Below are 56,133 nucleotides of genomic sequence, written 5' to 3'. Positions count from 1 at the left end.
GTGATGCACTGAACCCGCGTACCTTCGTGGAAACCCGTATCTCTGTCGGTGGCGTCGGCCCTGCCGAGGTGCGTCGCTTGCTGACGGTCGCCCAGGATGAGCTGGCGCAGGACCGCCAATGGGTCGCCGCCCACCTGGGCAAGGTCGCCGGTGCCCGGGCCGCGCTGGATGCCGCCGTGGCGCGGATCGTCGACTGAAGGAGGTTTTCCTGATGAACGAAAATCTGGTCGCTCGGGTCGAGAACCTGAGCGTGGCCTTCGGCAGCGATGGCGAGGCCCCCGTAGTACGAGACGTGTCCTTTGAAGTCGGCCGTGGCCAGACCCTGGCCATCGTCGGTGAGTCGGGCTCCGGCAAGTCGGTGACCTCGATGGCCATGATGGGCCTGATCGGGCGGGCCGGTGGCCGCGTGGTGTCCGGCTCGATGCACCTGCGCACCGGCGACGGGGCGCTGATCGACCTGGTGTCGGCGCCTGAGTCGCTGTTGCGCCGGCTGCGCGGCTCGGCGATGTCGATGATCTTTCAGGAACCGATGACCTCGCTGAACCCGGTGTTCAAGGTTGGCGCGCAACTGGTCGAGGCGATCACCCTGCACAAGCGCTGCAACCGCGCCAGCGCTGAGGCTCAGGCCCTGCGCATGCTCGACCTGGTACGCATCCCCGATGCCCGGCAGGTCATGGGGCGCTACCCCCACGAGCTGTCCGGTGGCATGCGCCAGCGCATCATGATCGCCATGTCGCTGGTGTGCGAACCGACCTTGCTGATCGCCGACGAACCCACCACAGCGCTGGACGTTACCGTGCAGGCGCAGATCCTGCGGATCATCAAGGAACTGCAGGACAGCTTGCGCATGGGGGTGATCTTTATCACCCACGACATGGGCGTGGTGGCGGAAGTGGCCGACGATGTCATGGTCATGAAGCGCGGCGAGACCGTCGAACATGGCGCGGCCAAGGAGGTCCTGCTTCACCCTCGGCAGCCGTACACCCAGGCGTTGCTGGCGGCGGTGCCGAAGATCGGATCGATGCGGGGCAGCGACCTGCCGGCCAAGTTCGCCCTGGTCGACGAGCCGGTGGCACAAGGGCAGCAGGATGCGCCGCGGGCGCCGGACTACCAGGGGGCCCCGATCCTCAGCGTTGAGTCGCTGTCGATTCGCTACGACTTGCGTGGCGGCATTCTGGGCAAGGTTCAGCGCCGTGTGCATGCGGTGGAGTCGATCGACTTCCAGATTTACCCGGGCGAAACCCTGGCGCTGGTGGGCGAGTCTGGCTGTGGCAAGTCCACCAGCGCCCGGGCGGTGGCGGGGCTGATGCCGATTCAGGGCGGCAACATCCTGTTTCAGGGGCGGAATGTGGGCGCGCTGGACCGGGCCGAACTCAAGGCCCTGCGGCGCGACGTGCAGATGGTGTTCCAGGACCCGTATGCGTCGCTCAATCCGCGCCTTACCATCGAGCAGAGCCTGCTGGAGCCGCTGCTGGTGCATGGCATTGCCAGGGGGGACGCCGCGCGTCGGCAAGTGGCGGAGTTGCTGGAGCGCGTGGGGCTCGGGGCCGAGCATGCGCAACGCTACCCCCATGAGTTTTCTGGCGGGCAGCGCCAGCGCATCTGCATCGCCCGCGCGCTGACCCTGTCTCCCAAGCTGATCATCGCCGACGAAGCGGTGTCAGCGCTGGACGTGTCGATTCAGGCCCAGGTCATCAACTTGATGCAGGACCTGCAGAAGGAGCGGGGCATTGCCTTCCTGTTCATCTCCCATGACATGGCAGTGGTCGAGCGGGTCAGCCATCGGGTGGGGGTGATGTACCACGGGCGGATCGTCGAGATCGGGCCACGGCGCAGCGTGTTCGAGAACCCGGGGCATGCGTACACCCAGCGGCTGCTCAGCGCGGTGCCGTCGGCGGACATGAATGTAGAGCGCAAGCCGTTCACCCTGATGAGCGAGGCGGTGCCTAGCCGTATCCACGCCGTCGGGCACCAGGCCGCCGCCATGCAGTACCGGGAGGTTGCGCCGGGCCATTTCGTGGCGATCTCGGCGGTGGCGTGAGGGGCGGGAGCTTTCGGCATTGATGTCCGGTAGATGGGTTGCGGCTGCTGCTCGCAACCCATGCACCGACAAAACTCACACACCTGACCCAGGTCATCGCACCCTCTCGATTCTTGACGGGGCTTATCTATTGGCCGCCGTCAAAACCGCCACCGTGACTACCATGAGACGCCGTACATGTAATGCAGCCTGTTCTTGGCTATCTCGATATCGTTCATCAACGCTTTTGCCAAAGCACTCAGATAGTCCGCCGCGCCCAGCAACTTGTGGTCATCCTCCATATCCCCTTCACGAACGAGATGCCTGATGTAGCTCAGCAGCACGGAGACCTGTTCGTACGCATCGTCGATGGGAATGCCAGGCTGCACGCGTAGGAGATCGATCGGTGGGTTGCCCACATCGAGAAAGGTTGCCACGCCGATGGTTGTAAGCGGTTTGGGTTGCTCCGCCATGCCGTCAGTCCTCGACCCGTTGGCCGTAGAGCCGATCATGAACGTGCGCTACCAGTGAATGGGGGGGATGGGTTTGCGGCGGGGTGGGTCTGGGACCATCTTTTTCACGACCGGAAAACGGTATCCCTGAGGCGTTTCCCCGACAACAGCGACACTTCAACAGCGCGCGTAGGATAATTCCCATGGCAGGAAATGGGGTGGGGCCCGATGTGTTTGGCTCAAAACATTCAGCGCCCATGAGATCGAGCGCCGCCCGCGCGGCGCATCGCGGGGCAAGCCCGCTCCCACATTTGTTGCAACGCGCCGTTCCAGACAGGCCATGGTTGTTCGCCCTGGTGCATGACTTAAGACAGGTGAGGCGGCAGCAGTGCCAGCCGAAATATCTCGTCGAGCCAACAAGGCTGACAACTATGGCCTATCAGGCCATGGCACGTTGCAACAAATGTGGGAGCGGGCTTGCCCCGCGATGCGCCGCGCGGGCGGCGCTCGATTTGCGCATCCCCATAAAACCCAAGCCATGCACCTGGCGACCATAACGCCCCCCACCGCCCATGTGACCCAAGTCACCACACCTTCCCGATTCTTGACTAGTCTTACCCATTGGCGGCCGTCAAAAACCGCCACCGTGACTACCAGGAGACGCCGGCCATGTTCCGTGCGTCCACTATCTGATCAGGAGTGCACGATGGACCTGAACCGTCGGCAGTTCTTCAAGGTCGCCGCCGTCGGCCTTGGAGGCTCGAGCCTCGCGGCGTTGGGCATGGCCCCCACGCCCGCGTTCGCCGAGCAGGTGCGCCACTTCAAGCTGGCGCACACCAAAGAAGCCCGGAACACCTGCCCCTACTGCTCGGTCGGCTGCGGCCTGATCCTGTACAGCCAGGGCGATGCGGGCAAGAACGTCAAACAGAACATCATCCATATCGAAGGCGACGCCGACCACCCGGTCAACCGCGGCACCCTGTGCCCGAAAGGCGCAGGCCTGCTGGACTTCATCCACAGCCCAAGCCGCCTGCAGTACCCCGAAGTACGCAAGCCGGGCAGCAAAGAGTGGGTGCGGGTCAGCTGGGATGAGGCGCTCGACCGCGTCGCTGACCTGATGAAGCAGGACCGCGACGCCAATTTCATCGAAAAGAACGCCCAGGGGCAAACGGTCAACCGTTGGCTTACCACCGGTTTTCTCGCTGCATCAGCCGCCTCCAGCGAGGCGGGTTACCTGACCCACAAGGTCGTCCGCGCAACAGGCATGCTGGGGTTCGACAACCAGGCACGTGTCTGACATGGCCCGACGGTGGCAAGTCTTGCCCCGACGTACGGCCGTGGCGCCATGACCAACCACTGGTCAGATATCGCCAACGCGAATCTGGTCCTGGTGATGGGTGGCAACGCAGCAGAAGCGCACCCGTGCGGCTTCAAGTGGGTGACCGAGGCCAAGGCGCACAACAAGGCGCGGCTGATCGTGGTCGACCCGCGGTTTACCCGTACCGCCTCGGTGGCGGATTACTACGCGCCGATTCGCACCGGCAGCGACATTGCCTTCATGGGTGGGTTGATCAACTACCTGCTGAGCAACGACAAGATCCAGCACGAGTACGTGCGTAACTACACCGACGTCTCGTTCATCGTCAAAGAGAGCTATGGCTTCGAGGACGGGCTGTTCAGCGGCTACGACGCGGCCAAGCGTGTGTACGCCGACAAGTCGGGCTGGGGTTACGAGTTGGGTGAGGACGGCTTCGCCAAGGTCGACCCGACCCTGCAGCACCCGCGCTGCGTGTATCAGCTGATGAAGCAGCACTACAGCCGCTACACCCCGGAAGTGGCGAGCATGACCTGTGGCATGCCACAGGACGCCATGATGAAGATCTGGGAAGAGATCGCCACCTGCTCGGTCCCGGGCAAGACCATGACGATTCTCTATGCGCTGGGCTGGACGCAGCATTCGATTGGTGCGCAGATCATCCGCAGTGCGGCGATGGTGCAACTGCTGCTAGGTAACGTCGGCATGCCTGGCGGTGGCGTCAATGCCTTGCGCGGGCACTCCAACATCCAGGGCCTGACCGACCTCGGCCTGCTGTCCAATTCGCTGCCGGGTTACCTGACCCTGGCCGGGGATGCCGAGCAGGATTACGCCACTTTCATCGACAAGCGTGCCTCCAAACCGCTGCGCCCCGGGCAGCTGTCCTATTGGCAGAACTACGGCAAGTTCCATGTCAGCCTGATGAAGGCCTGGTACGGGGCCAATGCCACGGCGGAAAACAACTGGGGCTACGACTGGCTGCCCAAGCTCGATGTGCCGGCCTACGACGTGCTGCGCATGTTCGAGATGATGGGCCAGGGCAAGGTCAACGGCTATCTGTGCCAAGGCTTCAACCCGATTGCCGCGTTGCCGGACAAGAACCGCGTAACGGCAGCTTTGGGCAAACTCAAGTGGCTGGTGATCATGGACCCGCTGGCCACCGAGACCTCGGAGTTCTGGCGTAACGCCGGGCCGTTCAACGACGTCGACACGGCCAGCATCCAGACCGAAGTGATTCGCTTGCCCACCACCTGTTTCGCTGAAGAAGACGGCTCGTTGGTCAACAGCAGCCGCTGGCTGCAGTGGCACTGGAAGGGCGCCGACGGCCCGGGCGAGACCCGCACCGACGTGCACATCATGAGCGAGCTGTTCCTGCGCCTGCGCCAACGCTACCAGGCCGAGGGCGGTGCTTACCCTGATGCGATGATGAACATCAGCTGGCCGTACAAGATCCCTGAAGAGCCGTCCCCAGAGGAACTGGCCAAGGAGATGAACGGCTGGGCAGTCACCGATGTCACCGACCCGACCGGCGCGGTCATCAAGAGTGGGCAGCAGTTGGCCGGTTTCGGCCAGCTCAAGGATGACGGGAGTACCGCCTCGGGCTGCTGGATCTTTGCCGGCTGCTGGACCGAGCAGGGTAATCAGATGGCCCGCCGCGACAACAGCGACCCGTACGGCATGCACCAGGTGCAGAACTGGGCGTGGGCCTGGCCGGCCAACCGTCGCATCCTCTACAACCGTGCCTCCAGCGACCCGCAAGGCAAGCCCTGGGACTCGGAGAAGAAGCGCCTGGTGTGGTGGAACGGCAAGACCTGGACCGGCACCGATGTGCCGGACTTCAAAGTCGACTCGCCCCCGGAAGCGGGGATGAACCCGTTCATCATGAACCCCGAGGGCGTGGCGCGGTTCTTTGCCATCGACAAGATGGCCGAAGGCCCGTTCCCAGAGCACTACGAGCCGTTCGAAACGCCTATCGGCATCAACCCGCTGCACCCGCAGAACAAGAAGGCCACCAGCAACCCGGCCGGGCGGATCTTCGATTCGGTGTGGGACACCCTCGGCAAGCATGATGAGTTCCCCTATGCGGCAACCACCTACCGGCTGACTGAGCACTTCCACTTCTGGAGCAAGCATTGCCGGCTCAACGCCATTGCCCAACCCGAGCAGTTCGTTGAAATCGGCGAGGTACTGGCTAACGAGAAAGGCATCAAGGCAGGTGATCGGGTACGGGTGTCGAGCAAGCGCGGGCACATCGATGCGGTGGCGGTGGTGACCAAGCGGATTCGTCCGCTGCAGGTCAACAACCAGACCGTGCACCAGATCGGTATCCCGTTGCACTGGGGCTTCACCGGCGCGACCCGGCATGGCTACCTGACCAACACCTTGGTGCCGTTCCTCGGTGACGGCAACACCCAGACGCCGGAATCCAAGTCGTTCCTCGTCAAAGTGGAGAAACTCTGATGGCCAGCCAAGACATCATCGCCCGCTCGGCCACCACCACCGTACCGCCTTCGGTACGCCAGCAGCAGGAAGTCGCCAAGCTGATCGACACCACCAAGTGCATCGGCTGCAAGGCCTGCCAGGTGGCGTGTTCGGAGTGGAATGAACTGCGTGACGAGGTCGGCCATAACCACGGCACCTACGACAACCCCCAGGACCTCACTGCCGAGACCTGGACCCTGATGCGTTTCACCGAGCACGAGCGCGACGACGGCAACCTGGAGTGGCTGATCCGCAAGGATGGCTGCATGCACTGCGCCGACCCCGGTTGCCTGAAGGCGTGCCCCAGCCCGGGCGCGATCATCAAGCACGCCAACGGCATCGTCGACTTCAACCAGGACCATTGCATCGGTTGTGGCTATTGCATCACCGGTTGCCCGTTCAACATCCCGCGCATCTCGCAGAAGGACCACAAGGCGTACAAATGCACCCTGTGTTCCGACCGTGTGAGTGTGGGCCTGGAGCCGGCCTGCGTGAAGACCTGCCCGACCGGCGCGATCGTGTTCGGCAGCAAGGACGAGATGAAAGTGCATGCCGCCGAGCGTATCGTCGACCTCAAATCGCGTGGCTACGACAACGCCGGGCTGTACGACCCGGACGGCGTCGGTGGCACCCACGTGATGTACGTGTTGCACCATGCCGACACACCGAAGCTGTATGCCGGCCTGCCTGACCAGCCGGTGATCAGCCCCTTGGTGGGGTTGTGGAAAGGGTTCACCAAACCGCTGGCGCTGCTGGCCATGGGCGCGGCGGTGTTGGCTGGGTTCTTCCACTACGTCCGGGTCGGGCCGCAGCGGGTCGAGGAGGACGAGCACCCCACGCCACCCGACGAGAGCGTGCATCAGGTCGACCCGTCGGTGCATGTCTATGACCCGAACCGGCCCGGTGGGCAAGGGGAGCAGCGGCCATGAACGACAACAAGCCAATCCTGCGCTACAACGCCAACGAGCGGACCAACCACTGGATCGTCGCCATTTTGTTCATCCTTGCCGGGCTTTCCGGACTGGCGCTGTTTCATCCGGCGCTGTTCTGGCTTAGCCATCTGTTCGGCGGTGGGCCGTGGACGCGCATCCTGCATCCCTTCATGGGCGTGGCGATGTTCGTATTCTTCCTTGGCCTGGTGCTGCGCTTCTGGCGCGCCAACTTCATTACCGCCAACGACCGCCTGTGGCTGCGCCGCATCGACCGTGTGATGCTCAACAAGGAAGAGGGCGTGCCGCCGATCGGCAAATACAACGCCGGGCAGAAGCTGCTGTTCTGGACCTTGCTGATCTGCATGCTGGTGTTGTTGCTCAGCGGCGTGGTGATCTGGCGGGCGTATTTCAGCCACTTCTTCGATATAGGCTCGATTCGCCTTGCTGCGTTGGCACATGCACTGGCGGGGTTTGTGCTGGTGCTCAGCATTATCGTGCACATCTACGCCGGCATCTGGATCAAGGGCTCGATCGGCGCCATGCTGCATGGCTGGGTCAGCCGGGCCTGGGCACGCAAGCACCATGAACTGTGGTACCGCGAAGTGACCGGCGACAAGACGCCGAGCAATCATGGAAGCAAAGAAGGATGACCGCTTGAGCACGATACTCGAACCTGGGCAGATCGAAGCGTCGGCAGTGATGCCGCCGTTTCTGCATCTGCCGCCTGCCAACCTCTTCGAATTGCGCGCCGTGCGGCTCGAGCACCTGGCCGAAGGGCATGCCCTTGGCGCCTACCTGCGGCTGGTCGCGCGGCTGTGCCGCATTCAGCAGCAGCTTGTGGATAACCCCCCTGGGGGTTTACCGGTCGCTGGCGAGCGTCAGCGCCTGTGCATAAGCCATGGCTTGCCACCGCTGGCGGCCGATAGCCTGGTGCGCGAAGGGCCATGGCTGGTCTGGCTGCAGGCGTTGCTCGGGCATTTTCATACTGATGTTGAGCCGCCGCTGGCCGCTGCGTTGCAAGCCCTGCAAGAGAGTGATGAAAGCCAGCGAAAGGGCTGGGGCATCGCATTGCTTGCCGGGCAGTACGACGCCGTGCCGGCTGCACTGGTACCGTTGCTGGGTGCCGCGCTGCAGGCGGCCTGGGCAAGTTGGCTGCTGGCGTTGCCGTCACCGGAACTCAAGCCTTCAGCCAGCCTGGCCCAATGCCCAGCGTGCGGCTCACCGGCCATGGCCGGGGTGGTGCGCAACCGCGGCAAGCATAATGGCCTGCGTTACCTGGCCTGCTCTCTGTGCGCGTGCGAGTGGCATGTGGTGCGGGTCAAGTGCGTGTACTGCGAGTCGAGCAAGGACCTTCGTTACACCAGCCTGGAGGATGACCGCCATGCGCCGGGCAAGGCGCCACTGCGGGCCGAATGCTGCCCGGGGTGCAATACGTACCTGAAGCAGAACTATCTGGAGAACGATGCCGCTGCCGAGGCGCTGGCCGATGACCTGGCCAGTCTGGCACTGGACATCCGGTTGGACGAGGAGGGCTTTCACCGCCTGGCGCCCAACCTGATGCTGGCCCCGGGTGGTGGGTGAGTGTCTACACTTGCGTCATGAGTTGCCCCCATCGTCGGCAAGCCGGCGATGGGGCTCAAGCAGACAATGGACAAGGTAGTACCTGATGTCTTCACGCCCCGCCAGCGACACCCCACGATTGCCTTCCATCGACACCCTGCTGCGCCACCCGGCCTGCCTGCCGTTGATCGACCGCCACGGCCGCGACGCCGTGCTCGCCACTTTGCGCCAACTGCTCGATGACCTGCGCGACCCGGTTCGCAATGGCCAGCTCGGCGCCGCCGAACTGGCTGCTGAAATCCTCCTGGGCCGCACCGGCGAGCGTCTGGCTATCCAGCAACGCAGCCAGGTCCGCCGCGTTTTCAACCTCACCGGCACCGTACTGCACACCAACCTTGGCCGTGCACTTTTGCCGGAAGAGGCCGTCGAAGCCATGCAGACTGCCGCCCGCTACCCGCTCAACCTGGAGTTCGACCTGGCCACCGGCAAGCGCGGTGATCGCGATGACCTGATCGAGGGCCTGATCCGCGAACTGACCGGCGCCGAAGCCGTCACCGTGGTCAACAACAATGCCGCCGCCGTGTTACTGGCGCTCAACAGCCTGGGCGCGCGCAAGGAAGGCATCATTTCTCGCGGCGAGCTGATCGAGATCGGCGGCGCTTTCCGCATCCCCGACATCATGGCTCGCGCTGGCGTAAAACTGCACGAGATCGGTACCACCAATCGCACCCACGCCCGTGATTACGAGGCCGCCATCGGCCCACGCACCGGCTTGTTGATGCGTGTGCACTGCAGCAATTACAGCATTCAGGGCTTCACCACCCAAGTAGCCACCGCCGAACTGGCGCGGATCGCCCATCAGCATGAACTGCCGCTGCTCGAAGACCTGGGCAGCGGCAGCCTGCTCGACCTGACCCGCTGGGGCCTGCCCGCCGAACCGACCGTGCGCCAGGCGTTGGCCGACGGTGCCGATATTGTGACCTTCAGCGGCGATAAGCTGCTTGGCGGCCCGCAGGCCGGCATCATCGTCGGGCGTAAAGAGCTAATTGCCAGGATCAAGAAGAACCCGCTCAAACGTGCGCTGCGCGTCGACAAGATCACCCTTGCCGCGCTCGAGGCGGTGCTGTCGCTGTACCGCAACCCGGACCGACTGGCCGAGCGCCTGCCGAGCCTGCGCCTGCTGACCCGCAGCCAGGCCGAGATCCAGGCCCAGGCCGAGCGCCTGGCGCCTGAGCTCAAGGCGCGTCTCGATGCGCAATGGGCGGTGAGTGTGGAGCCGGCGCTGGGCATGATCGGCAGTGGCAGCCAGCCCGTTGCCCGCCTGCCCAGCGCCGCGCTGTGCCTGCGCCCGCAGGTGTCGAAAAAGCTGCGCGGGCGCAGCCTGCATGTGCTGGAGCGTGCCTTGCGCGACCTGCCGGTGCCGGTACTGGGCCGCATCGACGACGATGCGCTGTGGCTTGACCTGCGCCAGCTGGACGATGAAGCCCAGTGGTTGGCGCAACTGCCTGCTTTGCAGTTGGGGCCGGTGCAGTGATCGTTGGTACTGCCGGCCACATCGACCACGGCAAGACTGCGTTGCTCCAGGCCCTCACCGGCCAGGCCGGCGACCAGCGCCAGGAGGAGCGCGCCCGTGGCATGACCATCGACCTCGGCTATCGCTATGCAGCGCTGGCCGAAGGTGCCCCTCTGATCGGCTTCATCGATGTGCCTGGTCACGAGCGTTTTATCCACAACATGCTGGCGGGAGCCCACGGCATAGACCTGGTGTTGCTGGTGGTGGCTGCGGACGACGGGGTCATGCCACAGACCCGCGAGCACCTGGCGATCATCGAGCTGCTGGGTATCCCCCAGGCGCTGGTGGCAATTACCAAATGCGACCGGGTCGAGCCGGCGCGCCTGGTCGAAGTGCAGGCGCAGGTTACCGAACTGCTGGCCACCGGCCCCTATGCAGGCGCGCCGCAGTTCCCGCTTTCAAGCATCACCGGTGAGGGAATCGAGGCACTGCGCCAAGCAGTGGTCCAGGCGCAAGGCAGCGTGCGCCAGCGCAGCGTGGGTGGGGGCTTTCGCCTTGCCATCGATCGCGCCTTCGCTGTGACGGGGGCCGGTGTGGTGGTCACTGGCACTGCACTGGCCGGGCGGGTTAGCGCCGGCGACACCTTGTTGCTGGGCAAGGCCGGTAAGCCGGTACGGGTGCGCGGCCTGCATGCGCAGAACCAGGCCGCGCTGGTCGCTGAAGTGGGGCAGCGAGTGGCCTTGAACATCGCCGCCGAGCGGTTGGCGGTGGCACAGGTGCACCGGGGTGACTGGCTGGTGCCTGAGTGGCTGCATGGGCCCAGCGTGCGGGTGGATATCGAGCTGCATCTGTTGGCCAACGAGGAGCGTGCCTTCGAGCATTTCAGTGCTGTGCACGTCCATTTGGGTACCCAGGATGTCACTGCCCGCGTCGCGTTGCTGCAGGGGGAACGCCTGGCCCCAGGCCAGCGCATGTTTGCCCAGTTGCTGCTCAACGCACCGCTGCAGGCTGTACACGGGGATCGCCTGGTGCTGCGCGATCAACGTGCCCAGCGCACCTTGGGTGGGGGTAGCGTGCTGGACCCGTTCGCCCCAAGCCGGCAGCGCCGCAGTGAGGCGCGGTTGCGCCAACTGCAGGTGCTGGCTGACGCCCAGAGCCTGGAGCAGTGCTTGATGGCGTTGCTCGAGGCAGCGCCCGGTGGCCTCGACCCGCAACGCCTGGAGCGTCAATTCAACCGCTTGCGCGAAACCTGGCAGCTACCCAGCGCTGCAAAGGTCGTTGCCACACGGCAGGGCCAATTGCTGTTCGCCAATGCCCAGTGGCAAGCGCTCAAGCGCCAGGTGCTGGCGCAATTGGCGCTGTTCCATGAGCAGGAACCCGATCAGCTCGGCCCGGACCGTGATCGCCTGCGCCGCTTCGCCACCTTGGCGCTGGAGCGGCCTGCGTTCGTCAGCCTGCTTGATGAACTGCTGAGTGACGGTGCAATTGCCAGCAGTGGGCCTTGGCTGCACCTGCCCGATCACAGCGTGCAGTTGAGCGACGCCGACACCGCGCTGTGGGCGCGGTTAGAGCCGATGTTGCGCGAAGGATGCTTCGATCCACCGTGGGTCAGGACGCTGGCCAGCGAAGTGCAGTGTGGCGAAGCCGAGGTGCGCCTGTTGTTACGCAAGTTGGCCAGGCTCGGGCTGGTGCATCAGGTGGTACGTGACCTGTTCTACCCGGAAGCGACGCTCCAGCGCATGGCAGCGCTGCTGCTTGGGCAGGCGGGGGAAACGCCGGTAGTGCAGGTTGCCGCGTTTCGCGATATGTTGGGCATCGGTCGCAAGCGCAGTGTGCAGATTCTCGAGTACTTCGACCGCATCGGCCTGACCCGGAGGGTTGCCGATCAGCGTCATATCCGTGCCGACAGCGCACTGGCCCAGCAGCAGGCCAGGCACTGAGTTCAAGGAAGGCAATCGCGCCCGGTGGCGCGGCCGGGCTTCAAACCCGGTTGGGGACGGCAGCCGTTCCCGGGCAGGTTCGACTCCCGCTGCCTTCCGCCAATTTCATGGCTGTAGCGCCCCTTGAGTGCTGCGCCTGGCCTGTGGGAGCCTGCTTGCCGGCGATGAGGCCCTGCCAGGCAGAACCTAGGCCCGCTCCCCACAAAGGTCCAGTGCAAACCACTGCTCTGCTGCCTCAACCCCCAGCCCCGCCCCCAGCAAGGCGAACACTTTGGCCAACGCTGCTTCACGGGTCATACCGCCCCCGCTGATCAACCCTGCTGCGCGCAGTCGATTGCCGGCCGCATAGGTATCGAACACCACCGACCCCTCCGGGCACTGGCTGATGGCAACCAGCATCACCCCGCGCTGGCGCGCCGCACGTAGCACGTCGAGGAGCGCCTGGTCATCCGAAGGCCCGGTACCACTGCCGTAGCATTCAAGCAGCAGCCCTTGCACGCCACTGTCGAGCAGCACCCGCAGGTGCTCGGCCTGCAGGCCAGGGAACACCGGCATGATGGCGAGGTTGACCGGCTGGCGCTGTTGGCGATAACCCAGGGCAGCAGGCACATCGCTCGCCCGCACGCCTTCGCGATGACGCGGCAACGCGGCAAAGGCGTCGAACGCTTCGCTGCGCAGTTTCGAGGCACGGCAGCCGTGCAGCCGTTGGCCGTGGAAATACAGCTGCACGCCGTCCTCCAGGCCTTGTTCAAACTGGCGCAGGGCGCCGCAGAGGTTATCCCAGGCATCGCTGCCCTGGGCGCCCGCTGGCAGCATCGAGCCGGTCAGCAGCACCGGCGCCGGCAGGCCCAGCAGCAGAAACGACAGGGCCGCGGCGCTATGGGCCAGGGTATCGGTGCCATGCAATACCAGTACGCCGTCATGGCCACCTTCGTCCACCGCTGCAACGATGGCATCGCGCATCGCCAACCAGTTGTGTTGTTGCATGTTGGCGCTGTCGAGCAGCGGGTTCATTTCCTGCAGCGACCATTGCAGCTGGGGCGCATCGGCCAGTTGGGCGAAGTGTTCGCGCATCCGCGCTTCGAAACCACCGGCCGGCGCCAGGCCTTCAGCCGTTTCGAGCATGCCGATGGTGCCCCCGGTGTAGAGGACGAGGAGATTCGTGACTGCACGCATGGAAAGCATCCGTAGCCGTGAGCGGAGATAGAGAGAGCAGCCGCCCGCGAGCGGGGCGGCTGGGCAGGGGAGGATATCAGCGCTGTGGCTGAACCTGGCCGGCGGCTTTGTCAGCGGCTGTTTCGGCCTGTGAATTGGCAGGCCAGGCATTACGGTCCAGGTCCAGGTCGGCGAACTTGGCCGAATCGAACACCGGCTGCTTGATGCCGGCTTTGCGCTGCTCGTCGTAGTCACGCATCACGCGCATGCCGACCTTGAACAGCAGGGCCAGGGCGACCAGGTTGACGAAGGCCAGGCAGGTCATGGTGATGTCGGCGAAGGCGAACACGGTCGACAGGTCCTGCACCGAGCCCCATACCACCAGCGCCAGGACCAGGGCGCGGAACCCCAGCAGGACAATGCGGTTGCGGCTGAGGAACTGCAGGCTGTTCTCGCCCAGGTAGTAGTTGTAGAGGATGCAGGTGAACACGAACAGCGACAGGGCGACGCTGACGAACAGGCGGCCCCAGTCACCGACCACGGCGGCCAGCGAGTTCTGGGTCAGGACGATGCCATCACCTTCGAAGCCTGGGGTGTAGAAGCCCGACAGCAGGATCAGCAACGCGGTGCAGGTGCAGATCACGAAGGTATCGAGGAACACGCTGAAGGCCTGGACCACGCCTTGGGCACCGGGGTGTTTAACGGCCGCTACGGCGGCGACGTTGGGCGCACTGCCCAGGCCTGCTTCGTTGGCGAACACACCTCGTTTCACACCCATGACAATGGCGCTGCCGAGCAGGCCGCCGAATGCCGGGTCGAGGCCGAAGGCGCTCTTGAAGATGGTTTCCAGCATGGCCGGAACGTGCTCGATCTGGGTGCCGATCACATACAGCGTCACGCCGATATAGGCCAGGGTCTTGATCGGGACCAGCAGGTCGGACACCGCCGCGATGCGCTTGATACCCCCGATGAAGACGATGGCCAGCAGCACTGCCAGGGCAATACCGGTGTGGCTAGGGTCGAAACCGAAGGCGTTTTGCAGCGAGTGGGTGACGGTGTACGACTGCAGGCCCATGAAGGCGAAGCCGTAGGTGACCAGCAGCAGGATCGAGAACACCACTGCCATGCTCTTGAGCTTCAAGCCGTGCTGGATGTAGTAGGCCGGGCCGCCGCGGTACAACCCATCGCCATCGGCGCGTTTGTACACCTGGGCCAGGGTACATTCGAAGAAGCTGCTGGCCATGCCCACCAGTGCAGTGACCCACATCCAGAACACCGCGCCTGGGCCACCCAAGGTAACGGCAATGCCGACACCGGCAATGTTACCGGCACCAACGCGGCCAGCAAGGCTCAGCATCAGGGCCTGGAAAGAGCTCAGCTGGCCAGCCTGGCCACGCAGCGATTCCTTGAACACACCGAACATGTGGATGAAGTGGCGGAACTGGACGAACCGCGAACGGACGGTGAAGTAACCGCCGAGACCGACGATCAGCACGATAAGAAGTTTCCCCGAGAGGAAATCGTTGAGTGCTTCGAGCATTGGAAAATGACCTCGATTCTTATTCTTCGCATGGAAAGACCAGCGGACTGCAGGCGCACCGCTATCGTTGGGGGCGCATGGTTGGCTATGACAAGGGTGGTTACAATTTCGCGGGTTGCTCTGACTTGATGCGACTTGATGCTACAATGGCGTCATTCGCGTCACCCTGGATTCTGAACATGAGCGATCATTTCGCTGCCAACCTTAAACTGGCCTGCAGCCACTACCGCTCTATCTCCGAAGTTTGCCGCCAGCTGTCGATCAACCGTGCCCAGTTCAACAAGTACCTGAGCGGGCAGAGCCGCCCGACGGCATTCAACCTCAAGCGCATCGGCGATTTCTTCGGCGTCGAGGATTACGAACTGAACCTGCCGCCCGAACAGTTCACCCGTCTGATAGGCGCGCGGGTGACCGCGTTGGCCGATCAGCCAAGCGACCCGATCAGCGAACTGTTCCGGCCATTGCATGAGCATGCTGGCAACCTTTCGCGTTATTGCGGTTACTACTTCGAGTATTCCAACTGCATGTCGGTACCGGGCACGATCCTGGTGTCGCTGGTGCACTTGCGCGAGGAGCGTGGCCAGTTCCTGTTCGAGCGCCAGGAGCGTCAGGAGCGCTCCAGCGCCACCGACCAGCATGCCGAAGTACGCTGCCGTTACCTGGGCGCGGCGTTCCAGTTGCAGGACCGGATGTTCCTCATCGACTACGAGTCGCTGACCTTGAACGAGATGAGCCAGACCGTCCTGATCCCCAGCTTCAAGAGCCGCATCACCCGCCTGAATGGCCTGAAGACCGGGGTTTCCAGCGGCGACCGCCGCAACCCTGCCTGTACCCGCGTGGTGTGGGAATACCTGGGCGAGGAGATCAACCGCATCAATGCCTACCGGCAGGTCAAACTCTACCGACCGGATGATCCGCGCATTGATGACGATGTGCGCGAGCGGTTGAGCGTGGGGCCGCTCAGTAACGGGCTGTTCGAAATCGAGTGATGGTCCGCGCATTAGCCGCTGTCGAGGATGAACATTTCAACCGCATTGGCAACCTGGTCCGCGATGGCTGGCGTGTTGCGCAGGTGGGCGGCGATGCCGTGGTCGCAGTCTGTAAGAAACAGGCATTGCAAACGCGCCGCCGATACGGCACTCATCAGCGCTTGGGTGACTTCTTCAGGGATCGGGCTGTAGCGTTCGGTGCCGCCCAGCCACAGGTTACCTGCGCTGGTGCCCGGCCCTTTGCCGAAGCGTTGTGAGTTGAGCCCGTCGTACTCGCCAATCACCATCAGCACTCTGCCCTGGAACTGCTTGAGGAAGGCGTAGCTGTCGCTGTCCAGAAAGCCATATGGCTTGCTGATGGCGGCAGTGAATGCCGGGCCAAACGGCGCTTGGTGGGCATCATCTGGATAGACTGCCGGGCAGATCAATACGATGCTGTCCACTTGAGGCAACCGTGCTGCAAGTTTCAGCGTGATTGCCGCGCCCAGGCTGTGGCCTATCAGCGTTCTGCATCGAGGTGCGATATGCGCGTAGAAGCGCTGTGCCTCTTCGAGGTTGGTAACCAGTGACGGCGCCACTGCGCCTGGCTCGCTGGCATGGCTGTGACCAGAAAGGTTGCCCGTGAGCGACCCGATGCCAGCGGCTTGCAGGCGATAGAGCAGAGGGTTGAGCCGGGTAAAGTCCGAACGCGCGCCACCCAGCACGAATACTGGCGCTGCGCGCTCGGTATCAGGTACCAGCAACCTGGCCTGTTGCTGGTAGCTTGCGAAGTGTTCGTCGATGAACAGCTCTCTGCCCGGAGCAGGCTCGTCGAACTGCCATTTCAGACGCTGATCAATGCCCGTTTCCAATTGCCTGGTGTCCCTAGAAAGCCCGTAGGTGCAGCCATTCGCCAAGTGGGTTCTCTGTATCGAGCAGCAGCTTAAGCGCCATGATGCAGCAAACGCAGATCAACAGCGGCTTGATTAGACGCGGGCCGAACCGGACTGCACTGCGTGCGCCCAACTGTGCACCCACGAACGCAGCAAATGCCATAGCCAGTGCCAGCGGCCAGATGATAGCTCCGCTGAGTGAAAACACTGACAACGCGCCCAGGTTGCAAGCTGCGTTCAAAAGCTTTGCGTTGCACACCGCTTGGATCAGATGTTGACCCAGCAGAATCACGCACGCCAGCATGAAAAACGACCCGACGCCCGGGCCAAAGATTCCGTCATAAAAACCGATGACGGGAGCCACTGCCATGCAGAACAGGCTAGTCGAGATCTTCGCCTTGCGCGCTTGTTCATTTGGTGTTGGACTGAACGCGAAGTAGGCCGCTACCAGAATAAGCAATATGGGTACGCAGGCCTGCAAAATGTGCTTGGGTACGTAGCTAATCGACAAGGCGCCCAAGGCCCCTCCGATAAATGACATGACAGCCATTGGGCTGCCGCGCTTCCAGTCAATCATGCCTTTGCGGGCAAAAGCACACGTAGCCGAAACCGTGGCAGAAGCCGCCTGGAATTTGTTGGTGGCGATTGCCGCCAAGGGTTCTATACCGGCAATGAACAAGACTGGCAGCGTGATCAGCCCTCCGCCTCCAGCAATCGCATCGAAAAATCCAGCCATAAGTGCAGCCAAGGCAAGTATTAGTATGAGGCTCAGGTCGAGTTCGATCATTGGATGTCTTCCTGTATTCAGCCACGGACCAGGAGGGGGTCTTCAGCGAGTACCAGCGGATGTGCGAAGGGTGAGTATCCGAACTGACGAACAAGTAGGCGCCGGTTGTCCCGGACTCTGTCGCGGCCGTGCAACGCTTGGCTATTGTTGATCAGCAGTGCGCTGTCGGGCTGAAGAACAAACGCCAGTGGTTGGGCTGCACTCAGGGTTTTTTGAAAGATGTCGAAGGCGCGCGCCGCTGCGCTGCTGGCGTGATCATTCACAGCGAAACGGTAACTGTTGTAGCGCAATGAGAAGCCGCCATTGGCCTCGAATTGCAGCATTGAAACGGCTTTTCCAGCATTGCCATGCCCGTTAGCAAAACAGTCGCTGCGTGTGAAATCGAAAGATGGCGACGTAAGCGCGAGCGCCTCCAGGCTACCCATACGCTCGATGATGCCGCGAAGTGGGTACACGTACGTGCATTCGTCAGCGGGATTCCAGCGCGCAGTGAGAATCAGTACAGACGGCGCAGGGGAGTGAGAATTGCGGGCAACTGTCGAGCAGTTGTAAGGCGCTTCGGTGTGTGGTCCCAAGCGTAAGCCAGCATGCGAGCTGGTTTCGACTTCCGCGCGAGGATCTTCATCACGTCTTGGGTTGCAGCCACCGCCTTTGAAATTTCCTACCAAGCGGACTTGTTTGCCTTCGTTGTCGATATCGAAGGCGAAACAACGATGGCGCACCAGTTCCAGCAGTAATTGATTTCTTGAAGCGAGATATTGGCAACGAGGACTCTGCATCAGGGTGGAAATGTCGGGTAGCTGGTCGGGTAATGGGTCGTCAGGGCAAGGCATTTGCCTGTACATCAAGGCAGACAGATTTCCTTCGCTAAAGCGCTGCAGGATCGAACGCTGATCTTCGCTCAAGGTCTTTTCAAGCTGTTTGGCCAGTCGGCGAGCTTGAATCGCAACCCCCTTGACTTCAGGGCCGCCCGATGCAGCGATGGCTAGGCTTGCGGAGGCTATGGCTCGGCTTTGTTCCGAATTGAAGTCCAGATAATCGACTTCCGAATGAGGCATTGGACGTTCCCTGTAGTTGTTTTTATGCCGTTCCCACCTGGTTAGTGGGTGAGTCAACTATTCAATGCAGTTATGCTGCTACGCGAAAGCCAGCTCGTTCCGGGTATCTCGTAGGAGATTTCTGGTGGCGACGGTCTTGATATTTGAACGATCGAAATTATTACCGTCGTTGGCCTTGGCCCTGCGTTGGACTTCCCGGGCAGGAAACCGCAAAATGACCCCTTTCCCTCAATCAACCTGTTCGGATCTGCTGACTCTATGCGTATGCGCCTGATGCTGTTGGGTGGTGGCAATGCCCTCGGGCAAGCGCTGATTCGTCTCGGGGCCGAGGAGGACATTGCATTCCTGGCGCCGCGTCCACCGGAAAACGGCTGGGATGCGGCCAGCCTGACTCAGCTGCTCGACGATCACCGCCCTGATGCCTTGGTCAACCTGGCTTATTACTTCGACTGGTTCCAGGCCGAGTCGGTCAGCGAACAGCGCCTGGCTCAGCAGGAGCGGGCGGTGGAGCGGCTGGCGGAGCTGTGCCAGCATCACCAGATCACCCTGGTGCAGCCTTCCAGCTACCGGGTGTTCGACGGCTCGCGGGCCACGGCCTACAGCGAGAAGGACGAGCCGGTGCCGTTGGGCCTGCGTGGCCAGGCATTGTGGCGTATCGAGCAGAGTGTGCGTGCGGCTTGCCCGCAGCATGTGCTGCTGCGCTTTGGCTGGCTGCTGGACGAGAGCGTCGACGGGACCTTGGGCCGTTTTCTGACCCGCGCAGAGCAACCTCAGGAACTGCTGTTGGCCGATGATCGCCGCGGCAACCCGACGCCGGTGGACGACGCGGCCAGGGTGATCCTCTCGGTGCTCAAGCAACTCGATTGCAATGCACCGCTGTGGGGTACCTATCATTACGCCGGCAATGAGGCGACCACGCCCCTGGCGCTGGGCCAGGCGATCCTTACCGAGGCCGGGCAGTATCGCCAGCTGGCGGTACAGGCGCCGACCGCGCAGGCCCATGCCGCGCGCCCGGATGCCAGCGAAGAACCGCAGAACGCGGTGCTGACGTGCAAGAAAATACTTCATACCTTCGGTATCAAGCCGCGTGCCTGGCGCGCAGGCTTGCCGCCACTACTGGACCGATTCTACCGCCATGGCTGATGCCCCCATCCTGATCACCGGCGGCGCCGGCTTCATTGGCTCCCACCTGTGCGATGCGTTGCTGGCCAAGGGCTACGCCGTGCGCGTTCTCGACGACCTCTCGACGGGCAGGCGCGACAACCTGCAACTGAGCAATCCGCGCCTTGAGCTGATCGAAGGTGACGTTGCCGACGCCGGCCTGGTCCAGCGGGCTACGGCAGGTTGCCGGGCGGTGGTCCATTTGGCTGCCGTGGCCTCGGTGCAGGCCTCGGTCGAGGATCCGGTAAAAACGCACCAGAGCAATTTCATCGGTACCCTCAATGTGTGTGAGGCCCTGCGCGTGCAGGGGGTGCGCCGCGTGCTGTTCGCCTCGAGCGCAGCAGTGTACGGCAACAACGGTGAAGGCCAGTCGATTGCCGAAGACACGCCCAAGGCACCGCTGACCCCTTATGCGGTGGACAAACTGGCCAGCGAGCAGTACCTGGACTTCTACCGCCGGCAGCATGCGCTGGAGCCGGTGGTGTTCCGCTTCTTCAATATCTTCGGCCCGCGCCAGGACCCGTCCTCGCCGTACTCGGGGGTGATCAGCATCTTCAGTGAGCGGGCGACCCAAGGGCTGCCGATCACTGTGTTCGGCGATGGCGAGCAGACGCGGGATTTCCTTTACGTGGGCGATCTGGTCAATGTGATGGTGCAGGCGCTGGAACAGCAGCAGGTAGAAGAGGGCGCGGTGAATATCGGCCTGAACCAGGCAACTTCACTTAACCAGTTGCTCAAGGCGCTGGAGCAGGTGGTCGGCAGCCTGCCGCCGGTCAGCTATGCAGAGGCCCGCTCAGGCGATATCCGCCATTCGCGGGCGGATAACCAGCGGTTACTGGAGCGGTTTGATTTTCCTCAGCCGACATCGATGGTCCAAGGCCTGGCTCACCTGCTTGGCAAGGTCTGAATCAGGCCTCGGGGGGCGTTCAAGCCCTCCAGGCCCGGCCAACCCGCTCCTAACCGGTTTACACCCTTCAGCGCTGACGCACGACCTTGCGTTGGCAGTCTTCTGGCCGCAACACCCGCCCATCCTGAGCTCGTACCTGCAGGGTCTCGACCACTTGCCCTGTGGCCCTGTCCAGTAACGCTGAGCGCGTTTCCCCCGGCTCGAACTGAAACCGCTCCCCCCACTGGCGCAGCCCCACCACGATCGGAAACACCGAGCGCCCCTTATCGGTAAGCACGTACTCCTTGTACGCACTGCCATCCGAGGCAGGCTGCAATTGCAGCAAGCCGCTTTCCACCAGCAGTTTCAGCCGCGAAGCGAGGATGTTCTTCGCCAACCCGAGGTTTTTCTGAAACGCGCTGAAGCGGCACAAGCCATCGAAGGCGTCGCGCAGGATCATCATCGCCCAGCGGTCACCCAACACCTCCAGGGCACGCGCTACAGGGCATTGGGCATTCACTTCATCAAGCATTGGGCAGGCCTTCCTGAGTCTCTGGTTGCAGATTAAAACCACATTTGTTAAATAGCCAGTAAGTGGTTTCGATTAAAAACCAGATTCAATGGAGCTGGCCTGATGACACGCTGGATTACCTTGCTGCTTGCCGCCACCTGCGCCATGGCGGTTGCCACGGTGTACTTCGCTCAACCTTTGCTCGAGTCAATTGCCACTGACCTGGGGATCGCTCAGGCGCGCATAGGCTGGGTCGTCGGCGCCACCCAGGCGGGCTATGCACTGGGGCTGATCCTGATAGTGCCGCTGGGCGACCTGATTGACCGTAAACGCTTGGTGCTCGGCCAACTGCTGGTCGCCGCGCTCGCGCTGGTGGGCGTAGGCTTTGCGCAGGCCTGGGCGATACTGTTGGCCGCCCTGGCCGTGGTAGGGCTGATGGCGGTGATGGTGCAAGTGATGGTGGCGCATGCCGCGACCCTTGCCACACCCGCCCGGCAGGGGCAGGCGGTGGGTACGGTTACCAGCGGTGTGGTGCTGGGCATTCTGCTGGCGCGCCTGGTGTCCGGTGCGCTGGCCGATCTTGCCGGTTGGCGCAGCGTCTACTTCGTGGCCGCAGGGGTGTTGCTGTTGATGGCCCTGGTGCTTTGTTACTCCATGCCAGGCGGCGGCCGCCCAGCGCGTCGCTTGGGTTACCTGGCGCTGATCGGCTCGCTGTTCAGCCTGTATCGCCAAGACCGCCTGCTGCGTCGGCACGGCCTGTTTGCCCTGTTGATATTCGCGGCGTTCAGCGTGCTATGGAGCAGCATGGTCTTGCCGCTGGGCGCTGCACCGCTGGCGCTGAGCCACACCGAAATCGGTCTGTTCGGCCTGGCAGGCATTGCGGGTACGTTGGCCGCTTCACGCGCCGGCCGGTTGGCTGACCAAGGGCTGGGCGAACGCACCCTGGGCATGGCGCTGGCGCTGCTGACACTTTCATGGCTGCCTACCGCCTTCGTCGAGCAGTCCTTGATGGCTTTCACGTTGGGCGTACTGATGCTGGATTTTGCTGTGCAAGCCGTCCACGTCACCAACCAGAGCCTGCTGTTGGCCGGGCGTACGGGTATGGCCAGCCGACTGATCGGCGCCTACATGTGCTGCTATTCGATTGGCAGTGGGTTGGGAGCGGTGCTGGCGAGTTGGGTCTATGCCCAATGGGGATGGGGTGCAGTGTGCGCACTGGGCGTAGCAATCAGTGCGGCAGCGTTGGGCTACTGGCGGTTGTCACGACCAGAGAGGGCGACCGAGGTCGCCCTCCCGTGTTCCGATCAGAACTTGTAGCCAAGGCCGACCATGTAAACCCACGGGTCGACGTCCACGTCGACCTTGGTCTTGCTGTAGCCCAGTGCGGTCGGGCCGTTGACGCTGGCCTTGGTGTCGATGTCGACGTACCAGACAGAGGCGTTGATCAGCAGGTTGTCGGTGAGCATGTAGTCCATGCCCAGCTGGCCGGCGATGCCGACCGAGTCCTGCAGCTTGAGGTTGCTGAAGCCTTGTTCCTTGCGTGCGCTGCTCAGGTCTTCATCGAAGAACAGGGTGTAGTTGATGCCCACGCCCGCATAGGGCTGGAAGCGCGAGCTTGGTTCCATCGGGTAGTACTGCACGGACAGCGTCGGTGGCAGTTGCTTGATGTCGGCCAGCTTGCCGTCCAGGCCGCCGCCCAGGCCCTTGACGCCTACGGTGTGTTTGAATGGCGTGGCGGCCAGCAGCTCCAGGCCGATGTGGTCGGTGAGCATGTAGGCGAAGGTCAGGCCCAGTTGGGTGTCGCTGTCCAGGGTTGCCTTGGTGCCCGACACCTTGTTGCCGTCGAACTTCAGGTCGCTGCTGTTTTCGTTCGGGGCGGTGGTGATGGCGCCTGCGCGCAGGATCATATCCCCCGCCTGATAGGCGTGGGCGGCAGGGGCGGCGAGCGCAAGGGCCACGAGTGAGGCGCCGAGCAAGGACTTGTTCATGGAAGCTCCCAAAGGACATTAGTAATTGAGTAGTCCAATGGTACGGAGCTGTCTAAACGGAAAGTTTGACCCAGCTCAAAGAAGCGTATTCAAGAATTCGAAACAGTTCTCACTTGAGCTCATAAGCGTATATTTTCTCGGCCTCCATCTGGTAACCGGCATCGGCCAGTTCGCTGCTGGAGGCTCTGACCTGCATCTTTCCTTCGATCCAGTAGGGCTGGTAGAGGTCTTCGACGCGTACGCCCATCTCACTGAAGATGTGCACGATCTGGTTGGAAGGCGGTGGTGGCACATGGATGCAGGCGCCGTAGTAAGGCACCAGCAGAAACTCGGTGGTACGGCCTTCTTCGCTGACTTCCAGCGGCACGATGTAGCCGGGTAACTTGATCTGCTGGCCATCCAGGCTTTTCACCACCGGGGCGTCGGGTGCTTGCTGGCGAGCCGGCGGCGCCGACTCGACGGACAACGCGTTGCTCAACTGCGACATGTCGTGCAGGGGCGTGAGTTGCGGTGGAATGATAGGCGCGCCCTCGGGGATCAGGGCAGGCCAGTCGAGTTCCCGGGGCTCGGCTGCCCAGCAAGGCAACGCCAGTGCAATCAGCATCAGAAGGAACAGTTGCACTGGCCTCTTCGCGGGTGAGCCCGTGGCCACAGGCTGCGCCGAAGCCCCTGTGGAAGCAGGCTTGCGCGCGAAGAAGGCGATGAGGTCTACGGTCATGACGGGCTCTCAGAGGTGAATCGACAAGCCATCGGCCAACGACTGCCGATAGGCACGCCAGGCCGGTACGCTACCCATCAGCAGCGCTGCGCCGAGGATGATAGCCAGCAATGTCCATTCATGCTCGCTGGGCCAGGCCAGCGGCAGGTACAGGCCATAGTTGGCCTGCACGTAGCCCTGCGCCAGGGCAATCCCGGCATACAACAGCCCAAGCCCCGCCGCGATGCCGGCCCCTGCCAGTGCCAGTGCTTCGAGCACCAGCAGCCCGGCAATGTGCCAAGGCCGAGCGCCAACTGAGCGCAGGATAGCCATCTCGCGGCGACGTTCGTTGAGGCTGGTGAGAATCGCGGTGAGCATGCCGATCAGACCGGTCAGCACGACGAACAGCGACACCACGAACAACGCCTGTTCAGCGGTACCCATCAGGCTCCACAACTCTTGCAGGGCAACCCCAGGCAGGATCGCCAGCAACGGCTCGCTGCGGTATTCGTTGATCTCGCGCTGCAGGCTGAACGTGGCGATCTTGCTGTTCAGGCCGAGCATGAATGCAGTAATGGCGGCGGGCTGCAGGTCCATGGCGCGTGCCTGATCGGCACTGATGCGTGCGGCCCCCCTGGCTGGCACGCCGTTGTGCCAATCGACGTGGATAGCCTCCATGCCAGCCAGGCTGATGTGCAGGGTACGGTCGACCGGTGTGCCGGTGCGCTTGAGGACGCCGACCACGGTGAACGGTTTGTCGTCGTGTTTGACCAGGCTGATGGCAGCGACGCCGTGCGCCAACACCAGCTTGTCGCCGAGCGTGTAATGCAGCGCGTCGGCCACCTCGGCGCCCAGCACCACTTCGAATGGGTCGCCGGCGAACTCACGGCCCTGGCTCAGCGCCAGGTGCTGCCTGCGCCCGTACTGGTAATGGCTGAAGTAGTCCCCGGTGGTGCCCAGCACCCGGTAGCCGCGGTGCGAGTCGCCCAGCGAGATAGGGATCGCCCACTTCACCCTGGGGTCCTGAGCGTAATGTTGAAAGCTGTCCCAGCGGATGTTGTTGGTGGCATTGCCGATACGAAACACCGAGTACAGCAGCAAGTTCACCGACCCCGAGCGGGCTCCGACGATCAGGTCGGTGCCGCTGATGGTGCTGGCAAAACTGGCACGGGCTTCGGTGCGCACGCGTTCCACGGCCAGCAGCAGGCACACCGATAGGGCGATGGCGAAGGCGGTCAGGAAAGCGGTGAAACGGCGATTGGCCAGGCTGGCCAGGGCAAGGCGAAGCAGGTACATCAGGCCTCCCGGGGCTTGGCCGCGCGATTGAGCTCGGCCAGGGACAGATGACGGTCGAACAGCGGCGCAAGGCTTTGGTCATGGCTGACGAACAGCAGGCTGGAGCCGGCGGCGCGACACTCATCGAACAGCAGGCGGATAAAAGCCTCACGGGTGTCGGCATCCAGCGCCGAGGTCGGTTCATCAGCAATCACCAGCTCGGGTTGGCCGATCAGCGCACGGGCGGCAGCCACACGTTGCTGCTGGCCGATGGAGAGGCTGTCGGCGCGGCGGGCGAGCAGCGCAGGGTCGCCCAGGCCAAGGTGGGCGAGCAGCTCGCTGGCCGCCTGGTCGACACTGCCGTGGCGTTGGCGGGCACGCGCTGCGCGGCTATGCGAGAAGCGGCAGGGCAGCTCGACATTTTCGCGTACCGACAAGAACGGCAGCAGGTTGAACTGCTGGAAGATATAGCCGGTATGGTCGACGCGGAAGCGGTCGCGGGCGCCCTGGCCCAGGGCCCCCAAGTCATTGCCGAGCAACTGGATACGGCCCTGGCCTGGCAGGTTGACGCCCCCCAGCAGGCCCAGCAGGGTGGTCTTGCCACTGCCGCTGGGGCCTTTGAGGAACAAGGCCTCGCCGGCATCCAGGCGAAACGCCGGGATGTCCAGTAGCGGCGGCTGACCTGGCCAGGCGAACACCAGGTCATGCAGTTCGATTAGCGGCTGGCTCATTCAGAACGCGACCACGGCCTTGGCAGGCGAGGTTTCCACGCCCTTCTGCCCACTTGGGCCGATCAGTTGCACGTTGATCTTCTGGGTGGCCGGGAAGGTCTTGAACAGTGGCGTGAGGTCAAGCTGGGTGAGTTTTTCCGGGGCCGAGCAGTTCAGTTGGTAATGAGCGTTGATGTCACTGTGCTGGTGACCATGTTCGTGTTCATCGCCGTCGTCATCTGCTTTTGCCGCATCGCCAAACAGCGGGCTCTGCAGCTCCTGGGCGTCTTCCTTGCAACCAGCGGCCGCCGCCAGGCCGAACAGCTTCAGCGGTTGTTCGAGCAGTTGGCGCACCGCAGCGACCTTGGCCTTGTCGGCATCGCTGGTGGCGCTGTGTTCGAAGCCAACCAGGTTCATGGCCGGGCTGTCCAGTTCCAGTTCCAGGGTGTTGCCGTCCAACACAGCATTGAGCTTGGCCACACCGTGCTCGTGTGCAGCGAGCGTACCGTGGGCGTGGTCATGTTCATCATGGGCATAGGCCGCGACAACGGGCAGCAGGGCGAACGGCAGGGCGAGCAGCAGGCGACGCATGGAGGACTCCAGGAGCGGGCTGAGGATGATTTGGTAATGTTATAACAACTTTTCTCGTTGCCGCCAGCCTGCCTGGCGCAGGTTTCATGTTGCTGTAGCATGGCAACATTGACTGGGCGTGAGGGAGTGCATCGTGAGAATTCGTGGACAGATTGGTGACTGGCCGGTGGATCTGACTATCGAGCTTGAGCCGGCGGAATGGGCCCAGCTGGGGCGGCAGCTCGAAACGTCTGCCGGTACCGAGGCTGCGCCGCCCACTACGGTAGCGGCGCCGCGCCAGGACGACGGACTGTGGACTGCAGCGCGCGAAGTGCTGCGCGAGGCGGGCCAGATGAATGGGCCGCAGCTATTGGACCGTCTGGAAGGGCTGGCGGGCAGCACCGCTGCAGGCAAGCGGCTGTTGGTGCGGTTGCGACACAGCAGTGAGGTGAAGGTGGAAAGTGGCACGGATGCGCCGGTGTATCACTGGGTCGGCTGAAGGGCGCGTTGCTGGCCCTGTCACCGGCATGGCGGCGACAGGGCCGGAACAGCATCAGAACAGGGCGGAAGACAACCGACGGCGGTACACACCTACTAACGGATGATCGCCACCCAGCAACTCGAACACCTGCAGCATCGCCTTGTGCGGCAACCCGTTCTCATAGCCACGGTTACGCTTGAACAGGTTCAACAGCCCTTCCAGCGCTGCTTCATACTGCTGGCGGGCCAGTTGCTGAATGCTCAGCTGGTAGGCTGCTTCATCATCTTCCGGGTTTTGTGCCAGGCGGCTCTTGAGGTCGGCGACCTCCGGCAGGCTGGCGGCCTGGCGCAGGAAGGTCAGCTGGGCCTTGGCGCCGGCCAGGGCAGCCTTGTGCTCGTCGGTCTTGACCGCGTCCAGCACCACCTGGGCCTCGCCCAGTTCGCCACGCTCGGCCAGGCAGCGGGCGTACAGAATCAGCGCCTCGACATTGCTGTTGTCCTCGCCCAGCAGGGCTTGCAGCAGCGCTTCGGCTTCGGCAAAACGGCTCTCTGCGAACAAACCCTTGGCTTGCTCCAGCGGCGACGCGGTTGGTGCGGCAGGCAACTGCACATGCGGCTCCAGCATGGCGCGGATCGCCGACTCGGGTTGGGCGCCGGCAAAGCCGTCGACCGGCTGGCCGTCCTTGAACAGCACGACGGTCGGCAGGCTGCGGATACCGAACTGGGCGACGACCTGCTGCTCCACGTCACAGTTGATCTTGGCCAGCAGCAGCTCGCCCTGATAGCCCTCGGCGATTTTCGCCAGCAATGGCATCAGCGCTTTGCACGGCGCGCACCATTCGGCCCAGAAGTCCACCAAGACCGGCTTGTGGAAGGAGTTTTCGATGACCAGTTGCTGGAAGTTGGCATCGGTGGCATCGAAGATAAACGGTGTTTCCTGGCTCATCGCGACTCTCGCAAATCCGTGTATGGCATCACTATAAAGGCTCGCGGCTGGCGTGGTACAGGCTGACCCGGCGGAATTCGTGTGGCTCGGCCAGGTCGGGCAGGGTCAGCGCCTCAAGCACCCCCAGTTGCCGGTACAACGGATGGCTGAAGTCGCGTACCCGCGAGTCCGCCACCAGGGCCTGGCGGCCACGCCCCAGAAAGGCGTCGAGCAGCGGCAGGTTGGCGCGGTCATACAGCACATCGGCGACCAGGATCAGGTCGAAACGGTCTGCCTCGGCGAAAAAATCGCTGCTGTAGCCAAGTTCGACCCCGTTGAGCAGGGCATTGGCCCGGCATGCCTGCAGGGCCAGCGGGTCGAGGTCGCAGGCTACCACCTCCGCGGCTCCGGCATGGGCGGCGGCGATACCGGCGATGCCAGAGCCCGCACCAAAGTCGAGCACCCGCTTGCCGGCGACCCAGGCGGGGTTGGCGGCCAGGTAGCGGGCCATGGCCAGGCCGCTGGCCCAGCAAAAACTCCAGTACGGTGGCTCTTCCAGGATGCGCCGGGTTTCCTCGCTGCTGAAGGCACGGTCCATGTTCTGATCGTCGATGAGCCAGAGCTTGAGCGCGCAGTGCGGCAACTCGCTGACGACCAGGCGCGCCTCACCGATCAGGCCACTGAGCGCCTGCTGCAAGGCCAGCGGCGCCACCTACGGTGCCTTCTCGAATTGCAGTGGGCCGGTCGCCTGGGTCTGGGCCTGGGTAATACGCAGCGGCGGCAGGTGCAGGATCAGTTGGCCGGAACGGCTGGCACGGCCGCGCAGTTCGACCCGGGCGTCAGCCGGGAAGGCCTCGGGGTTGAACCGCAACTGGTAGGGCAGGGCCTGGCCGGTGCCGGTCAGGGTGCTGCTGGCCAGTAGCTGTTGCGGGCGGCCGCGATCGTCGATGACCAGCAAGGCCAATTCCACGTCGGCACCTGCCGGAATCTCCAGCAAGGTGCCGCTCAGTTCACGTTGATAAGCAGGCAGCGGGCCAAGCGGTACGGCCTTTTTCGCCACCTTGGCGGGCGCGGGCGCCGGGGCTTGCTCGGTGTTCGGCCGGTCGCTGCCACAGGCAGCGAGCAGGGCAGCGCAGCCCAGCACGACAAGCGCTCGATAATGCATGGGGTAGTCCTTCACGGGCAGATTTCCCTTGGATGTTAACCCCTTTGGCTTGTCTTGCCAGTGGGATGCGCTACCATGGCCCTCCCTTTTTTTGTTGCCTGCCACCATGCACTGTCCCTTTTGCGGTGCCAACGACACCAAGGTCATCGACTCGCGCCTGGTCGCCGAGGGCGAACAAGTGCGCCGCCGGCGTGAATGCGTTGCCTGCGGCGAGCGTTTCACCACCTTCGAAACCGCCGAGCTGGTGCTGCCCCGGCTGATCAAGCAGGACGGCACCCGCCAGCCGTTCGATGAAGACAAGCTGCGCGCCGGCATGCAGCGTGCGCTGGAGAAACGCCCGGTCAGCGTCGAGCGCCTGGAAGCGGCGCTTGCCCACATCAAGAGCCGGTTGCGCGCCACCGGTGAACGCGAGGTCAAGTCGTTGGTAGTCGGTGAGCTGGTGATGGCTGAACTGCGCAAGCTTGATGAAGTCGCCTACATCCGTTTCGCTTCGGTGTACCGCCGCTTCCAGGACCTCGACGAGTTCCGCGAAGAAATCGACCGCCTGGCCCGCGAGCCGGCCAAAGAGTGAATATGCCGAGCCAGACCGCGATTCTTGACGCCCATTACATGGCCCGCGCCCTCGAACTGGCCCGCAAGGGCGTCTACAGCACCCACCCGAACCCCCGTGTGGGCTGTGTGATCGTCCGCGATGGCGAGGTGGTCGGTGAAGGCTGGCACGTGCGCGCCGGTGAGCCCCACGCCGAGGTGCATGCCTTGCGCCAGGCCGGTGAGCGTGCCCGGGGGGCCTGCGCCTATGTAACCCTGGAGCCGTGCAGCCACCATGGCCGTACTCCACCGTGTGCCGAGGCGCTGGTCAACGCCGGTGTGGCGCGTGTGGTGGCAGCCATGCAGGACCCCAACCCGCAAGTCGCCGGCCAAGGCCTGCGGCGCCTGGCCGAAGCGGGTATCGACGTGGCCAGCGGCGTGCTCGAAACCGAGGCTCGCGCACTCAACCCCGGGTTTCTCAAACGCATGGAGCATGGTCTGCCATTCGTGCGAGCCAAGCTGGCCATGAGCCTGGACGGGCGCACTGCCATGGCCAGTGGTGAGAGCCAGTGGATCACCGGCCCCGCGGCCCGTTCGGCGGTGCAACGCCTGCGCGCGCGCGCCAGCGCAGTATTGACCAGCGCCACCAGCGTGCAGGCCGACAACGCACGGATGACCGTGCGCGGGGCAGAGCTGGGCCTGGATGAAGCAACCACCGCGCTGGCCCTGAGCCGCACGCCGCTGCGCATCCTGATCGATGGGCGCCTGCGCCTGCCACTGGACGCTCCGTTCTTTCAGGCAGGCCCGGCTCTGGTGGTCACTGCCCAGGGCGATGACCCGCGCTACAGCGCCGCTGGCCATGAGCTATTGAGCCTGCCAGGCACCGCCGGCCAGGTCGACCTGCCCGCACTGATGCAAGCGCTGGCGGCCCGCGGCATCAACGAGGTCCTGCTGGAGGCCGGCGCCGGCCTGGTGGGCGCCTTTGCCCGACTAGGCCTGGTCGATGAGTACCAGTTGTTCGTCGCCGGTACCTTCCTTGGCTCCCAGGCTCGCCCATTGCTGGATTGGCCATTGGCGAAGATGAGCGAAGCGCCGCGGCTGAAAATCACCGAAATGCGTGCAGTGGGCGATGACTGGCGGGTCACGGCCGTCCCTCTGCCGGCGCCCGGCGTATAATGCCGAGCTTGCCCCGCGCAATCCGTTTTTGAGGAAGACCCCATGTTCACCGGCATCATCGAATCCATCGGCACCATCCGCAGCCTGACGCCCAAGGGCGGGGACGTGCGCGTCTACGTCGAGACCGGCAAGCTCGACCTCGGTGACGTCAAGCTGGGCGACAGCATTGCCGTCAACGGCGTATGCCTGACTGCCGTCGAGCTGCCTGGCGATGGCTTCTGGGCTGACGTCAGCGTCGAAACCCTCAAGCGCACCGCCTTCATCGACCTCAAGAGCGGCAGCAAGGTCAACCTGGAAAAGGCCCTGACCCCGACCACCCGCCTGGGCGGCCATCTGGTCAGCGGCCACGTCGACGGTGTTGGTGAAATCATCTCGCGCAGCGATAACGCCCGCGCCATCCAGTTCCGCGTGCGCGCACCCAAGGAGCTGGCCAAGTACATCGCCCACAAGGGTTCGATCACCGTCGACGGCACCAGCCTGACGGTCAATGAGGTCAATGGCGCCGAATTCGAGCTGACCATTGTCCCGCACACCCTGTCCGAAACCATCATGGCCGACTACCGCGCAGGGCGTCGGGTGAACCTTGAGGTCGACCTGCTGGCCCGTTACCTGGAGCGCTTGCTGCTGGGCGACAAGGCTGCCGAACCGAGCAAGGGCAGTGGCATTACCGAAAGCTTCCTGGCCGCCAACGGCTTCTTGAAATCCTGATTGAGAAGGGGGTGCCGCGTGGCGCTCAACAGCATCGAAGAACTGGTCGAAGACATCCGCCAGGGCAAAATGGTCATCCTGATGGATGACGAAGACCGCGAAAACGAAGGCGATATCATCATGGCGGCCGAGTGCTGCCTGCCCGAGCACATCAACTTCATGGCCAAGCACGCCCGCGGCTTGATCTGCATGCCGATGACCCGCGAGCGCTGCGAAACGCTCAAGTTGCCCCTGATGGCACCGCGCAACGGTTCGGGCTTCGGCACCAAGTTCACCGTGTCGATCGAAGCCGCCGAAGGCGTTACTACCGGCATTTCCGCTGCCGACCGTGCACGTACCGTGCAGGCTGCCGCTGCCAAGGACGCCAAGGCCGAGGACATCGTCAGCCCGGGCCACATCTTCCCCCTGATGGCTCAGCCTGGCGGCACCCTGGCCCGCGCCGGCCACACCGAGGCGGCGTGTGACCTGGCCCGCATGGCCGGCTTCGAACCCAGCGGCGTGATCTGCGAAGTGATGAACGACGACGGCACCATGTCGCGGCGCGCCGAGCTGGAAGTGTTCGCTGCCGAACACGGCCTGAAAATTGGCACCATCGCCGACCTGATCCACTACCGCATGATTCATGAGCGTACCGTGCAGCGGGTCTCCGAACAGCCGCTGGACAGCGAGCTGGGCCAGTTCAACCTGGTCACCTACCGCGATGCGGTGGAAGGCGATGTGCACATGGCCCTGACCCTGGGCAAGATCTGCGCCGAAGAGCCTACCCTGGTACGGGTGCACAACATGGACCCGCTGCGCGACCTGCTGATGGTCAAGCAGCCGGGCCGCTGGAGCCTGCGCAACGCGATGAGCGCCGTGGCCGATGCTGGCAGCGGCGTGGTCTTGCTGCTGGGCCATCCGCTGGACGGCGATGTGCTGCTGGCGCATATCCGCGAAAGCGCCGGCGATGCACCGACCAAGGTCCCTACCACCTACAGCACCGTGGGTGCCGGTTCGCAGATCCTGCGTGACCTCGGCGTGCGCAAGATGCGCCTGATGAGTTCGCCGATGAAGTTCAATGCGATATCCGGATTCGATCTGGAAGTTGTAGAATACGTGCCCTCCGAGTGACTTGAGGCGGCGCTTGCGCCCTCACGCTCGAGTCCAAACCCTCCCGAGGCCGCCAGTGCGCGGCCTCGCTCTTGAAGATGAGAACATCGGAATGACCCTGAAGACCATCGAAGGTACCTTCATCGCCCCCAAAGGTCGCTATGCTTTGGTGGTTGGCCGCTTCAACAGCTTCGTCGTCGAAAGCCTGGTAAGCGGTGCCGTTGATGCCCTGGTACGCCACGGTGTCAGCGAAAGCGACATCACCATCATCCGTGCCCCGGGTGCGTTCGAAATCCCGCTGGTGGCCCAGAAGGTTGCCCAGCAAGGCGAATATGACGCGATCATCGCCCTGGGCGCAGTGATCCGTGGCGGTACCCCGCACTTCGAGTACGTGGCGGGCGAATGCACCAAGGGCCTGGCCCAGGTGTCCATGGAGTTCGGTGTTCCGGTTGCCTTTGGCGTCCTGACCGTCGATTCCATCGAGCAAGCCATCGAGCGTTCCGGCACCAAGGCCGGTAACAAAGGTGCTGAAGCTGCCCTGTCCGCACTGGAAATGGTCAGCCTGCTGGCGCAGTTGGAGGCCAAGTGATTAGCGACGAAAGCGATCGTTTCAACCCGCGCGATCCAAAACCTGCGGATGCCGGCAAGCCATCGAAGAGCGCCAAGCGCCGCGAAGCCCGCAAGCTCGCGACCCAGGCCCTGTATCAATGGCACATGGCTCAGCATTCGCTGAACGAGATCGAAGCGCAATTTCGGGTCGATAACGATTTTACCGATGTCGACGGTGCCTATTTCCGCGAGATCCTGCATGGGGTCCCGGCAATCAAGGCGGACATCGACAACGCGCTCAAGCCGTGCATGGACATCGCCCTGGAAGAGCTCGACCCGGTCGAACTGGCCGTGCTGCGCCTGTCCACCTGGGAGTTCATCAAGCGCGTCGACGTACCGTACCGCGTAGTGATCAACGAAGGCGTCGAACTGGCCAAGGTCTTTGGCGCCACTGACGGCCACAAGTTCGTCAACGGCGTGCTGGACAAGCTCGCACCGTCGCTGCGCGAAGCAGAAGTCAAGGCGAACAAGCGCTGATCCTGGCGCTTCCGAGCCATGGGTGAGTTCGAGCTGATCAACCATTACTTCGCCGCCGCGCCCTGTGCGCAGAGCGGTGAAGGCGTGGCCCTGGGGATCGGTGACGACTGCGCGCTGCTGGACCTGCCTGCTGGCGAGCAGTTGGCGGTGTCTACCGACACCCTGGTCGTTGGCGTGCACTTCCCGGCGGTCTGCGACCCGTACCTGCTTGGCCAGCGTGCGTTGGCCGTGGCGGCCAGCGACCTGGCAGCCATGGGCGCCCAGGCCATCGGTTTCACCCTCGCCCTGACCCTCCCCGATGTCGGCGCTGACTGGCTCAAGGCTTTCGCTGACGGCCTCAGCCACATGGCTCAGCGATGCCGCATGAGCCTTATCGGCGGTGACACGACCCGTGGCCCGCTGAGCCTCACCGTCACTGTGTTCGGCAGCGTGCCGGCCGGCCAGGCCTTGCGCCGCAGCGGTGCCAGGCCTGGGGACCTGTTGTGTGTCGGGGGCGATCTGGGCAAGGCGGCGGGTGCGTTGCCCCTGGTATTGGGGGAGCGCAACGCGCCCGCCGAGCAGGCCGAGCCGCTCCTGGCCCACTACTGGTCGCCGATGCCACAGCTCGCCCTTGGCCAACGCCTGCGTGGCCGGGCCACGGCCGCGATGGACATCTCCGATGGCCTGCTCGCTGACTGCGGGCATATCGCCAAACGGTCCGGTGTCGCGCTGCAGGTGAACCTGGCGCAGGTGCCAGTGTCTCCTGCGCTAGTGGCTTTCCTCGGGCTGGACGCGGCACTGCAGGCGGCGCTCACCGGTGGCGATGATTACGTGCTGGTCTTTACCCTGCCGCCCGAGGCGCTTTCAACCCTGGCTAACGCCGATGTGCATGTCATCGGTTGTGTGCTCGAAGGGCAGGGGGTGACCCTGCTTGACCCCCAGGGCCAGGACATCACCCCCGTACAGCGGGGTTATCAACACTTTAGGGAGACACCGTGACCGACCACCCCAAACAGGTGCCTGCGGAGTTCGTTCCGCCTTCGGTCTGGCGCAATCCGTGGCACTTCATCGCCTTCGGCTTCGGCTCTGGCACCCTACCCAAGGCCCCCGGTACGTGGGGTTCGTTGGTGGCGATCCCGTTCATCCCGCTGTGGCAGATGTTGCCCGACTGGGGCTACTGGCTGCTGTTGGGCATAACCATGCTGTTCGGCTTCTGGTTGTGCGGCAAAGTGGCCGATGACTTGCGTGTGCATGACCATGAAGGCATTGTCTGGGACGAGATGGTCGGCATGTGGATCACCCTGTGGCTGGTGCCGGACGGGTGGCAGTGGATCCTGGCGGGGTTCCTGATGTTCCGCTTCTTCGACATCCTCAAGCCGTGGCCGATTCGCTGGATCGACCGCCACGTGCACGGCGGGGTCGGCATCATGCTCGACGATATCCTGGCAGGCGTGTTCGCCTGGCTGGGCATGCAGGTTCTGGTATGGGTGGTTGGCTGAAACAGGGAGCGCTTTGATGGCCATAAGGACTGTGCTGCTGGCAATGATGCTGAGCCTTGCCCCTTGGGCCATGGCCGCCGAGGGTCTGCCCAGGCAGGTCCATCTGGTCAGTGAAGTGTGGTTCGACTACACCAATGCCGATGGCACTGGGGTGGCCTGGGATGTGCTGCGCAAGGTCTTCGAGCCTGCCGGGGTCAAGGTCGTGACCCAGAGTGCGCCGTACAGCCGTGCGGTAGGGCTGGTCAAGCGTGGCGAGGCGGATGCCTGGGTGGGCTCCTACAAGGAGGAGAACGGCGACAACCTCTACCCCCGCTGGCACTTCGACATGGATCACATCTATGCCCTTGGCCTCGCCAGCAAACCGGTGCCCACCCTGGCCACCGTCGGCCAGTACCGTCTGGCCTGGGTGCGTGGCTACGACTACAGCAACTACCTGCCCAATGCGAAGAACTTTCGTGAAATCCAGCGCCGCGAAGGCATTCTGCCAATGCTCGAGCATGACCGCGTAGATTTCTACATCGACGCGCAAACCGAGGTCGATTACGTGCTCGGGCAGAGCCCGCAACCGCAGCGCTTCCGCCGTACCCACGTGGCCGAACTGCCGTTGTACTTGGCGTTTTCCCGCAGCGAACAGGCCAAGGCACTGCGCGACCTGTTCGACAGGCGTATGGCCGAGCTGGTGCGCAGCGGTGAGCTGAAGCCGATCTTCGAGCACTGGAAGCAGCCGTACCCCTTCACCACTGACAGCAAGCCGCTGTGACCCCGGCCCGGTCCAGACAGCCTAAGCATCGAACTTTTCGATCTTAAGCCACGGTATTCAGCGAGCGCGCAGGCGCCGACCTGCTGATACAATCGGCCCACGAGAAATTTCCAACTTAATCCAGGAGCACAACGTGCCCGTCGTCTTTGTTGCCGCCTCTAAACTCCCGACCCCTTTTGCGACTTTCACCATGCATGGCTTCCTTGACGAAGCCACCGGCCGTGAGCATGTAGTGCTCAGCCTGGGTGATATCGCCGATGGCGAGCCGGTGCTGGGGCGCCTGCATTCCGAGTGCCTGACTGGCGATGCCTTGTTCAGCCAGCGTTGCGACTGTGGTTCGCAGCTTGAAGCGGCACTGCAGGCCATCGCCCGTGAAGGCCGTGGCGTGCTGCTGTACCTGCGCCAGGAAGGCCGTGGTATCGGCCTGCTGAACAAGATCCGTGCCTACGAGTTGCAGGACGGTGGTGCCGACACGGTCGAGGCCAACGAGCGCCTGGGCTTTGCCGCGGACCAGCGTGACTACGCCATATGCCTGCCGATGCTCGAGCACCTGGGCGTGAAAGCGCTGCGTCTGATGACCAACAACCCACGCAAGGTCAAGGCGCTGACCGACATGAACATCAAGGTCGCCGAGCGCGTGCCGCTGCACACTGGGCAGAATCCGCACAATCGTTATTACCTGGCGACCAAGGCCGGCAAGCTCGGTCACATGCTGGGCAACGAACATCAGGGCGAGGTGCCCCAGGCGTGACCCGGGGCGAGGTGAAGCGGCGTCTGGCGCTGGCCTGGTGGCAGTACCTGGCGGTCGGCCTGGTGCCGCTGCCGGTGATGGCCTGGGCCTTTGGCGGCGGTGATGCACTGATTCCGGTGCTGGCCATGCCACTGTTCATCGCGGGGGCGGCGACCATGTTCCTCAGCCTGCCGCGCTTCGGCGCGTACAAGCGCGCCTTGATCGCGACCTCCAAAGTGCTGGGCACTGCCGAAGAGCCTGCCGCCTGGATCACCCTCGCGCAGGTCCGGCGCATGGCCATGTTGTTCGCCTGCTTCCCCGCCTGGGTCGCCGCACTGTCGGTACTGGTTGGGCTGGAGGCGGTGCCGCAGATCCTCCTGGCGTTATCCACCGTGGTGCTGCTCTACCTCTACCGCATACCGCGTCAACTGGCGTGATGCGCGGCCTGCTTTGCCTGCTGGCCCTGCTGGCCTGCGCCGTCCAGGCTGGCGAACCGTTGCGTGTGGTCAGCCTGGCGCCTTCTATGAGCGAAATCATGCTTGAGCTGCAGGCCGACGACCTGCTGGTGGGCGTGGTCGACGGCGGCGAGCGGCCGGCGGCCTTGCGCCACCTGCCGTCGGTAGGGCGCCAGGGGCAATTGGACATGGAGCGCTTGCTAAGCCTCAAGCCAAACCTGCTGCTGGTCTGGCCAGGGGGTGTGGCACCGGCCCAGCGTGATCAGCTCAAGCGCCTGGGCATCGCGACCTACAGCGCCGAACCCCATGACCTTGAGCAATTGCTCGAGCAGATAGAAGCCGTTGCGGTGCAGGTGGGCCGGGCCGAGCGGGGGCGGCAGCAGGTACTGGCCCTGCGCAGTCGGCTGCAGCAGTTGCGTCAGCAGTATCGGCGCGAGCAGCCGCTACGGGTGTTCTACCAGGTCTGGGACCGGCCGTTGTACACCCTCGGCGGGCACCAGGTGGTCACCGATGCCTTGGCGGTGTGTGGCGCACGCAACATCTTTGCCGACCTGAACCAGCCGGCGCCGCAGGTAAGTGTGGAGGCGGTGCTGCAGCGCGATCCACAGGTGATCCTGGCAGGCGATCGGGCGCAGCTGGCAAGCTGGAAGGCATGGCCTGGGCTCAGTGCCGTGGCGGGGGACCGTTTGCTGGTGGTGCCAGACAAGGGCCTGGAGCGCCCTAGCGGGCAGATGATTGAAGCCACTGCCCGCCTGTGCGCAGTGCTGGCGGCTACAGTGCCGGTGTCCAGGTAACGCTGAACAGCGCCGTGCGGCCCTCTTCGCGGTAGCCGTGGCTGGCATCGTCGTAGCGGTACAGCGCCCGGCTGTAGGCCTTGTCCAAGAGGTTATCCAGCTTCACTTCCAGCTTCAGTGTATCGCTCGCCGTCCAACTGCCACGCAGGCCCAATAGGCCATAGCCGCCGAGGCGGTTGCCATTGGCCTCGTCGTCGTAGCTGCCGCTCACGGCCTGCCAACTGCCCCCCACACTGAAGCGCTCGAACTGGCGGTCCAGGTCCAGGCTCAAGGTACGCCGGGCGCGACGGGCGAGGGTGTGGCCACTGTCGCGATCACGCGGGTCGGTCAAGGCCAGGCCGAGCTGGCTGCGCCATGGGCCCCACTGCTGGTCCAGCGCCATTTCCAGGCCGTTGATGCGCGCTGCGGCAACGTTCCCCGGGATCGAATCCTGGCCGAAGATGATCGCATCGCGCAGGTCGGTGCGGTACAGCGAGGTTTCCAGGCGGCTGTCGGCTGTGAGCTGGCTACGCCACTGCAGCTCGTAGCTCCTGGAGTGTTCGGGTTTCAAGCCTGGGTTGCTGTACTGCGGGTAGTACAGGTCGTTGAAGGTTGGTGCCCGAAAACCTTCGCTGTAGGACAGCAGTACATCGTTGTGTGCATTCAGCGGCACGGTCAGGCTGCCACCCCAGGTGGTCTGGCCGCCGAACTGCTGGTTCTGGTCACGACGCACGCCGACTTCGGTGGAGAACTGCTCGCCACTGAAGCGGTGCTGGATGAACGCGGCGCGGTTCCAGCGGCTGTCCTCGGTGAAGTCGGTGCTGGCGTGGACACGGTCTTCATACCAGTCGCCACCGATCAGCAGGCTGTGCTGGTCGGTTAGTGCCAGGTCGTTCTGCCAGGTGAGTTGGTCGCGGTAGGTGTTGAAGACGAAGCGCTCGTCGCTCAGCTTGTCACGCTTGTCATCGCGATTTTCGCTGTGGCCCAGTTCCAGCCGCGAATGCCAGCGTTCGCTGAACTGGGCGTCGAAGTAGGTGCCGAGGCTGCTGACAGTGAAATCGGTGTAGGGCTTTTGCCCAACGCTTTCGAACGTGGCGAGGTCGAAGCGCCCGAACGGGTTGTCGTATTCGCTGCGGCCGCGGCTGTCGAGCAGGGTGAGGCCGGCCTCGAAGCGTTCGCCCAAGGTGTGGCTCAGGCTCAGGTTGAACGACCGGTTGCGGTAGGCGTCATGGTCAGCGTCGCTGGCGAACGACGGCCGGGTCGAGTCGATGCCGGCGGTTTCGTCGAGGCTGGCGCCAAGGTTGAAGCGGGTGGCGCCGTCACCGCCAGAAAGCCCCAGGCTGCGCTGGAACGTCTGATTGCTGCCTGCCGCCAGGCGCAGGCGGGGGTGCACACCCTGACTGTCGCCTCGGCGGGTGAAGATCTGGATGACCCCGCCGATGGCGTCGCTGCCATAGATGGCCGATCGCGAGCCTCGCAGCACTTCGACGCGCTCGATCTGGTCGACATCGAGAAACTGCAGGCCACTGTCGCCGGAGGTGGCGTTGGCAATACGCACGCCATCGACAAGCACAAGGCTCTGGGCGGCCTTGGTGCCCCGGATGAAGATGCCCGGCAGGCTGCCACGACCACCGGTGGGCGCGACTTGTACACCGGGCACACGGGCAAGCAGGTCGGTGACACTGGTGGGTTGCAGGCGGTCGATGTCGCTGCGGGTAAAGACGGTGTTGGCGGCGCTGGTGGCGGTGCGCGACTCGACCTGGCGGTTGGCGCTGATCAGTACATCGGGCAGTTTCAACGCAGCGTCGCGGGCGGCTTCGCCGGCGAAGACTGTTGCGGGGACGCAGAGCAAGGTGGCGAGGGTCGGACGTTTCATCGGTGCTTCCAAAGCATTCGCGGGTAAACCCACTCCCACAGGGGCCGTATTGAGCCCGGGGGGAGTGGGTTTACCCGCGAATGGGTCATCTTGGCCAGTGAGCCTTACAGGCCGAGCTTGGCCATCCGAGCCTTCACCGAAGCCTCGATGCCGGCAGCATCCAGCCCGCACTCGGCCAGCATCTGCGCCGGCTTGGCATGTTCCACATAGATGTCCGGCAGCCCCAGGTGCAACAACGGCTTGAGCAGAGCCTGGCTAGCCAGGAACTCACCCACGGCAGCGCCGGCACCGCCCATGATGGCGTTTTCTTCGATGGTCACCAGCAGCTCATGGCTGGCGGCCAATTCAAGTACCAAGGCCTCGTCCAGCGGTTTGACGAAGCGCATGTCGACCACGGTGGCATTGAGTGGCTCGGCAACCTGCAGCGCCTCGGCCAGCTGCACGCCAAACACCAGCAGTGCGACTTTTTCGCCCTGGCGCCGTACCACGCCCTTGCCGATTTCCAGCGGCAGCAGGTCGTCGGTGATCGGTGCGTTGGGGCCGCTGCCACGCGGGTAGCGCACGGCTGCGGGGCCGTTGTACAGGTGCCCGGTGGTGAGCATCTTGCGCAGTTCATTCTCGTCGCTTGGCGTCATCACCAGCATGCCCGGGATGCAGCGCAGGTACGACAGGTCGTAGCTGCCTGCATGGGTGGGGCCGTCTTCGCCAACAAGGCCTGCACGGTCAATGGCGAACAGCACGTCAAGGTTCTGTACTGCCACGTCGTGGATCAGCTGATCGTAGGCGCGCTGCAGGAAGGTGGAGTAGATCGCCACCACTGGCTTGCTGCCCTCGCAGGCCATGCCGGCCGCCAAGGTGACGGCGTGCTGCTCGGCGATTGCCACATCGAAGTAGCGCTCCGGGTAGCGCTCGCTGAAGGCGACCAGGTCGGAGCCTTCCTTCATCGCTGGCGTGATGCCTACCAGGCGTTTGTCGGTGGCGGCCATGTCGCACAGCCACTGGCCGAACACCGCGGAATACTTCGGGCCGCTGGCTTTTTTCGGGGCAGCCGGTTTGTCGGCAGGCTCAAGCTTGGTGATGGCGTGATAGCCGATCGGGTCGATCTCGGCCGGGGCGAACCCCTTGCCCTTCTTGGTCACCACGTGCAGGAACTGCGGGCCCTTGAGGTCACGCATGTTGCGCAAGGTGGCGATCATGGTCGGCAGGTCATGGCCGTCGATCGGACCGATGTAGTTCCAGCCCAGCTCTTCGAACAGGGTGCCGGGTACCAGCATGCCCTTGGCGTATTCCTCGGTGCGGCGGGCAATTTCCCAGGCACCGGGCAGGCGCGACAGGACCTTCTTGCTGCCCTCGCGCATGCTCGCGTAGGTGCGGCTGGAGAGGATCTTGGCCAGGTAGTTGGACAGCCCGCCGACGTTGCGCGAGATCGACATGTCGTTGTCGTTGAGGATGACAAGCATGTCGGCGTTGACTTCCTGGGCGTGATTCAGCGCCTCGAAGGCCATGCCGGCGGTCAGGGCGCCGTCGCCGATCACCGCGATCGACTTGCGTGCGCTGTTCTGCAGGCGGGCGGCAATGGCCATGCCCAGCGCTGCGCTGATCGAAGTGCTGGAGTGACCCACGCCAAAGGTGTCGTATTCGCTCTCGCTGCGGCGCGGGAAGGCGGCGATGCCATCCTTCTGACGCAGGCTCAGCATGCGGTTGCGGCGGCCAGTGAGTATCTTGTGCGGGTAGGCCTGATGGCCTACGTCCCACACCAGCCGGTCGTCCGGGGTGTCGAAGACGTAGTGCAGGGCGATCGTCAGCTCGATGACGCCCAGGCCGGCGCCAAAATGCCCACCGGTCTGGCCAACGGTATAGAGCAGCTCCTGGCGCAACTCGTCGGCCAGGGTCTCCAGGTCGGCTTCGGCCAGCCGACGCAGGCCGGCAGGCGTGTCAGCACGGTCAAGCAGCGGCGTGACCGGGCGTTCGCGGGGGATCTCTTGAAACGTCGTGGGCATCAGGCGAGTCGTTATAGATGTTTAAGACGCGGCAGTTTACCCCATTGTGGGAAATACTGCCCATTCAGACGGGTGTCGTATGGAGCTGGCTCGCCGACGAAGGGCCGCAGAACGGCGCCGGTCAATCAGTGCCGGCGTTCGACGATGTAACGCGCCAGCGCCCGCAGCGGTTCTGCGTTGTCACCAAACCCTTCCAGTGCGACCAGCGCCTGGTCGCGCAGTTCGATCGCATACGCCTTGGCCGCTTCCAGGCCAAGCAGGGCAGGGTAGGTCGGTTTGTCGCGGGCGATGTCGGCGCCCTGGCGTTTGCCAAGGGTCGCGGTGTCGCTTTCCACGTCGAGAATGTCGTCCTGCACCTGGAACGCCAGGCCGATGGCCTGCGCATAAGCCTGCAGGGCGTCCAGTTGGGCCTGTTCGGCGCGGGCACTGGCCAGGGCGCCGAGGCGTACGCTGGCCTCGATCAGCGCGCCGGTCTTGTGCCGGTGCATGAATTCCAGGGCCTTCTGGTCCAGCTTGATGCCCACGGAACCGAGGTCGATGGCCTGGCCGCCCACCATGCCCGCAGGCCCAGCAGCCTTGGCCAGGGCCTGGACCATGGCCAGGCGGATGGCGTCGGGCTGCGGGCTTAGCCGTGGGTCGAGCAGGGCACTGAAGGCCAGGCTCTGCAGGCCGTCGCCGGCTAGGATCGCGCAGGCTTCATCGAAGGCTTTGTGGGTGGTCGGCTGGCCGCGGCGCAGGTCGTCATCGTCCATGGCCGGCAGGTCGTCATGCACCAGCGAATACGCATGGATCAGCTCCACCGCGCAGGCAGCGCCGTTGGCCTGCTCGGCCGGTGCGCCCAGCGCTTGGCAAGCGGCATAGGCGAGCAGCGGGCGCACGCGCTTGCCACCGTTCATCACGCTGTAGCGCATCGCGGCGTATAGCCGCTCAAGCTCCTTGGTGGGTGCGATGAACAGGGGTTCGAGGGCCGCATCGACGCGCGCCTGGCTACTGGCCTGGTAGGCACCGATCATGCCTCTGGCTCCGCATCGAAGGGCTGAGCGGCGAGCTCGCCGTCGCGCTCGAGCAGTATCTGTACTTTCTGCTCGGCCTGGGCCAGGGCGCCCTGGCAATCGCGGGTCAGGGCGATACCTTGCTCGAAGGCGGCCAGCGAGTCTTCCAGCGACAGCTCGCCGTTCTCCAAGCGTTCGACCAGGGTTTGCAGGTCGGCGAGGGATTGCTCGAAATCGATGGAGGCTTTTTTGCGGGCCATGGCGACGGGTCTCGGAGGCTGTTCAGAACGGCGCGACACTAGCAGAGCGGGGCGGGGGGAGCAAACTTGAGGGTGAATTCCCCGGCCCCGTCGATTGATCAGGCGGGCACAGCTTCCAGCTCCAGCATCGCCTCACGGTAGCGCGCCAGCTCTTCGATGGTCAGCACGGGCAGATTGTACTGGCGGGCATACACCGCCACCTGTTCGCCGCGGGCCATGCTGCCGTCGGGGTTCATCAGCTCGCACAGCACCGCTGCCGGGCGCAACCCGGCCAGGCGGGCCAGGTCAACCGAGCCTTCGGTATGCCCACGACGGGTCAGCACCCCGCCGTCGCGAGCGCGCAGCGGGAACACGTGGCCAGGGCTGACGATATGGCGTTGCGCCGCCGTGGAGCGCAGCGCTGCCTCGATGGTGGTAATGCGGTCCTGGGCCGAAACCCCCGTGGTAACGCCTTCGGCCGCCTCTATGGTAACGGTGAAGCCGGTGCCATGGCGGGCCTGGTTGTTCTGCACCATCGGTGCCAGTTGCAGGGCATCGACGGTGGCCTCGTCCAGGCACAGGCAGACGATGCCGCTGCAGTCGCGAATCATCATGGCCATGGTCTGTAGGGAGAGGTTTTCTGCCGCAGCAACGATGTCTGCTTCGTCCTCGCGGTCGTCATCGTCGAGCAGCAGCACAGGGCGCCCGGCCTGGAAGGCGGCGATGGCGGCGGACACATTGGGGAATTGCGGATGATACGTGGTGGACATGAAACGCTCCTCGTGATTGATCGATGAACGTCTCGGGGCGAACAAAATGCGCGCGCAAGGGCGCCCGAATGGCCCTTGCCTGACGCCTTCTTTCATCCGGACTATGACCGTCGGCTCTGGAGTCGCACCAGATCTGCTGACCCCCGGCATGGCCGGAGCGCTCGCGGGCTCATCTTTCGATTTACCGCCGGTGGGGACTTTCACCCCGCCCTGAAGACCCGGCCAGCATACAACACCGGGCCACCCTGCTGGCAAGCCTGCTGTCTACGACCTTCGGCGGTATCATGGGGCAATGGCCTTTCTGGAACAGCCCAATGGACATTCTTCAAGCCGCCGGCGGCAAGCCGATCAAACTGTGGACCGACGGTGTTCCGGTCGAAGACGACGCACGCCGGCAGTTGCTCAACACGGCCAGGATGCCGTTCATCTTCAAGCACCTGGCGGTGATGCCGGACGTGCACCTGGGCAAGGGCTCGACCATCGGCAGCGTCATCCCTACCGTCGGTGCGATCATCCCGGCGGCGGTGGGTGTGGATATCGGCTGCGGCATGATTGCTGCGCGCACGTCGCTGCACGCCCGCGACTTGCCAGACAACCTGCACGGCCTGCGCAGTGCCATCGAGCAGGCGGTGCCCCATGGCAAGACATTCGGCCGTCGTGACCACGGCGCGTGGGACAACGTGCCCGGTACGGCAGAGCGGCTCTGGGGCCAGCTTGCCGGGCGCTTCAAGGTTATTACCGACAAGTACCCAAGGCTGGAAAAGACCAACAACCGCCACCACCTGGGTACGCTAGGGGGCGGCAACCACTTCATCGAAGTCTGCCTGGACGAGGCCGACCGCGTGTGGTTCATGCTGCACAGTGGTTCGCGGGGCGTGGGCAATGCCATCGGCAACCTGTTCATCGAACTTGCCCAGGCGGACATGCGCCAGCACCTGGCGAACCTCCCGGACAAGGACCTGGCGTACTTCGAGGAGGGCAGCCGGCACTTTGCCGACTATGTCGAAGCGGTGGAATGGGCCCAGGACTTCGCCCGCCACAACCGCGAGCTGATGATGCAAGCGGTTGTCGCAGCCACGCGCAAGGTGCTCGGCAAACCGTTCCAGGCCAGCTTGGAGGCGGTCAACTGCCATCACAATTATGTGCAGCGTGAGCAGCACTTCGGGCGTGAAGTGCTGATTACGCGCAAGGGCGCGGTGTCGGCGCAGAAGGGGCAGCTGGGCATCATTCCCGGTTCGATGGGGGCCAAGAGTTTCATCGTGCGAGGGCTGGGTAACGAGGACGCGTTCTGCTCATGCAGCCACGGTGCCGGAAGGGTAATGAGCCGAACCAAGGCCAAGAGCCGCTTCAGCGTGGAAGATCAGCGGCGGGCCACGGCGCATGTGGAATGCCGCAAGGACAAGGAGGTCATCGATGAAATACCGATGGCCTACAAAGACATCGATGCGGTGATGCGAGCGCAACAGGCGCTGGTTGAGGTGGTACACACGCTGCGGCAGGTAGTCTGCGTGAAGGGTTGACCGTAATGGCCCTATCGCCGGCGATAGGGCCTTACAGGTCTACTGCGACATCCCTTCGATCACTTTTCTGAGCGAAGCAGGCAACATCGGCCCATGCCCCAGCCCCTCGAACCGCTCGAAGCGCACCTGCAACCCCTGCACCTTGGCCAGGTCAGCCGCCAGTTCCCGCGCCGGTCGCTCCACATCCCCTTTTACCGCTGCTCGCGGGTTGGACGGTTCCTCGCCTCCGCGCATCAGCAGCAACTGCGGCCGGTTGTTACCCAAGCGCTGTTGCAGGCCCTGCGCCTCGGCAACGATGGCCCCGTCGCGCCACCATAACGATGGGCTGGCAGCCGCGTAGTCACTGAACGCTCCCGGGCGAGTGAACAGTGCATGCAGCACCGCCAGCCCACCATAGGAATGCCCCCACAGCGTCTGGCGCTGGAGGTCGATGGGGGCCACACCGGCCACCATCGGCCGCATACGTAGGGTCAGCAGGTCGAAAAACGCATCCACGCCACCGCTGGGCTGGCCGGTCAGCGGGTCGCGCTGTTCGGCCAGCCCAGGGATTGCCGGGGTGTAGTCATAGGTCCGCCCGGCACGCTCGATACGCTGTTCGGTCTGGTACCCCACGGCGACCAGCAGCGGCGCCTGGCCAGCGGCGAGCTTCTCCAGCTGTGCGCTGTCCAGCGCACCGATCGCCGCGTTGCCATCCAGCATCCACAACACGGGGTAGCCTGCGGCGGGCGCCGGGCGGTCTGGCTTGCCGATCCACAGGCGGTAATGGCGCTGGCCATCGGCCGAATCCAGGTCAAGGTGGCTGAAGTGATAGGCCAAGTCCTGCCGCTGTAGCAGTGACGTATCCATTTTCTGCTCACGCTGCGGCTGCGCCAGGGCCACCGGGGCCGTGAGGGCCAGCGCCAGCGCGAGGTACAAGGGCATCTTGCTCATCCGGCAGTCTCCTCAGGGCGTCAGAACGACGCGGTCAGGCTGGTGTACAGGGTGCGGCCTGGTTCGTTGTAAGTGGCTGCGCCAGCCCCGTCGATACCGTTCACCCCCTGGGCATTGCCCGCGCGGAACAGGCGCTTGTCGAACAGATTGTCGACCCCTGCGGTCACACTGAGGTTTTTGCTGATCGCATAGGTGCCGCTGGTACCGACCAGTGCATAGGGCGCCAGTTGGTCGTTCGAGGACCCGGTGACGCGGTCGCCATGGTAGTCGTATTTCTTCGGCTTCTGCTTGCCGTACCAGGCCACGCTCAGTTGCAGCGACAAGTCGTCGGTGGCTTGCCAGTCGAGCATCGAGTTGAGGGTGTAGGCCGGGGTTACCGACAGGGTTTCGCCGGTTTGCTTGTTCTTGGACTGCAGCATGTAGGTGAGGTTGTTGCTCCACTTCAACTGCTCGGTCAGCGGGATGGTCAGCGTGCCCTCCAGGCCCTCGACCAGCGCCTTGGGAATGTTCTCCCACTGGTAGATCGCAGCGTTGGCGTAGCTGCCAGAACCCCCTGTGGCGGTGCCGATCGGGCTCAGGCCGGAGTCGATCTTGTTCTTGTAGTCGTTGCGGAAGTAGGTGAGGCCAGCCACCCAGCCGCCCTGCTGGTACTCGATACCCAGTTCCTTGTTGACGCTGGTTTCGGCCTTGAGGTTGTCGTTGCCCTGCAGGTAGCAGCTGGTGCTCTGGCCATAACAGCCCTGACCACGGCTGTAGAGCAGGTAGTCGGAATTGAGCTGATACAGGTTCGGCGCCTTGTAGGCACGGGCGATGCCGGCCTTGAGGGTGAGTGTGTCGGTCAGCGCATGGGACAGGTTGAGCGAGGGGCTCCAGTTGTCGCCGACCATACTGTGGTGATCGAAACGCAGCGCCGGGGTGAGCATGGTGCCGGGGAGCAGCTCGATGTTGTCTTCGGCGAACAGCGAGAAGATCTGTGCCTGCGAAGTGGTGGCGCGGCCGCTGCTGGTCAGGCCGTCGACGGCGCCGCCTTCGCTGGTGGTCTGGGTGTTGGCGCTCGGGTCATCGAGCTTTTGCTGGCTCCATTCGCTGCCCAGGGTCAGGGTCTGGTCGCGCCAGGCGTGCAGTGGCAGGTTCAACTCGCCGTGGGCGGTCAGGTCACGCAGGGTCGAGGTGTAGAAGTCGGTGCTGCTGAAGATGCCTTCGGTACCACCGGCCAGGCCTTCGTTGATTCGCTGGTTACGGGTCTTTTCGTATTGCAGGAAGGCCATGCTGCTGCCGAAGTCCCAGTCGCCCCGGTGGGTGAGGGCGAAGTTTTCGCGGTACAGGATGTTGGTCTCCTTGCCCAGCATGCGCTTGACGTTGGCATTGGAGTTGGTGTTCTGGGTATCGCCGGTGTAGATGTTGCCCTGGCGGCTGAAGCCCGCTTCCAGCTCCAAGGTTTGCTCGGGCGTCAGGCGCCAGCTGAGCAGGCCGTTGATGTCCTTGTTGCGTACCCCCTCTCGGCCGGCGGGCAGGGTGCCGACCTGGTTGCCGCTACGCTCGGATTCATGGCCGGCATTGATATCCCAGTCGTCCGAGTCGGTCTTGGCGACATTGCCGTACACGCGGTAGCTCAAGGCATCGGTGAGCGGCCCGTTGAGGCCGAAGCTCACCCGCTTGGTGGCGCCTTCGTCACCGTGCTGGGGGAAGTTCTGGTACACGGTCATGTTGCCGTGGGTTTGGCCGGAGGCTTGCTTGGTGATGATGTTGATCACCCCGCCCATGGCGCCGGAGCCGTAGCGGGCGGCAGCCGGGCCGCGGATCACTTCGATGCGCTCGACCTGGTCGGCGGGCACCCAGTTGGTGTCGCCACGTGAGTCACGCTCGCCGCGCCAGCCGTAGCGCACTGAACTGCGGCTGCTGACCGGTTTGCCATCGACCAGGATGAGGGTGTTTTCCGGGCCCATGCCGCGGATGTCGATCTGCCGGTTGTTGCCGCGCTGGCCGCTGGTGGAGTTACCGGTCAGGTTGACCCCAGGCATGGTGCGGATGATCTGTGACAGGTCGTTGGCGGGTGGACGCTTCTTGATGTCTTCGGCGGTGATGACCGACACACCCGGTGCCTGCTTGGTTTCTTCCAGTGCCGTGGCCACGACATTCTGGCTCTCCAGTTCGATGGGCGCAGGCTGGTCGGTGGCGGCATGCACGGCGCTGCTCAGCAGGCAGCTGGACAACAGCAGGAACGGGGCGAAAGGAAGCGGGCGGGGCGACATCATCGATCTCCGGAACATCGAGCGGAATGCAAGAGATCACGGATGATAATTACTCTTAATTGAGAGTAAAGCGCATTAACTTTCTAAACATTCTTGGCGATCGGCAGCAGCAGGTGCAGGTGCAGGCCCGGGTGGCCATTACAGGCCCACAGGCGGCCACCTTGCAGCTCGATGGCCCGCCGGGCGATGGCCAGGCCCAGGCCAAAACCGGCGCCACTGTCGGCCAGGCGCTGATAGGGCTTGAAGATACGGTCCAGCGCATCGTGCGGCACCCCTGGCCCTTGGTCGCTCAGGCGCAGGTGCCAGTGATCGCCTTCGCGCCACCCGTCGAGGCTGATGTTGCCGTCGACCGGTGAATGGCGGATGGCGTTGCGCAACAGGTTCTCCAGCGCTTGGGCCAGGCTGTCCAGGTGGGCCTGGACCACGCATGTGGTGTCGAGCGAACAGCGCAGACGCGACGGATCCCAACCGCTTTCGAAGCAACTGTCCTGGCACAGCGCCTCCCACACCGACAGCACCAGCACAGGCTCGGTGAGCAGTTGTGGCTGCTCGGTATCCATCCATGCCAGATCGAGGGTGTCTTCGAGCAGTTTTTGCATGTCGTACACTTCGCGGTCCAGGCGCTCGCGCAACTGGGCCGGTGGCAGATCGCTGTCGTGAGCGATGCGCAGCCGTGCCAGCGGTGTGCGCAGTTCATGGGACAGCGTGCGCAGCAACAGGCGCTGCTGGTCCAGGCTCTGGCGCAGCCGCCCGGCCATGTGCTCGAAGGCCTGGGCCAGCTCGCCCAGCTCATCCCGGCGTTCTTGCAGCGGCAGGCCGGGGCTGTCGAGGTCGTCGGCTCGCAACGCGTCGGCACGGTCGCGCAGGCGGTTGAGGGGCGCCACCAGATGGCGATACAGGGCCAGCCCCATCAGCAGGGCGAGCAGCGCTGGCGCAACGCCGTGGGTGATCACGTGGGTCCACGGCGTAAGGCCGGTGGGCAGCAGGCGCTCGGGCAACTGAATGACCAGGCGGCCGTCTTGCGGGTGTTCGGGGAATGCGATGCTGACATAGGGCAGCTCGTCCTGCAGGCGTCGGCTCATCGGCCAGTCGAGCTTGCGCATGAAGGTCAAGTGGCCTGCTTCTTCGGCTGTGAGCGGCGTGCTGCCTAGGCTTTCCAGGCGCGGGCCGATCAGCGCCACCCAGGTGTCCTCGTCGGCTTCCAGCTGCCGCCGGTAGGCTTCGGCGCCCGCTGCACCGCCACTGCGCCAGGCGTCTTCGGCCTGTTGTGCGTAGCGGGCCATATACGCCTGGTCCGCCGGGGACAGGAAGTAGGTGCTGCGTTCCACCGACAGGCCCCAGGTCCAGATCAGCCAGGTCAGCAGCAGGCAGAAGCCGACCTGCAGCAGTGCGAGTTTCCACAGCAAGGGGTGGCGGCGCATCAGGTGTTTCCCGTATCCACCAGGATGTAGCCCTGGCCGCGCACGGCCTGAATCTGCAGGTGCTGGGCGCCGATGTCGGTGAGTTTGCGCCGCAGGTTGCAGACGTGTACATCCAGGCCACGGTCCAGGCGCGTGTAAGCCCGGTGCAGCACGGTCTGATAGAGGAATGCCTTGCTCAGCGCTTCGCCAGGGTGCGCGTGCAGGGTGACCAGCAGACGGTACTCCGAGCCTGTAAGGCCGGCAGCCTTGCCGTGGTGGATGACATCCTGGCGCGCCTGGTCGAGGGTTACTGAGCTTTCGCTGCGTGGTTCGGGCGGCTGCCGGTCGAGGGCGACGCGGCGCAGAAGGGCGTCGACGCGGGCGTTCAGCTCGGCCAGGCTGAACGGCTTGGGCAAGTAATCGTCGGCGCCCCGGGTAAAGCCACTGATACGGTCCTGTTCTGCTCCCAGCGCCGACATCAACACCACCGGTACAGCCTGCTGGCGGCGCAGTTCGTCGAGCAGGGTCAGGCCATCGACACCCGGCAGCATGATGTCCAGCAGCATCAGGTCGAAACGGTGTTGCTGCATGGCGATCAGTGCCTGGGTGCCGGTGGCGCAGGCCTGGACCAGGAAGCCACGGTTGAGGAAATGGCGTTCCAGGTCCTGGCGCAGGTTCGTATCGTCTTCGGCGAGGAGCAGCTTGGTGGGCACGGCGGGGCCTTGGATGAGAATTCGTATCAGTTACGAATCATCCCACTGCCGTCGATCTCGGGCAATGGCGTAGTGTGCAAGTGGCTACGCCTTTTGCGCGAAATCGCTGCGCCGGGCCTTTCAATTACCAGTTGTACGTCACACTCGATACCACAGTGCGCCCTTCCCCGTAGTAGCAGTCCCATTGGCTGATGCAACTGGAGACGTACTCCTTGTCGGCAAGGTTCTTCACGTTTAGCGCCATTTTCAAGCCTTTTAGGCGAAACACCGAGAGGCCCAGGTCGTAAGTCAGGCTTGCGTCGTACACGGTGTAGGACGGGATCTGGAATGCGCCTTCGTAGTCATCGCCGTAGTTGCTCCTGGCGTACCGTGCGCCCACGCCTGCACCCAGACCGGCCAATGGCGTTTCACCCAGCACCACGTAATTGAGCCAGAGCGCTGCGGTCAGCGGTGGGTTGCCTGCTGGGTGACGACCTTTGCGGCCATCGTTGTCCTTGGTGTACTTGATGTCATTGCGTGATGCCGACGCGATCACACTGAAGGCCTCGGTCAGCTCGGCCTTGGCCTCCAACTCGACACCCTTGGAGCGAATGGCGCCAGTTTGATTGCTGAAGCCTGGGTTGCCGAGGTCGGTGGTCAGGATATTCTTCTGTTCCAGTTCATACGCCGAAACCTGCACGAAACTGTTCTGCCCCGGCGGCTGGTATTTTACGCCGGCCTCGTATTGCTTGCCGGTCGAGGGGTCGAACGCGCTGCCCTGCGCATTGGTGCCGGTGAGCGGCAGGAACGACTCCGAGTAGCTGACGAAGGGGGCGACACCGTTGTCGAACAGGTAGACGATCCCGCCACGGCCAGTGAACTTTTCGTTTTTGCTGTCGGTGCGGGCGTTGCTCAGTGGCTGCTTGTTGTTGGTTTCGGCCCAGTCGTAGCGCCCGCCGAGGACGAAAATCCACTTGTCGAGCTTGATCTGGTCCTGTGCGTACAACCCGGTCTGGGTGATGGTGTTGTCCCAGCGATAGTTGTTGCCAAAATGCAGTGGCTGGCCGTAGACCGGGTTGAACAGGTCGATGATCGGAGGGTTGTAGTCGTACAGGCCATTGAACTTCGAATTGAAGTGGTAGTAATCCAGCCCAACGATTGCGGTATGGCTGAGCGGGCCCGTGTCGAATTCGGCCTGGGCGATGTTATCGATGCCGAAGACCTTGTTGTCCTGTTGCCAGTCCACACCATACCGAGTGGTGTAGCGCTGATCGTTCACCCCGGTAATGGGGTTGGTGACGAAACGGTAACCATGCAGCGGCGCGGTGTAATGGTCGTTGACCCGGGCATAGCGCGCATTCTGCTTGAGGGTCCAGGTGGCATTGAGGCGATGCGAGAACTCATAGCCGAAAGCATATTGCTCACGGTGGTAGTCGTTGACGCCAGGTTCACCGAGAAACAGGTCGCGGTCGATCTTGCCATTGGGGTTGTCGAACACCGTGCCTACTGCTGGCAGGCCCTGAGCTTCAGGTACGCCTTTGTCTTTCTGGTACTGGGCGAACAGCGTCAGGCTGGTGTCTTCATTCGGCCGCCAGGTAAAACTGGGCGCGATGAACTGGCGCTTGTCCTCGACGTAATCGATTTCGTCGTTGCTGTCGTTGGCCAGTGCGGTCAAGCGGTACAGGTATTTGCCTTCGTCATCCAGTGGCCCGCCGAGGTCGATGGCGGCGCTTTTGTGGTCATAACTGCCTGCCTCGAACCTTACCTGATGAAGCGCTTCGGCGGTCGGGCGCTTGCTCACCAGGTTGACGATGCCGCCAGGCTGGTTTTGCCCGTACAGCACCGAGGCCGGGCCCTTGAGCACCTCGATGCGCTCCAGCGAGTAGGGTTCGATCTGCAGCGCGCCACCAGTGCTGCCGCCACCATAGGGCAGGTGCAGACCATCCAGGTACAACGGCGTCGGCGAGAAGCCGCGCGACGTTGGTTCATCAAACAGCTTCACCCGGTCAGAAAAGCCGCCACCGGTGATGCCTGGGGTGTAGCGCAGCGCTTCGGTCACGCTTTGAGCGGCGCGGGACTGAATCTCGGTGGCCGTCACGACGTTGATGGTTTGCGGTATCTCCACCAGTGCCGAGTCGGTCTTGGAGCCGGTTGCACTGCGCTTGGCGACGATACCCTCCACCGGCCCCCAGGCGTTCTCAACTGCCTCGGGCGCGCTGACGTTGGTGGCGCCAAGTTGCAGCGGGCCACTTTGCACCGGTTGCAAGGACCAGCCGCCTTGGGTGTAAACGGCTTGCAAGCCACTGCCGGCCAGCAGGCGCTCAAGCCCCTGGGCCACGTCGAAATGCCCCTGCAAGCCGGCACTGCGTTTGCCCTCGGTCAACTGCGCATCCACCGACAGCAGAATGCCCGCGTCGCTGGCAAAGCGATTCAGCACTTGGTCCAGGCTGCCGGCAGCGATGGCATATTGGCGCGTCTGGCTCATGCTGGCGTCTGCGGCCCACGCCAGATTGGGCAGCGTTGGCGCGGCGGCCAGCAAGGTGGCGAACATGCCTTTGCGCAACGCGCCTGTCAACGGAAACACTTTCTGTGGCGGATGGTACGGCACTCTGGAACTCCCCGTGAGATTGCGTCTGATTTGCTTTCAAGACCTATCCCGAACGAGAGATGAAAACCGACAAGGCTGTCTGAAAATATTTTTGCTCAGGCGCGGCGTTTCACCGTCACCCAGTAGCGGGTGACGGACTCGACCCGCACCGGCAACGTACGCTCGAGGGCGTTGAGCACGGTGTCGGTGTCGTCCAGCGGAAACACGCCGGTCAGAAGCAGGTTCGAAACTGCCTCGTCGCAACGAATCCAGCCTGGCCGATAACGTGCCAGCTCAGCCAGGAAGTGGCCCAACGGTTGACGTTCGGCTATCAGACGGCCTGTGCTCCAACTGCTGCTGTTGGGGTTCACGGGGCGGATGGGGCTGACGGCATCGTCACTGAACCACAGGCTATTACCGGCGTTCATGTACACCGCCGGGCCATGGCGCGGGCTGATGCGCAGTTGGCCGTCATACAACTGCACCTGGGTGCCGTCGTTCACTTCACGCACCGAAAACTGCGTCCCCAGCGCTTGCACGTCACCATTGCCGGTTTCCACGATCAATGGGCGGTTTTCGTCGTGCCCGCTGGTGAGCAGAATCTCGCCACTGATCAGGCGGATCCGGCGTTCCTGGGCAGTGAAGCGAAGGTCGATGGCGCTGTTGCTATTGAGGTCGAGCCGGGTACCGTCGCTCAGGACCATGTGGCGGATTTCGCCGGTGGCCGTGCGGTGTTGGGCAAATGTTGAACGCCAGGGAAGTTGGTCCTGCAACAGGTAAGCACCGCCGCCGGCGACCAGCAGTAGCCCGAGCTGCTTCAAGGCCGCGCGTCGCTGGGGGTCTGGCCTGTCGCGCAGCACCGCCCGTGCACAGTCCACCGGCACCGCGCCGAAGGTTTCCTGCAATTGCTGTAAACGCTGCCAGGCGCGTCGATGTTCAGGATGAGCGTGCTGCCAGGCCGCGAAGGCCTGACGCTGGTCAGCGTCCAGCTCACCGCCCCAGTGCAGCATCATCCACTCACTGGCCTGTTCGACGATCAGGGCGTCGATCGGGCCATCGGCCGGCCTGCTCATGGTTCGTAGGCCAGGCGATAGCAGGCGACAATCGCCTGGGTCATGTACTTCTGCACTGAGCTGACCGTGACACCAAGGCGCTCGGCAATCTGCGCGTAACTCAGGCCTTCGAACTGCGACAGCAAAAACGCCTTGCGCACGTTCTCGGGCATGCGGTCGAGCATCGCATCGATCTGCATCAGCGTTTCAAGGATCAGCGCCCGGGTTTCGAGCGACGGTGACACAGGCTCGGGCAAGTGCGCGATGCTTTCCAGATAGGCGCGTTCGATGCGCAGGCGCCGCCATTGGTCGATCACGAGGTTACGGGCGATCTGCGCAAGGTAACTTCGACTCTCCAGCGGGCCAGGCAAACGCCCCGATACCATCAGCCGCACAAACGTATCCTGAGCGACATCGGCGGCATGCTCACGATCGCCCAGGCGCCTGCGCAGCCACGCCTGCAGCCAGCCATGGTTTTCACGATAAAGGCTATGAAGGGTATCGCTGCTGTCTGTCGCGGCCATGGAGGAAGGTCTACGCCCGTTAATGATAGGGATTATCATTACATGTTACGCGGAGACTGGCAAAACGACATTCTGCGTGGATTTCAGGCATTAAAAAGCCGGCTTGTGGCCGGCTTCTCGGGGACGTTTCCGACTAATTTATGGTAAGCCGCAACCGCCTTAACTGTGTGGCCATCAAGGGCCTGAAGAGATGGCGAACGATCGTGTGGACCGCTGCCGAGCCCTCTGCTGCGCGGCTTACGCCGGGCGGGGCTGAATGTGCCGCGTAGCATACAAGGGCTCGCCCAGGATGCCCAGCAAAAAATGGCACAGGGTGTTTCAGCCAGGGCGCTGCTGGCGGAAATGTGACCAGTGAAACACCCAGCCGAGTATTTTCAGGCGTTCGGCCTGACGCTGGGCGGGCGTGAAGCGCTCCACGGTGTAGTTGCGCCGGTCATAGCTATGCAAGCACAACGTACCGTTGTGCCCGAGGCTGAGGCTGTTCACCCTGAGCAGGCCATTGTGCAGCAGGGCATAGGTTTCACCGTCTATGACGCGGGTCTGGCTCAGGTCGATGGCCAGCATCGCGTCGCGGGGGATCCAGGGCGCCATGTTGGCCGCGGGCATCGCCAGGCAGACTGCCTGGTGTGCGGCAACGCCCAGCGCCTTGAGCGCCTGGGCGGGAAGGCGCAGATAGACGGCGTCGATTACCGTGAGCTGGCCATCGCGCACTTCGTGATAGGGCACTTGCAGCACTTGGGTATCGTGGCTCCACAGCGATGTTGGTGCCTCCCCCGATGCCACCTGAGTGGCGCAGGTGCGCAGGATCGAGCAGGGGTGCTTGGGGCCTTCGCCGCTGCGCAGCCAGCGGCGGTGCACGCAGAACAGGTCGGCCAGTTCATCGAGGCGAGCCAGGGGAATGCCGCGCTTGAACCAGTTGTTGACGTGCTGAGGGGTGACCCCGCGCTGGGCGGCGAAGTCGGAAGGGGTCAGGCCACACTCGTGAAGGAGGGCCTTGAGGCGGTCACCGGATGTGTTCATGCGGCCGAGTGTAGCGGCCGAGTGCTAGCAAGGATATGAACCGGGTGTTGACGCGTTCTGTGCGAAAAGTGCCTGGGTGTAGGGCACAGGATTAGGACTGCGTAGGGTTTTTTACTACCTAAGCAGCGGTCGCAAAAAAGCCCCGAACAAGCGGGGCTTTTTGCGAACCAACCAGTATCAGCCCTTGTAGGCGGCGACCGATTTGGTGATCGCGGCGCGGGCGGCGTCGGCGCCGTCCCAGCCTTCGATCTTGACCCACTTGCCCTTCTCGAGGTCCTTGTAGTTCGCGAAGAAGTGCTCGATCTGCTGGATCAGCAGGGCTGGCAGGTCGGTGTATTCCTTCACGTCGACGTACAGCTGCGACAGCTTGTCGTGTGGCACCGCGATGACCTTGGCGTCGCCGCCGCCGTCGTCAGTCATGTTCAGCACGCCAACCGGACGGGCGCGGATGACCGAACCTGGCGCTACCGGGTACGGGGTAACGACCAGCACGTCCAGCGGATCACCGTCGTCA

The 56,133-nt window shown here is 63.6% G+C and carries 55 protein-coding genes, 1 tRNA gene and 1 riboswitch (2 of these 57 running past the window's edge); of the genes, 27 read left to right on the top strand and 29 right to left on the bottom strand.

All coding sequences use genetic code 11. The features are described 5' to 3' along the window. Together argH and L6D80_RS15645 are read left to right on the top strand one after the other, a co-directional pair. A protein-coding gene (gene argH, locus L6D80_RS15650) for an argininosuccinate lyase (RefSeq protein WP_082422888.1) crosses the window boundary here: on the top strand, window positions 1-197 show its end. Its footprint begins 1,309 nt before the window's first position; 197 of the gene's 1,506 nt are visible here — the last part of the coding sequence; the start codon falls outside the window, past its left edge; its stop codon occupies window positions 195-197. A 14-nt stretch (window positions 198-211) separates the two neighbouring features. Then, window positions 212-2,041 carry an ABC transporter ATP-binding protein gene (locus tag L6D80_RS15645; RefSeq protein ID WP_176516052.1) on the top strand — a complete coding sequence of 610 codons (1,830 nt, stop codon included), beginning with the start codon at window positions 212-214 and terminating at the stop codon, window positions 2,039-2,041. Window positions 2,042-2,199: 158 nt separating this feature from the next. On the opposite strand, the gene L6D80_RS15640 is transcribed toward L6D80_RS15645, so the two are convergent. Next, entirely contained in the window at window positions 2,200-2,493 is a 294-nt protein-coding gene (locus tag L6D80_RS15640) for a DUF3077 domain-containing protein (protein ID WP_176516054.1), read from the bottom strand. 685 nt (window positions 2,494-3,178) lie between these two features. Here L6D80_RS15640 and fdnG point away from each other — a divergent pair. From fdnG to L6D80_RS15605, 7 genes are all read left to right on the top strand, one after another. After that, window positions 3,179-6,247 (top strand): formate dehydrogenase-N subunit alpha, encoded by a 3,069-nt coding sequence (gene fdnG, locus L6D80_RS15635; protein WP_156358073.1) that lies wholly within the window; start codon window positions 3,179-3,181, stop codon window positions 6,245-6,247. Further along, window positions 6,247-7,197, top strand: a complete 951-nt coding sequence (gene fdxH / locus L6D80_RS15630) for a formate dehydrogenase subunit beta (protein ID WP_054900790.1) — start codon at window positions 6,247-6,249, stop codon at window positions 7,195-7,197. Before fdnG ends, fdxH begins: the two co-directional genes overlap by 1 nt. Beyond that, window positions 7,194-7,850, top strand: a complete 657-nt coding sequence (locus tag L6D80_RS15625; RefSeq protein ID WP_054900791.1) for a formate dehydrogenase subunit gamma — start codon at window positions 7,194-7,196, stop codon at window positions 7,848-7,850. The genes fdxH and L6D80_RS15625 overlap by 4 nt, the downstream gene beginning before the upstream one ends. Before the next feature lie 4 nt (window positions 7,851-7,854). Continuing rightward, window positions 7,855-8,781 carry a formate dehydrogenase accessory protein FdhE gene (gene fdhE, locus L6D80_RS15620; RefSeq protein ID WP_176516056.1) on the top strand — a complete coding sequence of 309 codons (927 nt, stop codon included), beginning with the start codon at window positions 7,855-7,857 and terminating at the stop codon, window positions 8,779-8,781. 85 nt (window positions 8,782-8,866) lie between these two features. Beyond that, window positions 8,867-10,294 carry an L-seryl-tRNA(Sec) selenium transferase gene (gene selA / locus L6D80_RS15615; protein ID WP_176516059.1) on the top strand — a complete coding sequence of 476 codons (1,428 nt, stop codon included), beginning with the start codon at window positions 8,867-8,869 and terminating at the stop codon, window positions 10,292-10,294. Beyond that, the gene (gene selB, locus L6D80_RS15610; protein ID WP_176516061.1) at window positions 10,291-12,213 is read left to right on the top strand and encodes a selenocysteine-specific translation elongation factor; all 1,923 of its coding nucleotides are present in this window, start codon (window positions 10,291-10,293) and stop codon (window positions 12,211-12,213) included. The genes selA and selB overlap by 4 nt, the downstream gene beginning before the upstream one ends. A gap of 6 nt (window positions 12,214-12,219) precedes the next feature. Continuing rightward, window positions 12,220-12,315: transfer RNA gene (locus tag L6D80_RS15605), tRNA-Sec, on the top strand. 84 nt (window positions 12,316-12,399) lie between these two features. On the opposite strand, the gene L6D80_RS15600 is transcribed toward L6D80_RS15605, so the two are convergent. Both L6D80_RS15600 and L6D80_RS15595 read right to left on the bottom strand, forming a co-directional pair. Next, window positions 12,400-13,389: an asparaginase gene (locus tag L6D80_RS15600; protein WP_054900795.1), complete on the bottom strand. Its 990-nt coding sequence runs from the start codon at window positions 13,387-13,389 to the stop codon at window positions 12,400-12,402. A gap of 76 nt (window positions 13,390-13,465) precedes the next feature. After that, window positions 13,466-14,908, bottom strand: coding sequence for an alanine/glycine:cation symporter family protein (locus L6D80_RS15595; RefSeq protein WP_176516063.1), 1,443 nt, complete (start codon window positions 14,906-14,908; stop codon window positions 13,466-13,468). Window positions 14,909-15,087: 179 nt separating this feature from the next. Between L6D80_RS15595 and L6D80_RS15590 the strand changes: the two genes are divergently transcribed. Beyond that, window positions 15,088-15,897: a helix-turn-helix domain-containing protein gene (locus tag L6D80_RS15590; RefSeq protein WP_054900797.1), complete on the top strand. Its 810-nt coding sequence runs from the start codon at window positions 15,088-15,090 to the stop codon at window positions 15,895-15,897. An 11-nt stretch (window positions 15,898-15,908) separates the two neighbouring features. Here the strand turns inward: L6D80_RS15590 and L6D80_RS15585 are convergent, their stop codons facing one another. Genes L6D80_RS15585 through L6D80_RS15575 form a run of 3 tightly spaced genes read right to left on the bottom strand, consistent with a single transcriptional unit; the run spans window position 15,909 to window position 18,614 of the window. Next, entirely contained in the window at window positions 15,909-16,748 is an 840-nt protein-coding gene (locus tag L6D80_RS15585) for an alpha/beta hydrolase (RefSeq protein WP_054900798.1), read from the bottom strand. A 13-nt stretch (window positions 16,749-16,761) separates the two neighbouring features. Further along, window positions 16,762-17,556 (bottom strand): TSUP family transporter, encoded by a 795-nt coding sequence (locus L6D80_RS15580; RefSeq protein WP_176516065.1) that lies wholly within the window; start codon window positions 17,554-17,556, stop codon window positions 16,762-16,764. A 17-nt stretch (window positions 17,557-17,573) separates the two neighbouring features. Next, complete coding sequence (locus L6D80_RS15575) at window positions 17,574-18,614, bottom strand: Fe(II)-2OG oxygenase family protein (RefSeq protein ID WP_176516068.1); 1,041 nt, start codon at window positions 18,612-18,614, stop codon at window positions 17,574-17,576. A 258-nt stretch (window positions 18,615-18,872) separates the two neighbouring features. Between L6D80_RS15575 and L6D80_RS15570 the strand changes: the two genes are divergently transcribed. Next, window positions 18,873-19,757 (top strand): sugar nucleotide-binding protein, encoded by an 885-nt coding sequence (locus L6D80_RS15570; RefSeq protein ID WP_054900800.1) that lies wholly within the window; start codon window positions 18,873-18,875, stop codon window positions 19,755-19,757. Further along, window positions 19,750-20,682 carry an NAD-dependent epimerase/dehydratase family protein gene (locus tag L6D80_RS15565; RefSeq protein ID WP_054900801.1) on the top strand — a complete coding sequence of 311 codons (933 nt, stop codon included), beginning with the start codon at window positions 19,750-19,752 and terminating at the stop codon, window positions 20,680-20,682. The genes L6D80_RS15570 and L6D80_RS15565 overlap by 8 nt, the downstream gene beginning before the upstream one ends. A gap of 67 nt (window positions 20,683-20,749) precedes the next feature. Here L6D80_RS15565 and L6D80_RS15560 read toward each other — a convergent pair whose 3' ends face one another. Beyond that, the gene (locus L6D80_RS15560) at window positions 20,750-21,193 is read right to left on the bottom strand and encodes a winged helix-turn-helix transcriptional regulator (protein WP_054900802.1); all 444 of its coding nucleotides are present in this window, start codon (window positions 21,191-21,193) and stop codon (window positions 20,750-20,752) included. Between the two features lie 102 nt (window positions 21,194-21,295). Here L6D80_RS15560 and L6D80_RS15555 point away from each other — a divergent pair, with 102 nt between their 5' ends. Beyond that, window positions 21,296-22,489: an MFS transporter gene (locus L6D80_RS15555; protein WP_176516069.1), complete on the top strand. Its 1,194-nt coding sequence runs from the start codon at window positions 21,296-21,298 to the stop codon at window positions 22,487-22,489. On the opposite strand, the gene L6D80_RS15550 is transcribed toward L6D80_RS15555, so the two are convergent. The 5 genes from L6D80_RS15550 to L6D80_RS15530 form a co-directional block, all read right to left on the bottom strand. Continuing rightward, the gene (locus L6D80_RS15550; RefSeq protein WP_054900804.1) at window positions 22,477-23,160 is read right to left on the bottom strand and encodes an OmpW/AlkL family protein; all 684 of its coding nucleotides are present in this window, start codon (window positions 23,158-23,160) and stop codon (window positions 22,477-22,479) included. The two genes, L6D80_RS15555 and L6D80_RS15550, sit on opposite strands and share 13 nt — an antisense overlap. 109 nt (window positions 23,161-23,269) lie before the next feature. Continuing rightward, the gene (locus L6D80_RS15545) at window positions 23,270-23,764 is read right to left on the bottom strand and encodes a DUF3299 domain-containing protein (RefSeq protein WP_220462587.1); all 495 of its coding nucleotides are present in this window, start codon (window positions 23,762-23,764) and stop codon (window positions 23,270-23,272) included. Between the two features lie 123 nt (window positions 23,765-23,887). Beyond that, on the bottom strand, window positions 23,888-25,153 hold the full coding sequence (locus tag L6D80_RS15540; protein ID WP_054900805.1) for an ABC transporter permease: 1,266 nt from the start codon (window positions 25,151-25,153) through the stop codon (window positions 23,888-23,890). Then, window positions 25,153-25,863: an ATP-binding cassette domain-containing protein gene (locus L6D80_RS15535; RefSeq protein ID WP_176516071.1), complete on the bottom strand. Its 711-nt coding sequence runs from the start codon at window positions 25,861-25,863 to the stop codon at window positions 25,153-25,155. The genes L6D80_RS15540 and L6D80_RS15535 overlap by 1 nt, the downstream gene beginning before the upstream one ends. Beyond that, complete coding sequence (locus tag L6D80_RS15530; RefSeq protein ID WP_176516072.1) at window positions 25,864-26,433, bottom strand: DUF2796 domain-containing protein; 570 nt, start codon at window positions 26,431-26,433, stop codon at window positions 25,864-25,866. 133 nt (window positions 26,434-26,566) lie between these two features. Here L6D80_RS15530 and L6D80_RS15525 point away from each other — a divergent pair, with 133 nt between their 5' ends. Further along, on the top strand, window positions 26,567-26,911 hold the full coding sequence (locus tag L6D80_RS15525; RefSeq protein WP_176516074.1) for a hypothetical protein: 345 nt from the start codon (window positions 26,567-26,569) through the stop codon (window positions 26,909-26,911). A gap of 54 nt (window positions 26,912-26,965) precedes the next feature. Here the strand turns inward: L6D80_RS15525 and trxA are convergent, their stop codons facing one another. From trxA to L6D80_RS15510, 3 genes are read right to left on the bottom strand one after another with little or no spacing between them, the layout of a single operon-like run. Continuing rightward, complete coding sequence (gene trxA, locus L6D80_RS15520) at window positions 26,966-27,838, bottom strand: thioredoxin (protein WP_176516076.1); 873 nt, start codon at window positions 27,836-27,838, stop codon at window positions 26,966-26,968. Window positions 27,839-27,869: 31 nt separating this feature from the next. Further along, on the bottom strand, window positions 27,870-28,529 hold the full coding sequence (locus tag L6D80_RS15515) for a class I SAM-dependent methyltransferase (protein ID WP_176516078.1): 660 nt from the start codon (window positions 28,527-28,529) through the stop codon (window positions 27,870-27,872). Further along, window positions 28,530-28,982, bottom strand: coding sequence for a YbaY family lipoprotein (locus L6D80_RS15510; protein WP_176516080.1), 453 nt, complete (start codon window positions 28,980-28,982; stop codon window positions 28,530-28,532). 106 nt (window positions 28,983-29,088) lie between these two features. On the opposite strand from L6D80_RS15510, the gene nrdR reads away from it, so the two are divergent. From nrdR to L6D80_RS15450, 12 genes are all read left to right on the top strand, one after another. Further along, entirely contained in the window at window positions 29,089-29,553 is a 465-nt protein-coding gene (gene nrdR / locus L6D80_RS15505) for a transcriptional regulator NrdR (RefSeq protein ID WP_016393425.1), read from the top strand. Window positions 29,554-29,555: 2 nt separating this feature from the next. Further along, complete coding sequence (ribD, locus tag L6D80_RS15500) at window positions 29,556-30,686, top strand: bifunctional diaminohydroxyphosphoribosylaminopyrimidine deaminase/5-amino-6-(5-phosphoribosylamino)uracil reductase RibD (RefSeq protein ID WP_176516082.1); 1,131 nt, start codon at window positions 29,556-29,558, stop codon at window positions 30,684-30,686. A 42-nt stretch (window positions 30,687-30,728) separates the two neighbouring features. After that, on the top strand, window positions 30,729-31,394 hold the full coding sequence (locus L6D80_RS15495) for a riboflavin synthase (protein WP_003255399.1): 666 nt from the start codon (window positions 30,729-30,731) through the stop codon (window positions 31,392-31,394). Between the two features lie 18 nt (window positions 31,395-31,412). Beyond that, a complete protein-coding gene (gene ribBA, locus L6D80_RS15490; RefSeq protein ID WP_054900813.1) occupies window positions 31,413-32,504 on the top strand; it encodes a bifunctional 3,4-dihydroxy-2-butanone-4-phosphate synthase/GTP cyclohydrolase II in 1,092 nt (363 codons plus the stop codon). 91 nt (window positions 32,505-32,595) lie between these two features. Next, on the top strand, window positions 32,596-33,072 hold the full coding sequence (ribH, locus tag L6D80_RS15485; RefSeq protein ID WP_008092356.1) for a 6,7-dimethyl-8-ribityllumazine synthase: 477 nt from the start codon (window positions 32,596-32,598) through the stop codon (window positions 33,070-33,072). Next, window positions 33,069-33,569: a transcription antitermination factor NusB gene (nusB, locus tag L6D80_RS15480; RefSeq protein ID WP_054900814.1), complete on the top strand. Its 501-nt coding sequence runs from the start codon at window positions 33,069-33,071 to the stop codon at window positions 33,567-33,569. The genes ribH and nusB overlap by 4 nt, the downstream gene beginning before the upstream one ends. An 18-nt stretch (window positions 33,570-33,587) precedes the next feature. Beyond that, entirely contained in the window at window positions 33,588-34,547 is a 960-nt protein-coding gene (gene thiL / locus L6D80_RS15475) for a thiamine-phosphate kinase (RefSeq protein WP_176516083.1), read from the top strand. Next, entirely contained in the window at window positions 34,544-35,047 is a 504-nt protein-coding gene (locus L6D80_RS15470) for a phosphatidylglycerophosphatase A family protein (RefSeq protein WP_176516085.1), read from the top strand. Before thiL ends, L6D80_RS15470 begins: the two co-directional genes overlap by 4 nt. Window positions 35,048-35,063: 16 nt before the next feature. Next, window positions 35,064-35,807 carry a substrate-binding periplasmic protein gene (locus tag L6D80_RS15465; protein ID WP_176516087.1) on the top strand — a complete coding sequence of 248 codons (744 nt, stop codon included), beginning with the start codon at window positions 35,064-35,066 and terminating at the stop codon, window positions 35,805-35,807. Window positions 35,808-35,940: 133 nt separating this feature from the next. Then, entirely contained in the window at window positions 35,941-36,558 is a 618-nt protein-coding gene (ribA, locus tag L6D80_RS15460) for a GTP cyclohydrolase II (protein WP_054900818.1), read from the top strand. Further along, a complete protein-coding gene (locus L6D80_RS15455) occupies window positions 36,555-36,974 on the top strand; it encodes an MFS transporter (RefSeq protein ID WP_176516088.1) in 420 nt (139 codons plus the stop codon). Before ribA ends, L6D80_RS15455 begins: the two co-directional genes overlap by 4 nt. Continuing rightward, the gene (locus L6D80_RS15450; protein ID WP_176516090.1) at window positions 36,974-37,786 is read left to right on the top strand and encodes a cobalamin-binding protein; all 813 of its coding nucleotides are present in this window, start codon (window positions 36,974-36,976) and stop codon (window positions 37,784-37,786) included. Before L6D80_RS15455 ends, L6D80_RS15450 begins: the two co-directional genes overlap by 1 nt. Here the strand turns inward: L6D80_RS15450 and L6D80_RS15445 are convergent. The 5 genes from L6D80_RS15445 to ribB form a co-directional block, all read right to left on the bottom strand. Next, complete coding sequence (locus L6D80_RS15445) at window positions 37,764-39,641, bottom strand: TonB-dependent receptor domain-containing protein (protein WP_176516092.1); 1,878 nt, start codon at window positions 39,639-39,641, stop codon at window positions 37,764-37,766. The genes L6D80_RS15450 and L6D80_RS15445 overlap by 23 nt on opposite strands. Window positions 39,642-39,745: 104 nt before the next feature. Further along, window positions 39,746-41,641: a 1-deoxy-D-xylulose-5-phosphate synthase gene (dxs, locus tag L6D80_RS15440; protein WP_176516094.1), complete on the bottom strand. Its 1,896-nt coding sequence runs from the start codon at window positions 41,639-41,641 to the stop codon at window positions 39,746-39,748. A 125-nt stretch (window positions 41,642-41,766) separates the two neighbouring features. Further along, on the bottom strand, window positions 41,767-42,654 hold the full coding sequence (ispA, locus tag L6D80_RS15435) for a (2E,6E)-farnesyl diphosphate synthase (protein ID WP_054900823.1): 888 nt from the start codon (window positions 42,652-42,654) through the stop codon (window positions 41,767-41,769). Beyond that, a complete protein-coding gene (locus L6D80_RS15430) occupies window positions 42,651-42,893 on the bottom strand; it encodes an exodeoxyribonuclease VII small subunit (RefSeq protein ID WP_054900824.1) in 243 nt (80 codons plus the stop codon). The genes ispA and L6D80_RS15430 overlap by 4 nt, the downstream gene beginning before the upstream one ends. Window positions 42,894-42,991: 98 nt before the next feature. Further along, entirely contained in the window at window positions 42,992-43,642 is a 651-nt protein-coding gene (ribB, locus tag L6D80_RS15425; protein WP_176516096.1) for a 3,4-dihydroxy-2-butanone-4-phosphate synthase, read from the bottom strand. Window positions 43,643-43,722: 80 nt separating this feature from the next. After that, window positions 43,723-43,864, bottom strand: a riboswitch (FMN riboswitch). A gap of 92 nt (window positions 43,865-43,956) precedes the next feature. On the opposite strand from ribB, the gene L6D80_RS15420 reads away from it, so the two are divergent. After that, window positions 43,957-45,162 carry an RtcB family protein gene (locus L6D80_RS15420; protein ID WP_176516098.1) on the top strand — a complete coding sequence of 402 codons (1,206 nt, stop codon included), beginning with the start codon at window positions 43,957-43,959 and terminating at the stop codon, window positions 45,160-45,162. Between the two features lie 39 nt (window positions 45,163-45,201). On the opposite strand, the gene L6D80_RS15415 is transcribed toward L6D80_RS15420, so the two are convergent. The 9 genes from L6D80_RS15415 to ppa form a co-directional block, all read right to left on the bottom strand. After that, window positions 45,202-46,092 (bottom strand): alpha/beta hydrolase, encoded by an 891-nt coding sequence (locus L6D80_RS15415; RefSeq protein ID WP_054900827.1) that lies wholly within the window; start codon window positions 46,090-46,092, stop codon window positions 45,202-45,204. Between the two features lie 20 nt (window positions 46,093-46,112). Then, the gene (locus L6D80_RS15410) at window positions 46,113-48,344 is read right to left on the bottom strand and encodes a TonB-dependent siderophore receptor (RefSeq protein ID WP_054900828.1); all 2,232 of its coding nucleotides are present in this window, start codon (window positions 48,342-48,344) and stop codon (window positions 46,113-46,115) included. Between the two features lie 83 nt (window positions 48,345-48,427). Next, a complete protein-coding gene (locus L6D80_RS15405; protein WP_176516100.1) occupies window positions 48,428-49,765 on the bottom strand; it encodes a HAMP domain-containing sensor histidine kinase in 1,338 nt (445 codons plus the stop codon). Further along, window positions 49,765-50,457 (bottom strand): response regulator transcription factor, encoded by a 693-nt coding sequence (locus tag L6D80_RS15400; RefSeq protein ID WP_176516102.1) that lies wholly within the window; start codon window positions 50,455-50,457, stop codon window positions 49,765-49,767. Before L6D80_RS15400 ends, L6D80_RS15405 begins: the two co-directional genes overlap by 1 nt. A gap of 124 nt (window positions 50,458-50,581) precedes the next feature. Continuing rightward, on the bottom strand, window positions 50,582-53,044 hold the full coding sequence (locus L6D80_RS15395; protein WP_176516104.1) for a TonB-dependent siderophore receptor: 2,463 nt from the start codon (window positions 53,042-53,044) through the stop codon (window positions 50,582-50,584). Window positions 53,045-53,139: 95 nt separating this feature from the next. Continuing rightward, complete coding sequence (locus tag L6D80_RS15390; RefSeq protein WP_176516106.1) at window positions 53,140-54,096, bottom strand: FecR domain-containing protein; 957 nt, start codon at window positions 54,094-54,096, stop codon at window positions 53,140-53,142. Further along, entirely contained in the window at window positions 54,093-54,599 is a 507-nt protein-coding gene (locus L6D80_RS15385; RefSeq protein ID WP_054900833.1) for a sigma-70 family RNA polymerase sigma factor, read from the bottom strand. Before L6D80_RS15385 ends, L6D80_RS15390 begins: the two co-directional genes overlap by 4 nt. Window positions 54,600-54,917: 318 nt before the next feature. Further along, complete coding sequence (locus L6D80_RS15380; protein WP_054900834.1) at window positions 54,918-55,619, bottom strand: LexA family transcriptional regulator; 702 nt, start codon at window positions 55,617-55,619, stop codon at window positions 54,918-54,920. A 177-nt stretch (window positions 55,620-55,796) separates the two neighbouring features. Continuing rightward, window positions 55,797-56,133, bottom strand: the 3' portion of a protein-coding gene (ppa, locus tag L6D80_RS15375) for an inorganic diphosphatase (RefSeq protein ID WP_016484715.1). The gene runs 191 nt beyond the window's last position; the window shows 337 of its 528 coding nt (coding positions 192-528); the start codon falls outside the window, past its right edge; it ends in the stop codon at window positions 55,797-55,799.

Origin of the sequence: Pseudomonas ceruminis (assembly GCF_021602025.1) — a bacterium.
GTDB lineage: Bacteria > Pseudomonadota > Gammaproteobacteria > Pseudomonadales > Pseudomonadaceae > Aquipseudomonas > Aquipseudomonas ceruminis.
The sequence above is the reverse complement of the archived record's forward strand: the minus strand, read 5'-3'. Positions and strand labels throughout refer to the sequence as shown.

Bases quoted from the DNA above. Each gene is read 5' to 3' on its own strand.
- L6D80_RS15540 (WP_054900805.1), bottom strand. From the start codon at position 25,153: ATGTACCTGCTTCGCCTTGCCCTGGCCAGCCTGGCCAATCGCCGTTTC.
- L6D80_RS15545 (WP_220462587.1), bottom strand. From the start codon at position 23,764: ATGCTGATTGCACTGGCGTTGCCTTGCTGGGCAGCCGAGCCCCGGGAA.
- ribD (WP_176516082.1), top strand. From the start codon at position 29,556: ATGCCGAGCCAGACCGCGATTCTTGACGCCCATTACATGGCCCGCGCC.
- L6D80_RS15560 (WP_054900802.1), bottom strand. From the start codon at position 21,193: ATGCTTGATGAAGTGAATGCCCAATGCCCTGTAGCGCGTGCCCTGGAG.
- dxs (WP_176516094.1), bottom strand. From the start codon at position 41,641: ATGCCCACGACGTTTCAAGAGATCCCCCGCGAACGCCCGGTCACGCCG.
- L6D80_RS15385 (WP_054900833.1), bottom strand. From the start codon at position 54,599: ATGGCCGCGACAGACAGCAGCGATACCCTTCATAGCCTTTATCGTGAA.
- L6D80_RS15380 (WP_054900834.1), bottom strand. From the start codon at position 55,619: ATGAACACATCCGGTGACCGCCTCAAGGCCCTCCTTCACGAGTGTGGC.
- L6D80_RS15510 (WP_176516080.1), bottom strand. From the start codon at position 28,982: ATGCATTATCGAGCGCTTGTCGTGCTGGGCTGCGCTGCCCTGCTCGCT.
- L6D80_RS15530 (WP_176516072.1), bottom strand. From the start codon at position 26,433: ATGCGTCGCCTGCTGCTCGCCCTGCCGTTCGCCCTGCTGCCCGTTGTC.
- L6D80_RS15465 (WP_176516087.1), top strand. From the start codon at position 35,064: ATGGCCATAAGGACTGTGCTGCTGGCAATGATGCTGAGCCTTGCCCCT.
- nrdR (WP_016393425.1), top strand. From the start codon at position 29,089: ATGCACTGTCCCTTTTGCGGTGCCAACGACACCAAGGTCATCGACTCG.
- L6D80_RS15565 (WP_054900801.1), top strand. From the start codon at position 19,750: ATGGCTGATGCCCCCATCCTGATCACCGGCGGCGCCGGCTTCATTGGC.
- L6D80_RS15600 (WP_054900795.1), bottom strand. From the start codon at position 13,389: ATGCGTGCAGTCACGAATCTCCTCGTCCTCTACACCGGGGGCACCATC.
- L6D80_RS15430 (WP_054900824.1), bottom strand. From the start codon at position 42,893: ATGGCCCGCAAAAAAGCCTCCATCGATTTCGAGCAATCCCTCGCCGAC.
- L6D80_RS15555 (WP_176516069.1), top strand. From the start codon at position 21,296: ATGACACGCTGGATTACCTTGCTGCTTGCCGCCACCTGCGCCATGGCG.
- ispA (WP_054900823.1), bottom strand. From the start codon at position 42,654: ATGATCGGTGCCTACCAGGCCAGTAGCCAGGCGCGCGTCGATGCGGCC.
- L6D80_RS15405 (WP_176516100.1), bottom strand. From the start codon at position 49,765: ATGCGCCGCCACCCCTTGCTGTGGAAACTCGCACTGCTGCAGGTCGGC.
- trxA (WP_176516076.1), bottom strand. From the start codon at position 27,838: ATGAGCCAGGAAACACCGTTTATCTTCGATGCCACCGATGCCAACTTC.
- L6D80_RS15645 (WP_176516052.1), top strand. From the start codon at position 212: ATGAACGAAAATCTGGTCGCTCGGGTCGAGAACCTGAGCGTGGCCTTC.
- L6D80_RS15580 (WP_176516065.1), bottom strand. From the start codon at position 17,556: ATGATCGAACTCGACCTGAGCCTCATACTAATACTTGCCTTGGCTGCA.
- ribH (WP_008092356.1), top strand. From the start codon at position 32,596: ATGACCCTGAAGACCATCGAAGGTACCTTCATCGCCCCCAAAGGTCGC.
- L6D80_RS15390 (WP_176516106.1), bottom strand. From the start codon at position 54,096: ATGAGCAGGCCGGCCGATGGCCCGATCGACGCCCTGATCGTCGAACAG.
- L6D80_RS15535 (WP_176516071.1), bottom strand. From the start codon at position 25,863: ATGAGCCAGCCGCTAATCGAACTGCATGACCTGGTGTTCGCCTGGCCA.
- L6D80_RS15420 (WP_176516098.1), top strand. From the start codon at position 43,957: ATGGACATTCTTCAAGCCGCCGGCGGCAAGCCGATCAAACTGTGGACC.
- L6D80_RS15495 (WP_003255399.1), top strand. From the start codon at position 30,729: ATGTTCACCGGCATCATCGAATCCATCGGCACCATCCGCAGCCTGACG.
- L6D80_RS15595 (WP_176516063.1), bottom strand. From the start codon at position 14,908: ATGCTCGAAGCACTCAACGATTTCCTCTCGGGGAAACTTCTTATCGTG.
- L6D80_RS15445 (WP_176516092.1), bottom strand. From the start codon at position 39,641: ATGAAACGTCCGACCCTCGCCACCTTGCTCTGCGTCCCCGCAACAGTC.
- L6D80_RS15415 (WP_054900827.1), bottom strand. From the start codon at position 46,092: ATGAGCAAGATGCCCTTGTACCTCGCGCTGGCGCTGGCCCTCACGGCC.
- L6D80_RS15570 (WP_054900800.1), top strand. From the start codon at position 18,873: ATGCGTATGCGCCTGATGCTGTTGGGTGGTGGCAATGCCCTCGGGCAA.
- L6D80_RS15625 (WP_054900791.1), top strand. From the start codon at position 7,194: ATGAACGACAACAAGCCAATCCTGCGCTACAACGCCAACGAGCGGACC.
- thiL (WP_176516083.1), top strand. From the start codon at position 33,588: ATGGGTGAGTTCGAGCTGATCAACCATTACTTCGCCGCCGCGCCCTGT.
- fdxH (WP_054900790.1), top strand. From the start codon at position 6,247: ATGGCCAGCCAAGACATCATCGCCCGCTCGGCCACCACCACCGTACCG.
- L6D80_RS15450 (WP_176516090.1), top strand. From the start codon at position 36,974: ATGCGCGGCCTGCTTTGCCTGCTGGCCCTGCTGGCCTGCGCCGTCCAG.
- selA (WP_176516059.1), top strand. From the start codon at position 8,867: ATGTCTTCACGCCCCGCCAGCGACACCCCACGATTGCCTTCCATCGAC.
- ribB (WP_176516096.1), bottom strand. From the start codon at position 43,642: ATGTCCACCACGTATCATCCGCAATTCCCCAATGTGTCCGCCGCCATC.
- L6D80_RS15640 (WP_176516054.1), bottom strand. From the start codon at position 2,493: ATGGCGGAGCAACCCAAACCGCTTACAACCATCGGCGTGGCAACCTTT.
- L6D80_RS15410 (WP_054900828.1), bottom strand. From the start codon at position 48,344: ATGTCGCCCCGCCCGCTTCCTTTCGCCCCGTTCCTGCTGTTGTCCAGC.
- L6D80_RS15575 (WP_176516068.1), bottom strand. From the start codon at position 18,614: ATGCCTCATTCGGAAGTCGATTATCTGGACTTCAATTCGGAACAAAGC.
- L6D80_RS15590 (WP_054900797.1), top strand. From the start codon at position 15,088: ATGAGCGATCATTTCGCTGCCAACCTTAAACTGGCCTGCAGCCACTAC.
- L6D80_RS15550 (WP_054900804.1), bottom strand. From the start codon at position 23,160: ATGAACAAGTCCTTGCTCGGCGCCTCACTCGTGGCCCTTGCGCTCGCC.